44 protein-coding genes (2 of these 44 running past the window's edge) are annotated in these 57,671 nt (G+C 66.5%); 19 read left to right on the plus strand and 25 right to left on the minus strand.

Going from position 1 to position 57,671, the window contains the following annotated elements; all coding sequences use genetic code 11:
* Together CAG31_RS16940 and CAG31_RS28455 are read right to left on the minus strand one after the other, a co-directional pair.
* Nucleotides 1-164: the beginning of a UvrD-helicase domain-containing protein gene (locus CAG31_RS16940; protein ID WP_085583291.1), read on the minus strand. The gene continues 2,311 nt to the left of window position 1, outside the view; only the first 164 of its 2,475 coding nucleotides appear in the window; the start codon lies at nucleotides 162-164; its stop codon lies off the left edge, out of view.
* Between the two features lie 81 nt (nucleotides 165-245).
* Complete coding sequence (locus CAG31_RS28455) at nucleotides 246-416, minus strand: hypothetical protein (protein ID WP_170930376.1); 171 nt, start codon at nucleotides 414-416, stop codon at nucleotides 246-248.
* On the opposite strand from CAG31_RS28455, the gene CAG31_RS16945 reads away from it, so the two are divergent.
* Nucleotides 415-1,110 carry a pirin family protein gene (locus CAG31_RS16945; RefSeq protein WP_085583153.1) on the plus strand — a complete coding sequence of 232 codons (696 nt, stop codon included), beginning with the start codon at nucleotides 415-417 and terminating at the stop codon, nucleotides 1,108-1,110. The two genes, CAG31_RS28455 and CAG31_RS16945, sit on opposite strands and share 2 nt — an antisense overlap.
* A 141-nt stretch (nucleotides 1,111-1,251) precedes the next feature.
* Here the strand turns inward: CAG31_RS16945 and pgm are convergent, their stop codons facing one another.
* The 4 genes from pgm to CAG31_RS16965 all read right to left on the minus strand — a co-directional run bounded on the left by pgm (nucleotide 1,252) and on the right by CAG31_RS16965 (nucleotide 7,470).
* Nucleotides 1,252-2,898: a phosphoglucomutase (alpha-D-glucose-1,6-bisphosphate-dependent) gene (pgm, locus tag CAG31_RS16950; protein ID WP_085583155.1), complete on the minus strand. Its 1,647-nt coding sequence runs from the start codon at nucleotides 2,896-2,898 to the stop codon at nucleotides 1,252-1,254.
* Nucleotides 2,899-3,004: 106 nt separating this feature from the next.
* A complete protein-coding gene (locus CAG31_RS16955) occupies nucleotides 3,005-4,405 on the minus strand; it encodes an aminotransferase class I/II-fold pyridoxal phosphate-dependent enzyme (protein ID WP_085583157.1) in 1,401 nt (466 codons plus the stop codon).
* Nucleotides 4,406-4,453: 48 nt separating this feature from the next.
* Complete coding sequence (locus CAG31_RS16960) at nucleotides 4,454-5,911, minus strand: hypothetical protein (RefSeq protein WP_085583159.1); 1,458 nt, start codon at nucleotides 5,909-5,911, stop codon at nucleotides 4,454-4,456.
* A 536-nt stretch (nucleotides 5,912-6,447) separates the two neighbouring features.
* Nucleotides 6,448-7,470 carry a zinc-dependent alcohol dehydrogenase family protein gene (locus CAG31_RS16965; RefSeq protein WP_085583161.1) on the minus strand — a complete coding sequence of 341 codons (1,023 nt, stop codon included), beginning with the start codon at nucleotides 7,468-7,470 and terminating at the stop codon, nucleotides 6,448-6,450.
* Between the two features lie 270 nt (nucleotides 7,471-7,740).
* On the opposite strand from CAG31_RS16965, the gene CAG31_RS16970 reads away from it, so the two are divergent.
* Nucleotides 7,741-8,655, plus strand: coding sequence for a LysR family transcriptional regulator (locus tag CAG31_RS16970; RefSeq protein ID WP_085583163.1), 915 nt, complete (start codon nucleotides 7,741-7,743; stop codon nucleotides 8,653-8,655).
* A gap of 54 nt (nucleotides 8,656-8,709) precedes the next feature.
* Here CAG31_RS16970 and CAG31_RS16975 read toward each other — a convergent pair whose 3' ends face one another.
* A complete protein-coding gene (locus CAG31_RS16975) occupies nucleotides 8,710-10,116 on the minus strand; it encodes an amidase (protein ID WP_085583165.1) in 1,407 nt (468 codons plus the stop codon).
* Between the two features lie 2 nt (nucleotides 10,117-10,118).
* Between CAG31_RS16975 and CAG31_RS28220 the strand changes: the two genes are divergently transcribed.
* From CAG31_RS28220 to CAG31_RS17015, 9 genes are all read left to right on the plus strand, one after another.
* A complete protein-coding gene (locus tag CAG31_RS28220) occupies nucleotides 10,119-10,367 on the plus strand; it encodes a hypothetical protein (RefSeq protein ID WP_139831371.1) in 249 nt (82 codons plus the stop codon).
* Between the two features lie 243 nt (nucleotides 10,368-10,610).
* Complete coding sequence (locus CAG31_RS16980) at nucleotides 10,611-11,561, plus strand: fatty acid desaturase (protein WP_085583167.1); 951 nt, start codon at nucleotides 10,611-10,613, stop codon at nucleotides 11,559-11,561.
* 68 nt (nucleotides 11,562-11,629) lie between these two features.
* Nucleotides 11,630-16,882 carry a non-ribosomal peptide synthetase gene (locus CAG31_RS16985; RefSeq protein WP_085583169.1) on the plus strand — a complete coding sequence of 1,751 codons (5,253 nt, stop codon included), beginning with the start codon at nucleotides 11,630-11,632 and terminating at the stop codon, nucleotides 16,880-16,882.
* A gap of 107 nt (nucleotides 16,883-16,989) precedes the next feature.
* Entirely contained in the window at nucleotides 16,990-27,225 is a 10,236-nt protein-coding gene (locus CAG31_RS16990) for a non-ribosomal peptide synthetase (RefSeq protein ID WP_085583171.1), read from the plus strand.
* Nucleotides 27,226-27,261: 36 nt separating this feature from the next.
* Nucleotides 27,262-29,772, plus strand: a complete 2,511-nt coding sequence (locus CAG31_RS16995; RefSeq protein ID WP_256575547.1) for a methyltransferase domain-containing protein — start codon at nucleotides 27,262-27,264, stop codon at nucleotides 29,770-29,772.
* A 51-nt stretch (nucleotides 29,773-29,823) separates the two neighbouring features.
* Nucleotides 29,824-30,030, plus strand: a complete 207-nt coding sequence (locus CAG31_RS17000) for an MbtH family protein (protein WP_085583173.1) — start codon at nucleotides 29,824-29,826, stop codon at nucleotides 30,028-30,030.
* 102 nt (nucleotides 30,031-30,132) lie between these two features.
* Nucleotides 30,133-31,416, plus strand: a complete 1,284-nt coding sequence (locus CAG31_RS17005; RefSeq protein ID WP_085583175.1) for an MFS transporter — start codon at nucleotides 30,133-30,135, stop codon at nucleotides 31,414-31,416.
* Nucleotides 31,417-31,641: 225 nt separating this feature from the next.
* Nucleotides 31,642-32,127, plus strand: a complete 486-nt coding sequence (locus CAG31_RS17010) for an Lrp/AsnC family transcriptional regulator (RefSeq protein WP_085583177.1) — start codon at nucleotides 31,642-31,644, stop codon at nucleotides 32,125-32,127.
* A 179-nt stretch (nucleotides 32,128-32,306) separates the two neighbouring features.
* Nucleotides 32,307-33,116, plus strand: coding sequence for an isocitrate lyase/phosphoenolpyruvate mutase family protein (locus CAG31_RS17015; RefSeq protein WP_085583179.1), 810 nt, complete (start codon nucleotides 32,307-32,309; stop codon nucleotides 33,114-33,116).
* A gap of 98 nt (nucleotides 33,117-33,214) precedes the next feature.
* On the opposite strand, the gene CAG31_RS17020 is transcribed toward CAG31_RS17015, so the two are convergent.
* The 7 genes from CAG31_RS17020 to CAG31_RS17050 all read right to left on the minus strand — a co-directional run bounded on the left by CAG31_RS17020 (nucleotide 33,215) and on the right by CAG31_RS17050 (nucleotide 39,696).
* Nucleotides 33,215-33,670, minus strand: a complete 456-nt coding sequence (locus CAG31_RS17020) for a YeeE/YedE family protein (RefSeq protein WP_085583181.1) — start codon at nucleotides 33,668-33,670, stop codon at nucleotides 33,215-33,217.
* Between the two features lies 1 nt (nucleotide 33,671).
* A complete protein-coding gene (locus CAG31_RS17025) occupies nucleotides 33,672-34,097 on the minus strand; it encodes a YeeE/YedE family protein (protein WP_085583183.1) in 426 nt (141 codons plus the stop codon).
* Nucleotides 34,098-34,142: 45 nt separating this feature from the next.
* Entirely contained in the window at nucleotides 34,143-35,336 is a 1,194-nt protein-coding gene (locus CAG31_RS17030; protein WP_085583185.1) for a sodium:proton antiporter, read from the minus strand.
* Nucleotides 35,337-35,490: 154 nt separating this feature from the next.
* Nucleotides 35,491-36,633: an ABC transporter permease gene (locus tag CAG31_RS17035; protein ID WP_085583187.1), complete on the minus strand. Its 1,143-nt coding sequence runs from the start codon at nucleotides 36,631-36,633 to the stop codon at nucleotides 35,491-35,493.
* Nucleotides 36,630-38,093 (minus strand): efflux transporter outer membrane subunit, encoded by a 1,464-nt coding sequence (locus CAG31_RS17040; RefSeq protein WP_085583189.1) that lies wholly within the window; start codon nucleotides 38,091-38,093, stop codon nucleotides 36,630-36,632. Before CAG31_RS17040 ends, CAG31_RS17035 begins: the two co-directional genes overlap by 4 nt.
* Nucleotides 38,090-38,980, minus strand: coding sequence for a biotin/lipoyl-binding protein (locus CAG31_RS17045; RefSeq protein WP_085583191.1), 891 nt, complete (start codon nucleotides 38,978-38,980; stop codon nucleotides 38,090-38,092). Before CAG31_RS17045 ends, CAG31_RS17040 begins: the two co-directional genes overlap by 4 nt.
* Nucleotides 38,977-39,696 (minus strand): ABC transporter ATP-binding protein, encoded by a 720-nt coding sequence (locus CAG31_RS17050; RefSeq protein WP_085583193.1) that lies wholly within the window; start codon nucleotides 39,694-39,696, stop codon nucleotides 38,977-38,979. Before CAG31_RS17050 ends, CAG31_RS17045 begins: the two co-directional genes overlap by 4 nt.
* 138 nt (nucleotides 39,697-39,834) lie before the next feature.
* Between CAG31_RS17050 and CAG31_RS17055 the strand changes: the two genes are divergently transcribed.
* Both CAG31_RS17055 and CAG31_RS17060 read left to right on the plus strand, forming a co-directional pair.
* Nucleotides 39,835-40,395, plus strand: coding sequence for a phosphoribosyltransferase family protein (locus CAG31_RS17055; RefSeq protein WP_085583195.1), 561 nt, complete (start codon nucleotides 39,835-39,837; stop codon nucleotides 40,393-40,395).
* 88 nt (nucleotides 40,396-40,483) lie between these two features.
* Nucleotides 40,484-41,380 carry a universal stress protein gene (locus CAG31_RS17060; protein WP_085583197.1) on the plus strand — a complete coding sequence of 299 codons (897 nt, stop codon included), beginning with the start codon at nucleotides 40,484-40,486 and terminating at the stop codon, nucleotides 41,378-41,380.
* A gap of 53 nt (nucleotides 41,381-41,433) precedes the next feature.
* Here the strand turns inward: CAG31_RS17060 and CAG31_RS17065 are convergent, their stop codons facing one another.
* The 3 genes from CAG31_RS17065 to CAG31_RS17075 all read right to left on the minus strand — a co-directional run bounded on the left by CAG31_RS17065 (nucleotide 41,434) and on the right by CAG31_RS17075 (nucleotide 43,489).
* Entirely contained in the window at nucleotides 41,434-41,925 is a 492-nt protein-coding gene (locus tag CAG31_RS17065) for a BCAM0308 family protein (RefSeq protein ID WP_085583199.1), read from the minus strand.
* A 252-nt stretch (nucleotides 41,926-42,177) separates the two neighbouring features.
* Nucleotides 42,178-43,068 (minus strand): universal stress protein, encoded by an 891-nt coding sequence (locus tag CAG31_RS17070; protein WP_085583201.1) that lies wholly within the window; start codon nucleotides 43,066-43,068, stop codon nucleotides 42,178-42,180.
* Nucleotides 43,069-43,237: 169 nt separating this feature from the next.
* Nucleotides 43,238-43,489, minus strand: coding sequence for a hypothetical protein (locus tag CAG31_RS17075; protein WP_085583203.1), 252 nt, complete (start codon nucleotides 43,487-43,489; stop codon nucleotides 43,238-43,240).
* Between the two features lie 188 nt (nucleotides 43,490-43,677).
* Between CAG31_RS17075 and CAG31_RS17080 the strand changes: the two genes are divergently transcribed.
* Genes CAG31_RS17080 through CAG31_RS17090 form a run of 3 tightly spaced genes read left to right on the plus strand, consistent with a single transcriptional unit; the run spans nucleotide 43,678 to nucleotide 46,645 of the window.
* Nucleotides 43,678-44,325 (plus strand): BON domain-containing protein, encoded by a 648-nt coding sequence (locus tag CAG31_RS17080; protein ID WP_085583205.1) that lies wholly within the window; start codon nucleotides 43,678-43,680, stop codon nucleotides 44,323-44,325.
* Nucleotides 44,326-44,352: 27 nt separating this feature from the next.
* On the plus strand, nucleotides 44,353-46,191 hold the full coding sequence (ftsH, locus tag CAG31_RS17085; RefSeq protein ID WP_085583207.1) for an ATP-dependent zinc metalloprotease FtsH: 1,839 nt from the start codon (nucleotides 44,353-44,355) through the stop codon (nucleotides 46,189-46,191).
* A gap of 28 nt (nucleotides 46,192-46,219) precedes the next feature.
* Nucleotides 46,220-46,645: a potassium channel family protein gene (locus CAG31_RS17090; protein WP_085583209.1), complete on the plus strand. Its 426-nt coding sequence runs from the start codon at nucleotides 46,220-46,222 to the stop codon at nucleotides 46,643-46,645.
* Between the two features lie 7 nt (nucleotides 46,646-46,652).
* On the opposite strand, the gene CAG31_RS17095 is transcribed toward CAG31_RS17090, so the two are convergent.
* The 3 genes from CAG31_RS17095 to CAG31_RS17105 form a co-directional block, all read right to left on the minus strand.
* Nucleotides 46,653-49,028, minus strand: a complete 2,376-nt coding sequence (locus CAG31_RS17095; protein ID WP_085583211.1) for a phosphoketolase — start codon at nucleotides 49,026-49,028, stop codon at nucleotides 46,653-46,655.
* A 38-nt stretch (nucleotides 49,029-49,066) separates the two neighbouring features.
* A complete protein-coding gene (locus CAG31_RS17100; protein ID WP_085583295.1) occupies nucleotides 49,067-49,537 on the minus strand; it encodes a CBS domain-containing protein in 471 nt (156 codons plus the stop codon).
* A gap of 62 nt (nucleotides 49,538-49,599) precedes the next feature.
* Nucleotides 49,600-50,160 carry an Hsp20/alpha crystallin family protein gene (locus CAG31_RS17105; protein WP_085583213.1) on the minus strand — a complete coding sequence of 187 codons (561 nt, stop codon included), beginning with the start codon at nucleotides 50,158-50,160 and terminating at the stop codon, nucleotides 49,600-49,602.
* A gap of 196 nt (nucleotides 50,161-50,356) precedes the next feature.
* Between CAG31_RS17105 and CAG31_RS17110 the strand changes: the two genes are divergently transcribed.
* Nucleotides 50,357-51,070, plus strand: a complete 714-nt coding sequence (locus CAG31_RS17110) for a hypothetical protein (protein WP_085583215.1) — start codon at nucleotides 50,357-50,359, stop codon at nucleotides 51,068-51,070.
* Here CAG31_RS17110 and fnr read toward each other — a convergent pair.
* Nucleotides 51,045-51,776: a fumarate/nitrate reduction transcriptional regulator Fnr gene (gene fnr / locus CAG31_RS17115; RefSeq protein WP_085583217.1), complete on the minus strand. Its 732-nt coding sequence runs from the start codon at nucleotides 51,774-51,776 to the stop codon at nucleotides 51,045-51,047. The genes CAG31_RS17110 and fnr overlap by 26 nt on opposite strands.
* 177 nt (nucleotides 51,777-51,953) lie before the next feature.
* On the opposite strand from fnr, the gene CAG31_RS17120 reads away from it, so the two are divergent.
* Nucleotides 51,954-52,523: a GNAT family N-acetyltransferase gene (locus tag CAG31_RS17120; protein ID WP_085583297.1), complete on the plus strand. Its 570-nt coding sequence runs from the start codon at nucleotides 51,954-51,956 to the stop codon at nucleotides 52,521-52,523.
* 91 nt (nucleotides 52,524-52,614) lie between these two features.
* The gene (locus tag CAG31_RS17125; RefSeq protein WP_085583219.1) at nucleotides 52,615-53,982 is read left to right on the plus strand and encodes an erythromycin esterase family protein; all 1,368 of its coding nucleotides are present in this window, start codon (nucleotides 52,615-52,617) and stop codon (nucleotides 53,980-53,982) included.
* 35 nt (nucleotides 53,983-54,017) lie between these two features.
* Here CAG31_RS17125 and CAG31_RS17130 read toward each other — a convergent pair whose 3' ends face one another.
* From CAG31_RS17130 to CAG31_RS17145, 4 genes are all read right to left on the minus strand, one after another.
* Nucleotides 54,018-54,680, minus strand: coding sequence for a phosphoribosyltransferase (locus CAG31_RS17130; RefSeq protein WP_085583221.1), 663 nt, complete (start codon nucleotides 54,678-54,680; stop codon nucleotides 54,018-54,020).
* Nucleotides 54,681-54,745: 65 nt separating this feature from the next.
* Nucleotides 54,746-55,354, minus strand: a complete 609-nt coding sequence (locus CAG31_RS17135) for a hypothetical protein (RefSeq protein ID WP_176243868.1) — start codon at nucleotides 55,352-55,354, stop codon at nucleotides 54,746-54,748.
* A gap of 54 nt (nucleotides 55,355-55,408) precedes the next feature.
* Nucleotides 55,409-56,776, minus strand: coding sequence for an MBL fold metallo-hydrolase RNA specificity domain-containing protein (locus tag CAG31_RS17140; protein WP_085583223.1), 1,368 nt, complete (start codon nucleotides 56,774-56,776; stop codon nucleotides 55,409-55,411).
* Nucleotides 56,767-57,671 carry the 3' portion of a universal stress protein gene (locus CAG31_RS17145; RefSeq protein WP_085583225.1) on the minus strand. The gene runs 22 nt beyond the window's last position, so only the last 905 of its 927 coding nucleotides appear in the window; the start codon falls outside the window, past its right edge — the gene reads right to left on this strand; its stop codon occupies nucleotides 56,767-56,769. The genes CAG31_RS17140 and CAG31_RS17145 overlap by 10 nt, the downstream gene beginning before the upstream one ends.

A 57,671-nucleotide genomic window follows, 5' to 3' on the forward strand; every position in this document is an offset into this window, starting at 1 on the left:
CCGCTGCGAAAGCCGTCGGCCTGGCCGTGCAGCCACGACGACCGGTGCTGGGCGCGCAAGCGGGTCAGGCCGTGCCCCAGGAAACGGGCGGCCAGGCGCTTGAACCACGGCATCTCGGCCAAGGGGCGAAGTTCGGGAGGAAGATCGGGGGTGTGCTGCGCCACGCTGACGGACTCCGGCATCTGAAACGGTTGAGCGCTATGGTGTCTGGAATTGCTTTCGAGTTCTAGCGAAATGCTTGCGCGTCATGGGGTTAGACGACGAATTGAAGGCTGGGTGAGACCGTTTCGAGGATCATAAACATCGATCGATTCGATTGTTATGGCGCACTTTTTACGCTTTTTATCGATGACTCCCTGATAGATGATGCCCGTCATCCCCCGCTGCTCCGGGAACCTATCGAGGATCACGACCATGCTTGAACTCCGACCTTTCAGCTCGCTGGGCGGCGCCCACCACGGCTGGCTGGATGCCCATCACCATTTTTCGTTCGCCGAGTACTACGACCCTCAACGCATGAGCTGGGGCAACCTGCGCGTGTGGAACGACGACATCATCGCGCCCGGCACCGGGTTTCCCACCCATCCGCACCGGGACATGGAAATCATCACCTATGTCCGTGAAGGCGCGATCAGCCACCAGGACAACCTGGGCAACAAGGGCCGCACCGAAGCGGGCGATGTGCAAGTGATGAGCGCCGGCACCGGCATCGCGCACAGCGAATACAACCTCGAAGCGGGCGACACCAAGATCTTCCAGATCTGGATCCTGCCGACCGAAACCGGCGCGCCGCCCTCCTGGGGCGCCAAACCCTTCCCCAAAGGCGAGCGCGAAGGTTTCGTGACGCTGGCCAGCGGCAAGGACGGCGATGACCAGAGCTTGCGCATCCGCGCCGATGCCCGCCTGGTGGCCGCCAACCTCAAGGCCGGCGAAACGGCGGAGTATCGCCTGGACGCCGGACGCCGTGCCTATCTGGTGCCGGCCACCGGCCTCATCGAGGTCAACGGCGTGCGCGCCCAGGCCCGGGACGGCGTCGCAGTGGCCCAGGAACAGGTGTTGACGGTCACGGCCATCGAAGACAGCGAGGTCGTCCTGGTGGACCTGGCCTGACGGCCGAACACGCAGGCAAAAAAAAGGGGCGACCGTAGTGGTCGCCCCTTTCTGTTTCACACCGACCTCTTCAGTGCCTGACCCACCGCTTTCGCGGGCAAGCCCGCGCCCGCAGAGGCCAGGGTGCAGCAGGATCCGTGGTCACTTCGCGCTGATCGCACCGTCCACCAGGGTCTGCGCCTCGGCCACCAGTTGCTTGAGGTGGTCGTCGCCGATGAAGCTTTCGGCGTAGATCTTGTAGATGTCCTCGGTGCCCGACGGACGCGCCGCGAACCAGCCGTTTTCGGTCATCACCTTCAGGCCGCCGATGGCCTGGTCGTTGCCCGGCGCGTGGCTGAGGATGCTCTGGATCTTCTCGCCCACCAGTTCGGTCGAGGTGACCTGCTGCGGCGACAGCTTGCTCAGCAGCGCCTTCTGCTCAGGGTTGGCCTTGGCGTCCACGCGTACCGAGAACGGCTCGCCCAGCTCGTCGGTCAGGGCACGGTAGGCCTGGCTCGGATCGCGGCCGGTGCGGGCGGTCATTTCGGCGGCCAGCAGCGAAGGGATCAGGCCGTCCTTGTCGGTGCTCCAGACGCCGCCGTCCTTGCGCAGGAACGAGGCGCCGGCGCTTTCTTCGCCGCCGAAGCCGAGCGAACCGTCGAACAGGCCGTCAGCGAACCACTTGAAGCCCACCGGCACTTCGTACAGACGACGGCCCAGACGCTTGGCGACGCGGTCGATCAGCCCGCTGCTGACCACGGTCTTGCCCACGGCGGCATCGGCGCGCCATTGCGGACGGTTCTGGAACAGGTAGTCGATGGCCACGGCCAGGTAATTGTTCGGTGCCAACAGGCCACCGCTCGGGGTGACGATGCCGTGACGGTCGTGATCCGGGTCGCAGGCGAACGCCACGTCGAAGCGTTCCTTGAGGCCGATCAGGCCTTGCATGGCGTGGCTGGAGGACGGGTCCATGCGGATCTGGCCATCCCAGTCGACAGTCATGAAGCGGAAGGTCGAGTCGACCTGCTTGTTCACCACCTCCAGGTCCAGACGGTAGTGCTCGGCGATCGCCGACCAGTAGCGCACCCCTGCTCCGCCCAACGGATCGACGCCCAGGCGCAGCTTGGCTGCGCGGATCGCGTCGAAGTCGATGACGTTGATCAGGTCGGCCACGTAGGTGTTGACGTAGTCGTGGCGGTGGGTGGTGTCGGCCTTGAGCGCTTGCTCGTAGCTGATGCGTTTGACCCCGGCCAGCTTGTTGGCCAGCAGTTCGTTGGCCTTGGCTTCGATCCACTTGGTGATGTGGGTGTCGGCCGGGCCGCCGTTGGTCGGGTTGTATTTGTAGCCACCGCTTTGCGGCGGGTTGTGCGACGGGGTGATGACGATGCCGTCGGCCAGACCGGACGTGCGTCCGCGGTTGTAGCAAAGGATCGCGTGGGACACCGCCGGGGTCGGCGTGTATTCGTCGCCGGCGGCGATCATGACGGTCACGCCGTTGGCCGCCAGCACTTCCAGGGCGCTGGCGCCCGCCGGGGTCGACAGCGCATGGGTGTCGATGCCGACAAACAGCGGCCCGGTGATGCCTTGGGCTTCACGGTACAGGCAGATGGCCTGACTGATGGCCAGCACGTGCCACTCGTTGAAACTCAAGTCGAAGGAGCTGCCCCGGTGCCCGGAAGTGCCGAACGCCACACGCTGGGTGGAGACCGATGCATCCGGTTGACCTGTGTAATAGGCCGTTACCAGTCGCGGGATGTCGACCAACAGATCTGTCGGTGCCGGTTTGCCCGCAAAAGGACTGAGTGTCATGCAAAACCTCTGAGAGAGAGTGGTTCAGGAAATACCGCGCAGTTTACTGGCACTTCGACCGCAGTGCGATGGGATCTATCCTGACAACATTTAATGTTTTTTCCGCTCACCGCAGCGGCGCCAGACGCAGCGCATCCGCCAACAGCCCTACCGTGCCCGAGGCGTCCCGGGCATCCAGGCCGAGGGGGCTCAAACGCAGGTGCTGGGCATGCAACCCTTGCAGACTGAACAGCTCTCCAGGCGCGATCACCACCTGCTGCTTGAGCAGGCGCCGAAAGACGTCGCGCATGTCCACCGGGCGCTTGGCGCGCACCCAAAGCGTCGCCCCGCCCTGGGGCTCGACCACCTGCAGGCTCTCCCCCAGCCGCTCGCGCAACAGCTCGACCATGGGCGTGCGGTGCTCTCTCAAGCGGCGGCGCAACGACTCCAGGTGCTGATCGAGCCGCCCACTGTCATACAAGCGTGCGATCGCCTTCTGGCGGATAGGCGACAGGCGGAACGAACGCAACAGGAAATGCCGCTGCAGCTCCGTGCGCCACTGCCGTGACAGCAGGTAGCCGTACGGCGCCTCCGCACCGATGAACGTCTCGAAGCAGGAGAACACCAGCAGGCGGTCAGGGTCGAGCAAGTCGCGCAGGCGCAAGCGGTCGAGGCCTTCGTCGAGTTCGCTGTAGCAATCGTTCTCCAGCACCCAGGTGCCGTGCCGGGCCAGCAGGCGCGCGATGGACTGCCGGTTGTCCGCCGGCACTTGGCTGCCCCGGGGCATGCTCAACCCGGAAGACAACAGGATCAGCGCCACCGACCGGGTCTTGAGCAGATCCTCCAGCCGCTGCGCATCGAGCCCGCCTGCGGCCTGCAACGGCAACTCGATCACCTGCACCTGCGCCGACTGCAGCAGGCGCAGGATCACCCAGTCGCACGGCGACTCGACCACCAGGGTGGCATGCCTGAGATCCAGCACGGCGATCAGAATCTCCAGCACCCCGCGCAGGTCGGCGCCGACGTACACGTCGTCCGCGTGCCAGCAGTGCCGGTGCGACGTGGTGTAGCGGGCCGCCACGGCTGCCCGCAACTGCTGCTCGCCGCAAGGAGGCGCCAGCCACTGCGACGGCCGGGGATACTGGCGCAGCAGCTCCCGCTCAAGCACCAGCAGCGGGCTGTCCAAAGGCTGGATCGACGCGGGCTCGTCACCGCTCAGCACTTTCATGCCCGGCCAGCGGGCACTGACATAGACGGTCTCCAGCAGGTCGCGGTCGTCGTCCGGCGACGGCACAGACGAGACGGCGCGGGCGAAATAGCCGGACTTGGCGACCGAATACACCCGCCCTTCCTTCTCCAGCAGCGAGTAGGCGCACTGGATGGTCGATATCGACACGTTCAGACGGTCGGCCAGTTGCCGCAGGGACGGCAAACGGATGCTTTGATCCGGGCCACAGCCGACCATCAGTCGGGTCAGGTAGCGGTACACCGCCTGATACGCAAAGTCGGTCTCCCGCCGCGCCTTCATGGGCGCCCGCCCGGCGCGATCCAGTCATTGTCGTGTGCGCCGCCCATCCTAACGTTCCTGGGAGCGGTCGCCCCCGAACGCGTCGTCACTCGTCGGCGACGCCGTTTCAAGCGGCCGCTGCGGTAGCGCCGGGACGGGCTCCATGGCATACAGCCGGCCGATGAGCCTGACGGGCAATCCGCTGACCTCCGTCATCCACTGCAACACCTGCTCCGGCGCGTGCAGGCCCTGCATCGCGCGATGCAGATCCGGAATCGCCACCAGCATGCCGGGGTGGCAGGCCCGCAGGAAACGCTCAAGGCCTGCGCCGCTGTCGGTGAACGGCGCAAACAGCAGGCAGACGATCTGGTTTTCGTTGAGCCCGAAACGCGCCTGCAGGCCGGCCAGGGCCTTTTGCCTCAACTCTTCATACCCCTGGGGCTTGGCGAAGGTCGCGGCCAGATGCTCACAGACCGGTTCCGGCACCTGTCGGCGCCGCATGGCCGCCAGGCTGCGCTGCACAAACGCCTGGACGCCGGCCTCGTAGCTGTGCCCTTCCACGAACTGGGCCTGGAGGCCGCACAGGTAAGCGGCCACCAGCGGATCCGGGCATTCGTCGTCGAACAGCGCCGCGGACCATTCGTCCGCCTTGAACCCGAGAAACTCGCTGAGCAGGGGCCAACGGTCATCGAGCTTGGCGACGAGCATGTCGTGGACGTCGATGAACACCGTGCGCCGGCAGGCCTCGAACTGCCCTTCCGGACGCCAGGGCATGCGCTCGGGCTCGGTGTAGAGCCGGCGGTAGCAGTCGCCGTCGAGGCCGTCGAGCAGCGCGAACAATTGATCGTAGCTGCCCGAGTTGTCCGCCAGCGGCCCGATGCCGACCTTGCGCACCGCACGGTCCAGCCCGTCGATGAAGCGCCTCTGGCGCGCGGCGGAGTCGCAGCCGGCCAGCACATCGACGCCGTTGTTCCAGCGCGCCACCTGCCCATGGAACTCCGCCGTCGCCAGGTAGCGGTCGTCCCACAGCTCCAGCGCCTCGTTCCAGGTCCGGCGGTGCCCCACCATCAGCAGATTGATGCGGTTGGCCTCACTGCCGCCTTCGCTGATGGGCGCCTGGTGATCGAAAGGCATCACCTCGCGGTGATCGACCATCAGCAACTCGACCCGCGGATCGTCGCAGAGAAACAGCGCGGCATGGCTGCGGTGCATGTTTTCGAGCGCGGCCAGGTCATTGCCTTCATAGCGCAAGGTCGCCACCCGCAGCTGAAAGGTGGCCGGCGCGCGCCCGGCGATGCTCAACTGAGCGGCCCGCAGCATCGCCAGGGCGTAGCAACTGTCACGGGTGCCGGTCTGGATGGCCAGCACCTTGAACTCGCCGATGCGCTCGCTGCCGCCGGCCGCGACGACGAGCCGTTGAATAAGAAGTTGCAGCGCCGTGCGTTCTGCGCGGGAGAAAAAACTCAACAAGCGTTGCAGCACTTGCTGGTAGACATAATTCATTGCCTGATCATGGATTGTGCTCATCGGTCTCTTACCCGGTGCAGAAAAGTTTCATACCCCGCCGCCAAACTCAGTGGCACGGAATAATGGATCACTAATAAATAGACGCTGAATCCTAACACTTAAGATTTCGTAGTTATTTGAAACACTTGAGTGCCGCTCACCCCATGAAACCAGCGCAGGCCAAGGGCCGCAAGGGTTTTCCGGGAGCAAAAGAGAGTCCTAGGAAACTTCTTACGCAGTCCCACAAACAGTGACCACAAGAAATAAAGAACGCTTTTTGCAACCCGCCTACAACTTTTAAACAAGAATCGGCATATCGCAAAAAGACAAACAAGAGTGTTCGACCAGAAAAAACAGAATGCACAGCCATGGCTCATTCCTTGAGATGAAAGTAATCATTCAATTATCAGGGCTTGAAGGACGATTAGAAGATACAGATCCCAGGCAAAAACCGGTTCAGTTGCTGAACGGTTGCGGGCAGACGCCGGTGAGAGTCCGGCCAGGGGCGTGAAGCAAAGGAAGGAGTCCGTGGCGGCACGGACTCCTGGGCTTGAAGATCAGGCCGTTTCGACCTGCAGGGCCACGCGTTCGCGGCAAGGGCACTCATCCATGTAGCGGTGGGCCTCGACGAACTGGTCGAACGGGAACACCCGGGTCTTGAGCGGCACCAGCACGCGGTCGGCGGTGAACTGGTTGATGTCGCGCAGGGCCCGCTGCAGCGCGTCGCCGTCCTGCTTGATGCCCAGCTCAGGCTTGCCGGTGAAGTTGCCGATGCAGTGCACGAAGAACTGGATGTTCTTCTGAAAGGCGGCACAGGCCGGGAACGGCGTCTGGTTGCCGCCCTGCAGGCCATACAGCACCAGGCTGCCGCGCGGCGCCAGCACATCGCCGAGCAACGACATCTGCGGACCGCCGAGGCCGTCGAACACCATCTCGACGCCACGGTTGTCGGTGATCTTGTTGACGCGGGTCAACAGGTCTTCCTCTTCGGTGACGATGACCTTCTCGGCCCCCAGCGACAACAGGTATTCACGCTCTTCGGCCGTCTTGGTCGCGGCGATCACCTTGACGCCCAGCGCCTTGCCCAGCTGGACAAAGGAAGGCCCCGCGCAGTGGCTGGCGTCGGTGACCAGGGCGAACTGCCCGGGCTTGACCCGCGCCAGGTCCATGTAGGCGAAATAGGCGATCAGCAGCGGCGTGTAGTGGACGCTGGCCTCGATCGGCGTGAGCACGTCCGGATAGCGGGTCAGCGCGGTGCGCGGCATCACGATCAGCTCACCGTAGACCGGGTAGTCGTTGGGGCTCTCGGCCGGGAAGCTTGCGACCTTGTCGCCCACCGCCAGGTCCTCGATGCCTTCGCCGACGGCCGTGACCACGCCGGCCATTTCATGGCCCAGGCCCGAAGGCAGGCGGGCCTGGGACGACGCCAGGTTCTGGCGCCACAAGGTGTCGTACCAACTGATGCCGATCGCCTCGACGCGCACCTGCACTTCGCCAGGACCTGGCTGAGCGGCCGCATGCTCTTCGCACTTGAGCACCTCGGCCGGACCAAACTTGTGAAAACGGATCGTGCGGGACATCGCAAACCTCGTCAAAGTAACCTCTAATGCCCTGAACTCTATCTGGGCTTTCCGGCCAAGACCATCAGCGGCCATTAATAGTCGACATGCCTGTCATTGATTCCGCAGCATGGGCGGCATTGGCAGAATCCATGAGCGTAAGACCGGAACCCGCTCAGTAAAGCTCAATTTTCCGGTGCAGAGTACCAGCCTTTCCCCGTACTATTCATGCCGGCCATTGTTCTCATATGGTCGCTCTCGTCAAGCTTGATGACTCTGCCAGGACTCCAGATGAATCGTAATGACCTGCGTCGTGTCGACCTGAACCTGTTGATCGTTTTCGAAACGCTGATGCACGAACGCAGCGTGACCCGCGCCGCGGAAAAACTGTTCCTCGGCCAGCCGGCCATCAGCGCCGCGCTCTCGCGCCTGCGTGGCCTGTTCGACGATCCGCTGTTCGTGCGCACCGGCCGGAGCATGGAACCGTCCGCCCGCGCCGTGGAAATCTTCGCCCTGCTCTCCCCGGCCCTGGACTCGATCTCCACGGCGGTCAGCCGTGCGGCCGAGTTCGATCCGGCCACCAGCACGTCGGTGTTCCGCATCGGGCTGTCGGACGACGTCGAGTTCGCCCTGCTGCCCATGCTGCTCAAACGCCTGCGCGCCGAAGCGCCGGGCATCGTGCTGGTGGTGCGCCGGGTCAACTACATCCTGATGCCGAGCCTGCTGGCCTCGGGGGAAATCTCCATCGGCGTCAGCTACACCACCGACCTGCCGGCCAACGCAAAACGCAAGGTGCTGCGCCGCAGCCAGCCGAAACTGCTGCGCGCCGACACCGTGCCGGGGCCGTTGAGCCTGGACGACTACTGCGCGCGCCCGCACGCGCTGGTGTCGTTCGCCGGCGACCTCAGCGGCTTTATCGACGAGGAACTGGAAAAGCTCGGCCGCAAGCGCCACGTGGTGCTGGCCGTGCCGCAGTTCAACGGCCTGAGCACCCTGCTGGCCGGCACTGACATCGTCGCCACCGTGCCGGACTACACCGCCGACGCCCTCACCGCCGCCGGCGGCGTCCGGGCCGAAGACCCGCCACTGCCCACCCGCACCTTCGAACTGCACATGGCCTGGCGCGGCTCGCAGGACAACGACCCGGGCGAGCGTTGGTTGCGGTCGAGGATTCAGATGTTCTTCGGCGATCCGGACAGCCTCTGAACACCCTCCATCACCCCTCCCCAGCCTCCAGCCCCCTGGAGGCCGCCCACGACCTCAAACCTCGCCAAAAACCGCCGGCCGCCACCGCGCAAGCTGGCGTTCAAGCAGCGCGGCCAGCGTCAGGAGGCGCTGTTCCTTCCAGTGAGGGCCGATGATCTGGAGGCCGATCGGCAGGCCCAGTTCCGGGTCGAGCCCCACCGGCAGCACCACCACGGGCGAACCGGAGAGGCTGAAGGGGAACACGTAGCCGTACCGTGAGCGGCCGTCCAGCGATTCGCCCGGTTTGAACGCGACGTCCGGGAAGACCGGGCAGATCAGCACGTCGTGGTCGCGGAAGAAACTGCTCAGGCCGCGGCGGAAGGTATTGATGTAGGCCAGGTCGACCTTGAACTGATCGACGCTCAGTTCCGTCTCCCTGCTCGCCTGCACCAGGCCCTCCAGGCATGCCGAGAATTTGTCGCGCCCAAGGCTGGGCAGGAATTTGTCCCAGGCCCGGGCGGCATCGCCACCGGAAAGGAAGATGTTCCACAGGCTATCGCAGGCCTGCTCCATGCCCGGCGGCGCGACCTGGCTCACTTGCCCGACCTGCGGCTCCAACAGGCCGGCGACCCGTTGCAGCGCATCGCGCACCGAAGCGCGCACCGTCACGCCCGGCAGCTCATGGAACAGCGCGACCCGTGCCTTGGCGAGGGGCAGGTCATCCTCGAACGGTACGTCGACGGTGTCCGGGTCATGGCCGTCCGCCCCGGCGATCAGTTGCCCCAGCAGCTTGATGTCATCCACGTAGCGCCCCATGACGCCATAGGCCGATGTCATGTGGATCAGGCCGGTACGCTCCACCGGGTATTGTCCGGTCAGGGGGACACGGCCCTGGGTCAGCTTGAACCCGCACACGCCGTTGAAATGCGCCGGGATGCGCAGGCTGCCCCCGGCATCCGAACCCAATCCTGCCGGGCTGCAACCTGCGGCGATGCCGGCGGCTTCCCCACCGCTGCTGCCGCCGGGGCTTCTGGACAGGTCGAAGGGGTTGAGGGTGCGTCCGTACAGGAAGTTTTCCGTCTCGAAGGACATGCACAGCTCCGGGACATTGGTGATCCCCAGGATCAGCGCCCCGGCCTCGCGCAGCCGCCGCACCACGGTGGCATCGGCCGGGCTCGGTGCGCCGTGCCATTCGGGCATGCCGCAGGACATCTTGAAGCCCTCGACATGGCAAACGTCCTTGATGGTGATGGGCACGCCATGCAACGGCCCCAGCGCCTCCCCCGCCGCGACCCTGCGGTCCGCCGCCTGCGCCTGTTCGAGCAACCGGGCCGGATCGGCCGGCTGGACGATGGCGTTGATCGATCCATTGCGCTCGGCGATGCGGCGCAAATAGAACTCGACAAGCTGTCGGCTGGTGACGTGTCCCTCACGAATGGCCCGTGCCATCTGGGCAATACTCAGCGCGTCAAAGTCCGTCATGAATGGCTTCCGTAAAAACACTGTTTGAAGGGTGCGCCGGGCCGCCATGGCGCCCGCACGGCGGGTCGGATGGGGCGAGCGTGCGCAAGAATAGGGGAAAAACCGGCCGTCACAAAAACCGGGCCACCCAGCCGACCGAACGTCGCGCATCGGGCAAATGCCCGTGTTTGCTGGGCGAGAAAACCGAACTGATTTTTTTCTCTTTTTTGTCCGCCAAAAGAGAAATAAAAATCCCGAAGCCTTTGTCATGACGGCAAAAAAAGCAAAAAACCTCTCACGCGGATTCAGATAATAGAGCTACAACACTTGCCGCCGGCAGCGGTTCACATGTCGGCGGCTCATAAATACTCAGGGCTCGCCTTATCGGACCGTGCCCCTGCCAGGATGGAACCTCTTCTCGCAACTTCTGCCCTTCTTCGATCATGCCGCTGCCTCATCAGCGAACGGCATCGGGCAACGTTGTCTCGCGAAAAGGCGCCACACAAGGAGTGGACATGCTTCAAAGTAAAGTCTTCAGGTACTCGTACTGGGATCTTGCGTGCTGCCTGGTGATTCCGTTCCAGATCGCCGTCTATTGGCTGCTGGCCCTGAACTACCAACACCTTTCCCTGATCGCGCTGCTGGCCATGGTGCCTGTGCTGTTCGCCTTGTCCTTGCAGAATGCCGGCGCCAACCATAACCACTACCACACCCCGTTCTTTCGCATCCGCTGGATGAACACCCTGGTGCGGATGGGCTTTTCCATGACGGAAGCGCCCAAGACGCCCTACAACATCGGGCACGGCATTCACCATGTCACCCATCAGTCGTGGAACGACACGTCCATCCTGCGCATCCTCGGCCTCAAGCGCTCGTTGCCCGGGCAACTCGTCAACTTCGGCCTGTTCGTTCTCGAATCGGTGGGCCTTAAGTATTTCGTCCTGCTGATCCTGCTCAAGCACTGGCCCCTGGAACGCGTCGCGGCGCTGGCCTCGCCCGACGACCCTGAACTGGGTGTCCGGGCGCTGAAGAAACTGCTGGAGCCGTCGAAGCTGAAAGCGGCGAAGTACGACCTGGCGGCCTGGTTCCTGTTCCGTCTGGTGCTATGCCTGACCGACTGGCAGTTCTTCTTCTTTTATTTCATCCCGGTCACCTACCTGATCGACAGCCTGCGCCAGGGCGAGAACTACTTCCAGCACTGGGGCGCCACCGACCCCTTCGACCCCAAGCGCGACTCGGTCAGCTGCTACGGCAAGCTCTACAACTGGCTGACCTTCAATCTCGGCTACCACCAGGAACATCACTACAAGCCGGGCGTGCATTGGCTGAAGCTGCCCGAGCTGACCAAGGACCTGCCCAGCGACCGCCACACCGTGCCGTACTCGCACTACCTCAATGCACCTTTGATGTTTCCGCAACGCTCGGCCCAGCTGAGGGCAGAGCGCGCCGCCCAGGCGCCTCAATGAGCTGAAGGCGGCCGCGCGCCGCCGTACCACGCTCCTCAACGAAACCGCGAATTCTTCAGAGTCGTGACATGGACAAGTCCCCGATGCACACCTTCGCCACCCTCCTCGATGTCGTCCGGTTCAGGGCCTCGCCAGGCGAGCCGAGCGCCGAACGCCTGGCGTTCACCTACCTGGATGACGGGGATTCGGTCAGCGGCTCGCTGACCTACGCCCAACTGGACTACAAGGCCCGCAGCCTGGCGGCGCACCTGCAGCGCCTGACCCGCCCGGGCGACCGGGTGCTGCTGGTGTATCCGCCGTGCCTGGAATACATCATCGCGTTCTATGCCTGCGTCTATGCCGGTGTCATCGCGGTGCCGGCCCTGTCGCCGGCCAACGCCAAGACCCTGCCGCGCCTGCAACTGCTGGCGGTCGACTCGCAGCCCGCCCTCGCCCTGACCCTCGACAAGGTGTCCGGCGCCCTTGACCGCATGACGGCGGACAGCAAGGCGGACTGCCCGCTGACCGGCCTCACGTGGCTGGCCAGCGACACCCTGGACGATGCCAGCGAGCACTGGCAGCACCCGCCGACCGTGGCGAGCGACATCGTGTTCCTGCAATACACTTCCGGCTCGACCGGCGCCCCGAAAGGCGTGATGGTCAGCAACGCGAACCTGTTGGCCAACGTCGAACTGTCGAAGCGCACCTACGGGATCCGCGAGCAGGACGTCTTCGTTTCATGGCTGCCCCCGCATCACGACTTCGGCCTGATCGGCGCCATCATCCTGCCGGTCTACCTGGCCAGCCACTGCGTGCAGTTCCCGCCGGCGGCGTTCGTGATGCGCCCGTTCCGCTGGCTGAAACTGATCGCCGACTACCGTGCCCGGGTCACCGGCGGGCCCAACTTCGCCTTCCAGCTGTGCGTGCAGCGCATCAGCGCGGCGCAGAAGCAGTCCATCGACCTGAGTTGCCTGGACATCGCGGTCAACGGCGCCGAACGCATCCGTCCGGCGACCTTGCGCTCGTTCGTGGAAGCGTTTGCCGAGTGCGGGCTGCAACCGCAGTCGATGATTCCCGCCTACGGCATGGCGGAGTCAGTGTTGCTGGTGAGCGCCAACACCCGCACTGCCGCCGGGCAACTGCCGAAGATCCGCAGCATCAGCAAAAGCGCCCTGGAAAGCGGCCGGGTGGAACCTCAGCCGCACGCCGCGGACGCCGTGGAAGTCGTCGCCACCGGCACCGTGGTCACCGCCGACCACCAACTGGCGATCTTCCATCCGCAGACCACCGTCCGGCTCGGCCCGGAACAGGTGGGCGAAGTCTGGATCAGCGGGCCGTCGACCGCCCGGGGCTACTGGCGCCGCGAAGAAGAAAGCCGCGTGTTTCACACCCGCGCCACCGATGACGATGCGCGCTGGTTCCGCACCGGCGACCTGGGTTTCGTCAGCGAGGGCGAGCTATACATCACCGGTCGCCTCAAGGAAGTGATGATCTTCAGCGGCCGCAACATCTACCCCCAGGACATCGAAATCACGGTCGAAGCTCTGGATCCGGCATTCCGCGCCAACGGTTGCGCGGCCTTCTCCATCGAGGACGGCGAGTCCACCCAGTTGGTGGTGGTGCAGGAGCTGGAAGCGCGACATCAGCCCGACACCGACACGCTGGTGGCCCGGTTGCAGGCGGAGCTGGCCGAGCGGCATGAGGTCTTCGACCTGTCGGCGCTGCTGCTGGTCAAGACCGGCGCCATTCCCCGCACGTCCAGCGGCAAGATCCAGCGCACCCGCTGCCGACAGCTGTTCCAGGATGCTGCCATCAAGACCGTTTGGGCCTGGCACCGGCAAGACCGGGCCGACGACCAGGAAGCCCAGGACGATCCGGCGCTGGCCGACATCGAGGCGGCGCTGTCGGCGATCTGGCAAGCCACGCTGGATCGGCCGGAGATTTCCAGCAGCGACAGCTTCTTTCAGTTGGGCGGACACTCCCTGCTGGCCACGCAGATGATGCTGGAGGTGCGCAAGCGGTTCGACGTCGAACTGCCGCTGAGCACGCTTTTCCACTCGCCCACCCTGCGCGCCATGGCCCGCGCCATCGCCAGCGCATCGGCGCATTCGGCCCCCGCCCTGCCCGCCATCGTCCGCGCAACGGGCAACGATCCGTTGCCGTTGTCCTATGCCCAGCAGCGCTTCTGGTTCCTCGACCAATACCAACCGGAAAACCCGTTCTACTCATTGCCCCTGGCGTTGGACATCGAGGGCCCGGTGGATCCGCAGATCGTCCAGCAGGCGCTGGACACGCTGGTGGAGCGCCACATGCCGCTGCGCACCCTGTTCGACAGCGAAGGCGGTGTGCTGCGGCAACGGATCCTCCCGGCGCTGCACATTCCCCTTGAGCGGATCGACCTGAGCCGACCGGCCGACATCGACGACGCCATCCGCCGCGAAGCCCACCGCCCCTTCAACCTCTCCCAGGGGCCGCTGATCCGGGCGTGCCTGCTGCGCAGTGCGCCGCAACGGCATGTGTTGTTGCTGACCCTGCACCACATCATTTGCGATGGCTGGTCGAGCCAAGTGCTGGAGAGGGAGTTCCTGGCGATCTACGACGCGCTCGCGCGCGGCCATGCCGTCGCGTTGCCGCCGCTGGCCATCGACTATGCCGACTACGCCGTCTGGGAGCAGCAGCACCTGAGCGGCCAGTGGCTCGAACAACGCCTGGCGTTCTGGCGGGAACACCTGTCGGGCGCGCCGACCGCGCTGGATCTGCCGACCGATTTTGCGCGTCAGGACGGCCACACCCAGGAAGGCGCGGTGAAAACGGTCGAGGTGCCGCCGGCGCTCGCCCGTCAGCTCGAAACCTTCGCGCAGCGCCATGACGCGACGCTGTTCATGGTCTTGCTCAGCGCCATGACGGTGCTGCTGCACCGCATGACCGGGCAGGATGACCTGTGCCTCGGGGTGATGTCCGCGAACCGCCCGCAAGGCACCGAAGGCCTGGTGGGCAACTTCATCAACGTGGTTCCGCTGCGCAGCCGTGTGCCGGCCGACGCGTGTTTCGCCGCACTGCTGGAAAGCACCGCGCAGCGCTTGCTGAGCACCTACGACCAGCAGATTCCCTTCGAGCTGATCCTCAAGCATCTGGCGCCCTCCCGGCAGGCGACCGGCACGCCCTATGCCCAGGTGGTGATGAACTTCCACAGCGAACTGGCCCAGACCCCGCCACGCCAGGCCGGCCCGGAGGACCGCCGCATCAGCCTCACCGGTCATCACGCCGGCAGCATCCACCACGCCGCTTTCGAGCTGAAGATCGAAGTGCACAACGCGGGCGGCCGCCTGGAACTCGCGTGCGAGTACAACACCGGGCTCTACAGCGCGCAGAGCGTCGAGCGCCTGCTGGATCACTACCTCCTGTTGCTCGACGGCGCCACCACCCGGCCGCAGGTGCCGGTCGGCCACCTGCCCCTTTTGCGCGACAGCGAGAAGCAACGGCTGACGCAGCAATGGAACGACACCGCCAGGGACTACCCGACGGGGAAAACCCTGCACGCCCTGTTCGAGGCGCAGGCCGAACGCAGCCCCGACGCCATTGCCCTGGTCTTCGAGGGGCAACCGTTGAGCTACGCCCAGCTCAACGCCTCGGCCAACCAGTTGGCCCACCACCTGGTCGGGTGCGGGGTCACGCCTGATTCGTTGGTCGCTTTGTGCCTGGAGCGCGGCCCGCAAATGGTCATCGGCCTGCTGGCGATCCTCAAGGCCGGCGGCGCCTACGTCCCCCTCGACCCGCACTACCCGGCCGAACGCCTGGCCTACATGCTCGAAGACGCCAAGCCTGTGGTGCTGGTCTCCGAGCAAAGCCTGCGGCACTGCCTGCCCGCACATGCATTGCCGACCCTGTGGCTGGACACCGATCAGGCACTGATCGCCAGCCAGCCCACCGCCAACCTGCAGCGCGGCGACGCCCAATGCCTGGCGTACTGCATCTACACCTCGGGGTCGACGGGCCGTCCGAAAGGGGCGATGAACAGCCATGCCGCCGTGGTCAACCGGTTGCTGTGGATGCAGGAACAGTACGGCCTGTCCAGCGATGACCGGGTGCTGCAGAAGACCCCCTTCGCCTTCGATGTCTCGGTCTGGGAATTCTTCTGGACGCTGCTGCACGGTGCCCGGCTGGTCATCGCCAAGCCCGAGGGGCACAAGGATCCGGCCTACCTGACGGAGGTGATCCAGGCCCAGGGCGTGACCACCCTGCACTTCGTGCCCTCGATGCTGCAGGCCTTTCTCGCCGCCGGGAACGCCCCGCACGCGAGCCCGTTGCGTTTGGTGTTCAGCAGCGGCGAGGCGCTGCCCGTCACGGTGGCCAACCAGTTTCTCGCCCGCTACCCGCAAGCCCGGCTGCACAACCTGTACGGCCCCACCGAAGCGGCCGTGGACGTCACCTACTGGCAATGCCAGCCCGACTATCGCCACGCGCTGGTGCCGATCGGCCGGCCGGTGGCCAACACGCGGATGTACATCCTGGACGAAGCCCTGGCGCCCGTGCCGGTCGGGGTCATCGGCGACCTCTACATCGCCGGCGTGCAGCTCGCCCGTGGCTACCTGGGGCGTCCCGACCTGACCGCCGAGCGCTTCCTGCCCGACCCGCACGGTGCCGACGGCGGGCGCATGTACCTCACCGGGGACCGCGGGCGCTACCTGCCTTCGGGTGATATCCAGTACCTGGGCCGCAGCGACCATCAGATCAAGATCCGCGGCTTCCGCATCGAGCTGGGGGAAATCGAAAACGCCCTGCTCGACTTCCCCGCCGTGCGCGAGGCCGTGGTCGTGCCCCGCGACGATGCCAGCGGCGCCCCCTGCCTGGTGGCGTTCGTCACCGCCGACGCCAGCGAGGCCGACAGCGCCCGTTTGCGCCAGCACCTGGCCAAGACCTTGCCCGACTACATGGTGCCGAGTTTCTTCGTGGTGCTCGATGCCCTGCCGCTGAACGCCAACGGCAAGATCGACCGCCAGGCGCTGCCGGCCACGGATGTGCGCCTGGCCTCCTCGGACGAACGCTACGTCGCGCCCGGCACGGCCACCGAAACGGCACTGGCCGAGATCTGGCAAGACGTGCTGAAGGTTCCCCGGATCGGGGTCAACGACAGCTTCTTCGAGTTGGGCGGGCATTCGTTGCTGGCCACACAGATCCTCGCCAGAACCCAGGCGCTGTTCGCGCTGAGCCCGCCGCTGAAGGTGCTCTTCGAGTCGCCGACGGTGGCGGCCATGGCGGCCTGGCTCGACGCCCAGAAACGCACGCCGCGCGCATCGGCACCGCCGATCAAGCGCCTGGCGCGCAACCAGGCCGTCGACTGAGCAATGTCTTGAACGCCGATCCGGGCCTTGGCCTCGCCCGCCAAGGCCCGGAGGTGCCCCAGGCACCGCAAACGCCCTGCACAAGAAACCAGATGAGAGTGTGAGTCATGTCGTCAGATCAATTCAGTACCTCCTTCGCTCAACAGCGTCTGTGGTTTCTTGAGCAATATGAGCCGGGCACTGGCCTGTACAACATACCGGCGGCCTGCCGGATCGAGGGCCCGCTGCGCCTCGACGCGCTCGAACACAGCCTCAACGCGGTCATCGCACGCCACGAGGCATTGCGCACCCGCTTTGACGTGGCCGACGACCTGCCGGTGCAGGTCATCGAGCACCACGCACCGGTGCGGATCGAGTGCATCGACCTGCAAGCGTTGCATGACCGGCACCTAACACTGCAGCAGTACATCGATGAAGAAGCGGCCAAGCCCTTCGATCTGGCCCAGGCCCCGCTGATCCGCGCCAGCGCGATCAGGGTCGGCCCCCACGAGCACATCCTGCTGCTGACCCTGCACCACATCGTCTCCGACGGGTGGTCCATGACGCTGCTGCTCAACGAGTTGAGCGCGCTCTACAACGCCCGGCTGCGCGGCGACGATCCCGTCCTGCCGGAACTTGAGGTGCACTACGCCGACTACGCCCACTGGCAACGGGACTGGCTGCAGGGCGAAACCCTCCAGGCCCAGCTCGACTACTGGGCGAGCCGGCTCGAAGGAGCGCCGGGCGTGCTGGAGCTGCCGAGCGACCGCCCTCGCCCGCCTCGCCTGGACCACGCCGGCGAGCGGGTGCATTTCGAGTTGCCCCGCGACCTGACGGAGCGCCTCCAGCAGCTCAGCCAGCGCCACCAGGCGACCCTGTTCGCCACGCTGCTCTGTGCGTTCAACAGCCTGCTGTTCCGCGTGAGCAACCAAGCCGACATCAGCGTCGGTTATCCGGTCGCCAACCGTAACGACGCGCAGACTCAGGCGCTGATCGGTTTCTTCGTCAACACCCTGGTGTTCCGCAGCCAGGTCGGTGCCGGACAACCCTTCGCCGACTACCTGAAACAGGCCCAATCGCGCCTGCTCGATGCCGACGAGCATCAGGAAGTGCCGTTCGAGCGGCTGGTGGAAGCCTTGTGCCCTACCCGCGAACTCAACCACTCACCGCTGTTCCAGGTGATGTTCTCCTTCTTCAACCAAGACGTCGCCCAGGCGCTGACGCTCGACGCCACCACCGCGAGCGTGCTGCCCCAGAACAGCCGCTTCGCCAAGTTCGACCTGTCGCTGGAAATGCACATGCGCGACGGCGTGCTGGGCGGCTTCTTCGAGTACCGCACCGCGCTGTACGACCGGGACAGCATCGAGCGTCTGAGCAGCTACCTGCACGTCTTGCTGGCGTCCATCGTCGCCGACCCGGGCCGCCCCATCGGCGACCTGGAGCTGCTGCCGCCGGCGGAGCGCCTGTTCCGGCTGGCGCCCCAGCCCGACGCCGGATTCGCCCTGTCGGCCGAGCGCTGCGTACACGACCTGTTCCTCGATCAGGCACGGCTGACACCCGACGCCACGGCCATCGTCTGCGCCGGGCAGCACGTGAGCTATCGCCAGCTCGAACAGCAGGCCCAAGCCATCGCCGCGCACCTGCTGGAGCTGGGCGCCGGGCCGGACAGCTGCGTGGCCGTTTGCCTGGACCGCTCCGTCGGCATGGTGGCGGCCTTGCTCGGCACCTGGATGGCCGGGGCCGCCTATGTCCCCATGGATCCTGCCTACCCGCACGCCCGCCTGCTGCACATGCTCCAGGACTCGCAGGCGCCGATCTTGCTGACCGAGCGCCAGCACGCCGAAGCCTTCGCCGGGCACGCGTCCGCCGTCGTGACCCTGGAGGACCTCGATCCGAACCGGGCCGCCGTCGTCACCCGTCCTCCCGTCGCGGCCCTGAACACCGCTTACGTGATCTACACCTCGGGCTCCACCGGCCTGCCCAAAGGCGTTCAGGTGCCCCATCGCGCGGTGGTCAATTTCCTCCGCTCGATGACGGCGAAGCCCGGCATCGGCGCAACGGATCGCTTGCTGGCGGTGACCTCCATTTCATTCGATATCAGTGTCCTGGAGCTGTTCTTGCCGCTGGTGAGCGGCGCCAGCATCGTTCTGGCCGAGCGCGAGGCGGCGGCGGACGGGCATGCGCTGATCAAGCTGGCGATGGCCCATGACGCGACGGTCATCCAGGCCACGCCCTCGACCTACTGGCTGATGCTCGAAGCCGGTTGGCCGAGCACGCTCAAGCTCAAGGCCCTGTGCGGCGGCGAGGCCCTGGCGCCGGAGCTGGCGGACAAACTGCTGCAACGCACCGAGTCGCTGTGGAACATGTACGGGCCGACCGAAACCACCATCTGGTCGGCCGTCGGCCGGGTGACCTCGACCCACTGCCCGATCGGCGAACCGATCGCCAACACGGTGCTGCGGATCCTCGATGAAAGCGGCCACCTGTGCGCCATCGGCAGCCCGGGCGAACTGCACATCGGTGGCGAAGGGGTCAGCCGCGGCTACCTGAACCGCGCCGAACTGACCGCCCAGAAGTTCGTCCCCGATCCGTACGCCAGCGAGCCGGGCGCACGGCTGTACAAGACCGGCGACCTGGTTCGCTGGCTGGCCAACGGTGACATCGAGTTCCTCGGACGGATCGACAACCAGGTCAAGGTGCGCGGGTTCCGCATCGAGCTGGGGGAAATCGAGCAGCAGCTGGATCGCCACCCCGCGGTGCTCCAGGCCGTGGTCGCCGTTCGGGAGGACGTGCCCGGCGAGCGGCAGATCGTGGCCTACCTGCGCCTTGCCGAGGGCCACACGCTGGATCCGGCGATCATGCGCCAGCACCTGGGGCTGGCCTTGCCCGGCTACATGATCCCCAACCATTTCGTGGCGCTCGAACAGCTGCCGTTGACCCCCAACGGCAAGATCGACCGCAAGCGCCTCCCCGCACCGGAGCCGACCGCCCGGACGGCAGCGGGCCAGCCGCCCTCCACGCCCCTGGAAAAGGCCATCGCCGACATCTGGCAACAGGTCCTCAAGCGGCAGGACATCGCCGTCACCGACAACTTCTTCGAACTGGGCGGGCACTCGCTGCTCGCGACCCAGGTCATCTCCCGGATGCGCAAGCACCTGAAGATCGACATCCCGGTCCGCAGCCTGTTCGAAACGCCGACCATCGCCCAACTGGTCGACAACCTCGACGCGCAGGCGGGCCGAGAGAGCCCGCCGATCCTCGCCTACACGCTGCCGCAGACGCTGCAGCCGTTGTCCTTCGCCCAGGAACGCCTGTTCTTCCTCAGCCATTTCGAACCTGACAGCGCGGCCTACAACATCGCGCTGGCCCTGGAGCTGAACGGCCCGCTGGACGCAGCGGTGCTGCAGCGCTGTCTGGATACGCTCATCCAGCGTCACGCCAGCCTGCGCACCACGTTCATCCTCGACGAGAACGGCAAGGCCCAGGCGCAGGTCCATCCGGCCGCTTCCGCCGCGCTGGCCTGCCTCGATCTGCGCCAGCACGGGCAACCGCTCGAAGAGGCCCGCCGCCTGGCGGAGGCCGAGGCCCGGCAACTGTTCGCGCTCGAACAAGGGCCGTTGCTGCGCACCACCCTGCTGCAGCTCGGCGAGCAACGGCATGCCTTGCTGTTCACCTTGCACCACATCGTCGGTGACGGCTGGTCCATCGCCCTGCTGGCCCGGGAAGTCATGGCCCTGTACCGGGCCTTCGCCCAAGGCCAGCCATCCCCGCTGCCGGCGCTGGAGATCCAGTACAGCGACTACGCCTTCTGGCAGCGTCAATGGCAGGCCCCCATCGAGTTCGAACCCCAGACCGCCTTCTGGCGCGAGCACCTGGCCAACGCCCCCACCACCCTGGAGCTGCCCACCGACCGCGTGCGGCCGGCGATCCAGACCTACCGCGGGCACGTGATCCAGCGGTCGCTGGACGCGCAAGTGTCCGGACAGATCGATGCCTTGGGCCAGCGCCACGGCGCCACGCCGTTCATGACCCTGCTGGCCCTGTTCAACCTGCTGCTGGCCCGCTACAGCGGCCAGCACGACATCGTCGTCGGCACCCCGATCGCCAACCGCACCCGGGCCGAGGTCGAGCCGCTGATCGGCCTGTTCGTCAACACCCTGGCCCTGCGCACCCGGCTGGAAGGCAACCCAAGCTTCAGCGCGTTGCTTGAGCAAGTCCGCCAGACCACCCTCGGCGCCTACGCCAACCAGGACGTGCCGTTCGAGAAAGTCGTCGAGGCCCTGGAACTGCCACGGGACATGAGCCGTTCGCCGTTGTTCCAGGTGATGTTCGTGCTGCAGAACGCGCCGACCGAGGCGTTCACGTTGCCGGGCCTTGAGATCGCGCAGCTGGCGGTCGAGGCGACCACCGCCAAGTTCGACCTGACCCTGGAGCTGACGCCGTCGGACCAGGGCTACCGCATGCGCTGGGAATACAACTGCGACCTCTTCGACGCCGCGACCGTGGAACGCATGGCCAGCCACTTCGAGACCCTGGCCCGTTCGGCCGTGGCGGCGCCAGACCAGCCGCTGCGGCGGATCGCGATGATCACCGAGACGGACAAACAGCAGCTGCTCCACGGCTGGAACGCGACGCAGCAGGCTTTCCGTCCGCTGCCGGTGCACAGTCTGTTCACGGAAATGGCCGAGCGTTGCGCCGACCTGCCGGCGGCGGTCTTCGGCGACGAATCACTGAGCTACCGCCAACTGGAAGCGCGCTCCAACCAGTTCGCCCGCTACCTGCAACGCGCCGGTGTCACGCCTGACACCCTGGTGGGCATCTGCCTGGAGCGCTCGCTGCACGTACCGGTCGCGATTCTCGGCATCCTCAAGGCCGGTGCGGTGTGCGTGCCCATGGACCCAAGCTATCCGACCGAGCGCCTGCGCTTCATGGCCCAGGATGCCCGGGCCGACCTCATCGTCACCCTCACCAGCCTGCGCCACCGCGTCGAGGGCTGCTGCGAAACCCTGGTCTGCATGGACCGCTGCGACGACGCCTGGAACGAGTCGTCGGTCAACCCAAGCCAGCCGCAACACCTGCTGAGCTTGTGCTATGTGATCTACACCTCGGGCTCGACCGGCCAGCCCAAGGGCGCAGCATTGACCCACGAGATGCTGACCAACCTGGTGCAATGGCAACTCACCGAGTCGCAACTGGGCCAGGGCGACAACACGCTGCAATTCTCGCCCCTGAGTTTCGACGTCAGCTTCGACGAGTTCTTTTCCACCTGGGCCAGCGGCGGCACGCTGGTGATGGTCAGCGAAGAGACCCGCAAGGATCCGGTGCTGCTGCTCGAACTCATCGAGCGGCAACGCATTGCCCGGCTGTTCATCCCGTTCGTGGCCTTGCAAGGGATCGCCGACGCCGCCGCCGATCTCGATCAGTTGGCTTGCCTCCGGGAAATCGTCTGCGGCGGCGAGCAACTGCAGATCACCCAGGAAGTCGTCGAGCTGTTCCAGAAGCTGCCCGCCGCGTTGCTGCACAACCAGTACGGCCCCACCGAGTCGCATTTCGTCACCGGCTACCGCCTCACCGGCGACCCGACGCAGTGGCCGGCGCTGCCGCCGATCGGCAAACCGCTGTTCAACTCACAGATGTACGTGCTCGACGCCGACCTGGAGCCGGTGCCCGTGGGCGTGCGCGGCGACCTCTACATCGCCGGCATCCACCTGGCGCGCTGCTACTGGGAGCGCACGGACATCACCGCCGAACGCTTCATCCCCAACCCTCACAGCCCGGCGCCGGGGGCGCGGATGTACAAGACCGGCGACGTCGCACGCTATCTGCCGGACGGCAACATCGAGTACCTGGGACGCTCCGACCACCAGGTCAAGATCCGCGGTTTCCGCATCGAGCTGGCCGAAGTGGAACAGGCCCTGATGACCCTCGACGGCGTGGCCGCTGCGGCGGCCACGGTCAGGGAGGACCGTCCGGGCCTGAAGAAACTGGTGGGTTATCTGGTCGCCAAGGGTGGCGATACGCTGGACATCGCTGCGCTCCGGGAACAGCTCAAGCAACGCCTGCCGGACTACATGGTCCCCAGCGCCTTCGTCTGCCTCGACACCTTGCCGCTGACCCCCAGCGGCAAGGTCGACAAGCGTTCCTTGCCGCGTCCCCAGCACGAAGCGCTGGAAGACGACCACGTCGCCCCCCGCAATGACGGCGAGCGCCAACTGGCGCAGATCTGGGCCGATGTCCTGAACCTGCCGCGGGTCGGCGTCACCGATGACTTCTTCGCCCTCGGCGGACATTCGCTGCTGGCGACCCAAGTGGTGTCGCGCATCCGCCGGCAACTGCAAGTGGACCTGGCCCTGCGCACGCTGTTCGAGACCCCGACCATCGAACAACTGCTGCCGCGGCTGGGCCAAAGCCCGGCGGCCAACGGCCAGGCGATCCCCGCGGCCCATGCCGGCCCCGGTGCGAGGAGCGCGTCTTTCGCGCAGGAGCGCCTGTTCTTCCTGAACCGGCTCGAGCGCTCCAGCGCCGCCTACAACATCGCGCTGGCCCTGGAGCTCAACGGAGCGCTGGACCGAACGCTGCTGCAACGCTGCCTGACCGAGCTGACCGCGCGTCACGAACCGCTGCGCACCACCTTCGCCCTCGACAGCGACGGACAGGTGCTGGCGAAAGTTCATCCGGCCGGCCCGGCCGCGCTGACCTGCCTCGATCTGCGCCAGCACGGGCAACCGCTCGAAGAGGCCCGCCGCCTGGCCGAGGCCGAAGCCGGGCATCTGTTCTCTCTTGAGCTGGGCCCGTTGCTGCGCACCACCCTGCTGCAGCTCGGCGAGCAACGGCATGTCTTGCTGTTCACCCTGCATCACATCATCAGCGACGGCTGGTCCATCGCCGTGCTCAGCCGCGAGGTCATGGCGCTCTACCAAGGCTTCGCCCAGGGACAGCCGGCGTCCTTGCCGCCGCTGGAGATCCAGTACGCCGACTACGCCGCCTGGCAGCGCCAGTGGCAGGCGCCCCGCGTGTTCGCGGCGCAGGCGGACTATTGGCGCAAACAGCTGGCCCACGCCCCCGCCAGCCTTGACCTGCCGACCGACCGGCCGCGCCCGGCGATCCAGACCTACCGCGGGCACGCGCTCAGCCTGTCGCTGGGCCGTCAGCTGTCCGGGCAGATCGACGCCTTGGGCCAACGGCACGGCGCCACGCCGTTCATGACCCTGCTGGCCCTGTTCAACCTGCTGCTGGCCCGCTACAGCGGCCAGCACGACATCGTCGTCGGCACCCCGATCGCCAACCGCACCCGGGCCGAGGTCGAGCCGCTGATCGGCCTGTTCGTCAACACCCTGGCCTTGCGCACCCGGCTGGAAGGCAACCCGAGCTTCAGCGCGTTGCTCGATCAGATCCGCCAGACCACCCTCGGCGCCTACGCCAACCAGGACCTGCCGTTCGAGAAAGTCGTCGAGGCCCTGGAGCTGCCTCGGGACCTGAGCCGCCCGCCGTTGTTCCAGGTGCTGTTCGTGCTGCAGAACACCGTCCCGCAGGCCCTGCAACTGCCGGGTGTGGAAGTCGCACCGTTCGACATCGGGACGACCACCGCCAAGTTCGACCTGAGCCTGGAACTGACGCCCTCGGACCAGGGCTACCAGATGCGCTGGGAATACAACCGCGACCTGTTCGACGCCGCCAGCATCGAGCGCATGGCCAGCCATTTGATCAACCTGGCCTGCGCTGCGGTGGACGATCCGGAACAGCCAATCGCCAGCCTCCCGCTGCTGTCTGCGGCGCAAAGGCACGAGATGCTTGAGCAGTGGAACGCCACCGAGGTGGATTACGAGCCCGTGGCCGCGCTGCATCAGCTGTTCGAGCGCCAGGTCGAGCGCACGCCCGATGCCGTTGCGCTCACCTTCGAAACGCAATCGCTCAGCTACCGCCAGCTCAACGAGCGGGCCAACCAATTGGCCCGCTACCTGATCGACCAGGGCGTGAAGAACGATGACCTGGTCGCGGTGCACGCCCACAGAAGCCTGGAGATGACCATCGGCTTGCTGGGCATCCTGAAGGCGGGGGCCGCCTACTTGCCGCTCGACCCGGACTACCCCGACGAGCGGGTCGCCTACCTGCTGGCCGATGCGGCGCCGGTGATGGTCCTGACCCAACAGGCCTTGCAGGCGCGCGCACCGCTGCGTGCCTACCGGCAGGTGTGCCTGGACGCCGCGCGGCTGGCCGAGCTGCCGCGCAGCAATCCGCAGCGGACGGTCGATCCGTTGGGCCTGGCCTACTGCATCTATACCTCCGGTTCCACCGGCAAGCCGAAAGGTTCGCTGAACACCCATCAGGCGATCATCAACCGCATTCAGTGGATGCAGGCCCAATACCCGCTGGACGCTGCGGACAAGGTCCTGCAAAAGACGCCGTTCTCGTTCGATGTCTCGGTCTGGGAGTTCTTCTGGCCGCTGAGCGTCGGTGCCCGACTGCTGGTGGCCCGCCCCGATGGGCACAAAGACCCACGCTACCTCGAAGCGTTCATCGAACGGCATGGGATCACCACGGCGCACTTCGTGCCTTCGATGCTCAGTGCCTACATGGCGTATACCCAAGCCGGCCATTGCCGCACGCTGCGCCAGGTGTTCAGCAGCGGCGAGGCTTTGTCCACGGCGGTGCAGAATGACTTCTTCGCACGCTTTCCGGCGACCGCGCTGCACAACCTGTACGGGCCGACCGAGGCGGCGATCGACGTCACCTTCTGGCCATGCAGCCCCGACGAAAGCCGCCATGCCGTGCCGATCGGCCGGCCAGTGGCCAATACCCGCACCTATCTGCTCGATGCCCGTCTGCAACCGGTGCCCGTCGGCGTGACCGGCGACCTGTACATCGCCGGCGTGCAGCTCTCGCGCGGCTACCTCAACCGGCCGGAACTGACCGCTGAGCGATTCATTCCCGACCCCTACGGCGCGCCGGGCAGCCGCATGTACCTGACCGGCGACAAGGCCCGTTACCTTGCCAGCGGCGACATCGAGTACCTGGGCCGCAACGACCAGCAGATCAAGCTGCGCGGCATGCGTATAGAGCTGGGCGAAATCGAAATGCAGCTGTGCGCGCACCCGCTCGTCAGCCAGGCCGTGGTCGGCGTGCAAACCCAGGGCGGCGACGCTTGCGGCCTCACCGCCCACCTGGTGTGCGTCGCCGGCGCGCAGCCGAGCGCCGCCGAACTGCGGGACTTCCTGTCCCGCACCCTGCCCGGCCACATGGCGGACATGAGCTTCAGCTTCGTTGAGCGACTGCCGCTGCTGCACAACGGCAAAGTCGACCGGCAAGCACTGTCCGCCCTGGCGGGCACGCCCCGGCAGAGCGAGCCGTCGACGCAAGCGCCGGCCACGGCACTGGAAAAGAGCGTGGCCCACATCTGGAAGTCGACCCTCAAGCTCGACGCGATCGGCCTGAACGACAACTTCTTCGAGAAAGGCGGTCATTCGCTGCTGGCCATGAAGATGGTCGATCAGGTCAACCGGGAACTCGGCCTCGCGGCCGAGGTGCGACAGGTGTTCGAGTCGGCGGACCTGGGAGCCTTTGTGCGCAAGATCAGCCAGGGCGATGCCGAACGCAGCTCGACACGCATGCAGCTTAAGGAAGGCGGGAGCAAGCACCTGTTCCTGGTGCATGCCGTGGGCGGAACCGTGTCGCCCTACATCCGGCTGGCGCACCTGTTGCCCGACGACTTCACCGTCCATGCGTTCCAGTCCGCCGGGCTCGAAGAAGGCACCTCGCCCGGCGACAGCATCGAAGCGCTGGCCACGGCCTACATCGAGCAGATGCGCCGGGTGCAGCCGACCGGGCCGTACTACTTGGGCGGCTGGTCGATGGGCGGTGTGATCGCCTTCGAAATGGCGCGCCAGCTCGAAATGCACGACCAGCCCGTGCGCCGGTTGCTGCTGATCGACGCGCCTGCCCCGGGCCTGGCGTCGCCGGCCCAGGCGTGGCCGCTGGGCGCCTACCTGGTGGATCTGGCCCGTTCGCTGTCGATGGACCTGCCGTTCTCGGCCGAGCGCCTGAGCCAGCTCATGGCGCAACCGGACCGGGACGCGGCGACCGTCGCGGCGGCCCGCCGCACCGGCCTGATCCCGGACAGCCTGGACGACGCCCAACTGGAGCGGCGCCTGGCGGTCTTCGCGGCCAACCAACAGGCGCTGTCCACGTATGCCCCCCGGAACGGGGTCAACAGCCCCGTGAACCTGCTGCACACCCAGGACAACGCGGCCAGCGAGACGCATTGGCGCCGATGGTGCGGACAGTCGTTCGCCGGCCAGGCGCTGCAGGCCGACCACTACAGCATTCTCGAAGCCGCCACCCCCTGCATCTACAAGCTGCTCGGATAAAAAAAATGATCAAGATCGGTTCGATAAGGAGTGTCCATGACCAACTTCAACAATGATGCCTATCTCCAGGCAAAAGCAGCCGAGCCACAGCAGCCTTGCGACCTGCGTGCAAACCCGGCCCACTCGGGCGGCCTGTTCATGGAGGCGCCTCACAGCGAGCTCTGGAGCCGCAATTTCGGCGCGCCCGTCACCGGCCTCTGCCTCACGGCGGATGCCGCGTGGCTTGCCGTCGCCTGCCGCAACCGCACCCTCACGGTGCTGACCCGCGATTGCCGACCGTGCTGGTCGCAGCAGTTCGCGGATGAGCTCACGTGCCTGGCGATCAGCTCCACGCCTTGCGTCGCGGCGGGTACGCAACGGGCGGCAGACGGCAGCGGTACGGTCAGCCTCTTCGATGCCGACGGCCAAGCGCTGTTCAGCGTCCCCCTGGCGTCGGCGCCCTACGACATCAGCCTCTCGGCCGACGGCGAACGACTGGTCGTCCTCTGCCAAGACCAGACCCAGCACATCGTCACCCGCAGCGGCAGCGGCAGCGGCTACGAGCTGCGGCAAGCCGACGCCCGCCACCTTGAGCCGGCCGCTGCATCGGCGGCTTCGAGCCACAGCGCCAGCCTGCTGAAGGTCAAGGAGCGCCTGCTCAGCGTGCTGGACCGAGACGCCGGGATCGTGGCGCTGCACGAGCTGCCGCGCATGGCGGTCAAATGCGCGGTCTCCCACACTGGCCGCGCCGGCATCGTCGCCCTGGAAGACGGCTCGGCCCTGCTGCTTGAGGGCGACGGCCTGCGGCAGTGCAAAGCCACCGCCGTGGTGGCCGCGCCGGGCATCTGCAGCGTCGCGATCTCTGCGGGCGGCACAGCCGTCATCGGTTCGCCCGACGGCACCCTTCGCCTGCTCGATCGCCAAGGCAAGCCGCTCTGGGCCTGCAAGGCGGGCGGTGAGGTCTGGGCCGCCGGCATTTCGCAAGACGGCTCGATCGTCGTGTCAGGCTGCACCGACGGCACGGTCAAGCTGCTGGTCAACCATGCCCACGACAGCCACAACCAGCACATCGGCCTGCTGCAACTGAACGCAGAACAACTGGCCGACGAGGCCGAACAGCGCGACGCGGCCGAAGCGCTGCTCGCCCAGCTCGGGCAAACGGGGCTGATCGAATATGCCGTGGACTGGCTGAACGGCGGATCGCTGCGACTGAGCCAGGCAGACCGGGAGGCACTGGCGATCAAACTGCTGGCCGAGGATGTGCGGCTGTTCCCCAGCCACTGCACCAGCCATTTCCTGTTGGCGCAGGCCTACCAGCAGCGTCAGGAATGGCACCAGGCGGCGCGGCACTTCACTTGGGCGGGCCAGGACGACCGGATGAAGCTCAAGAGCTTCACCCAGGCCGGCGAGAGCTTCCTCATGGCCGGTCATCACTTCGCGGCGAAATCGGCCTTCCGACGCGCCCGCGAACTGACCGTCAGCGAAGAGGCCAAGAAAACCCTCTACACCCTGGGGCGTATCCATCAGGAGCAGGGCTCCTTCGCCGAGGCCCAGAAATACTACGAAGTGGTGTTTACCCTCTGCCCCGACTACCTCGATACCGACACCCGACTGCAGCAGCTCAGCCGCCAGGCCGCGCAACCTGACAGCCTGCGCAGCGACGACAAGGACTGGTACGCCAGCCTGATCCTGGGGCTGCTCGACCCCGCCGCGCAACGCGGTTTCGCCCCGGGCACCGCACGGGCCACCCAACTGGCGGGCGTGGCCGAACAGCGCGGGCGGCTGCTCTCGGTGATCGATGGGTTCGCGCTGGACAAAGCCGACAAGGCCGCCGATGCCGCACTGGACTACGACGTGGCGGCCTACATGCGCTACGACTGCTCCGTGCCCGAGGACGAAGCCAAGAAATCCCTTGAGCTGGTCAACATGCTCGATTGCCTCAAGCATTACGGCCCGTTCCGCAAAAGCCTGGACATCGGCGCCGCAACCGGCCGCTACCCGACCCTGCTGGCCCAACAAGGCATCCAGGCATTCGGCGTCGACCTGGAACCGAGGGCCGTCGAGTATGCCCGGCAAAAAACCGGCGGCGCGCTCAATCCGGACTTCCGTCAGGGCGACGCCAGGGCGCTGCCGTTCGAAAGCACTCAGTTCGACCTCATCACCTGCATGATGGGCACGGCAGCGCACTTCCCGAGGCAGGACTTCTCCAAGGTCATGTCCGAAATCCATCGCTGCCTGGTGCCGGGCGGGTTCTGCGTGATCTCGACCTGGGACATCGAATGCCCGCACCTGACCTACCTCTCGATCTACTCCCACGAGCAGAAGGAACTGATGCGACAGAACGCCCTCAGCCGTGGCGAGGCCAGTGAGATCGCCCGGGCGCAGGGCTTCGCGGTCGAGGAGATCCGTCCGCTGGGGCTGCTCCCCGAATCGCTGGGCTACGAACTCGACCTGCAGCAGGACGGGCCTGCCCGGATCCGCAACCTGCTGGACATGGATCTTGCGCTGAAGGCCAAATTCCCGAGCCTGCACGGCCAGATGTACATGTTGATCATCCGCAAGACCTAAGCCTGGCCGATCGCAAAACACTAGCCTTCAACTTTTCAAGGACGTTCAACCATGACCACCGAAGAACAAGACACCGGCCTCTATCTCGTCGTGATCAACGACGAAGAGCAGTACTCCCTCTGGGCGGCCGAGCGCCCCCTGCCCGGCGGCTGGCACGCGACAGGGCAACAGGGCGACCGTTCGCAGTGCCTGGCCTACATCAAGGACACCTGGACCGACATGCGGCCGCTCAGCCTGCGCCAGCGCCTGCAACCCTAGCGCCGGACAAGGCTCGGGCTCACCCGGGCGGCGCCTTGTGCGTCGTCCGGGCGGGCGAGAGCCACCGGCTGGCGCCGCTTCTCTCTCTAAAGGAATAGCCTGATGTCTGTACGCAGTCGCTTCTCCAACAAGGCACCGGTCTCGCACGAGCGTGCCTCTCTATTGCTGTTGCTCATTGCCTTCGTCGATGCTTCCGGGCGTGGCCTCTTCCTCGCCGGCGCCACGTTCTTCTATACCCAGGTGGTCGGCCTGAGCACCGTCCAGGTGGGCATCGGCCTGGCCCTGGCGGGGCTTTGCGGGCTTGTCTGCACGGTGCCCATCGGCCGGATCGCCGACCGCTTCGGCGCTGCCCGGGTGCTGGCGGTGCTGCAGGTCTGGCGCATGCTGGGCTTCCTGATCTACCCGTTCGTCAACGACTTCTACGCGTTCCTGCTCATCGCCTGCTTCATCGGCTGCGTGGAACAGGCGGTGTGGCCGATCATCCAGACCCTGGTGGGGGCGGCGGTCAAGTCCGATGCCTACGTCAAGACCATGTCCAAGGTGGCCATCGTCAGGAACGTCGCCTACATGCTCGCCGCAGGCGTGTTCGCCATCGTCGTCGGCGTCGCCAGCAGCGCCAACGCCGTGATCGGCCTGCTGATCGCCAATGCGCTGGCGTTCCTCATCTCGGCCGTGCTCCTGGTGGTGGCCAAATTGCCTCAGGCGGCTGCCCGGGAACAGGTCGACAGCGCGCCGGCGGCCGCCGCTGCGCATCCGCTGAAAAACCTCAACTTCCTCTCGCTGTCGCTGTGCAACGGCATCCTTTCGCTGCACCAGGCCGTGATGACCATCGCCGTGCCTCTGTGGCTGCTGACCAAGACCCAGGCGCCCAAAGCCCTGATCGGCCTCATCCTGGTGGTCAACGGCATCATGGCCATCACCCTGCAACTGGCGTTCAGCAAACGCGGCAACGAAGTGGTGCACGCCGCGCGCAAGCACCTCTACGCCGGGATCACCTTGGCGCTCTCCTGCGCCATGGTCGCCATGACCACGGCCGATCAGTCGCCCTACCTCGCGGCAGGGATTCTTCTGTTGGGTTGCGTGGTGATGACCTTCGGCGAACTGTGGCAATGCGCGGGCGCCTGGGGGATTTCCTATTACCTGGCGCCGGCCGAGAACCGGGCCTACTACCTGAGCGTGTATGCCTTGGGGGCGAACCTGATGACCGTGGTCTTCCCCGCGATCTTGCCGATCGCCGTGGTGGAACGCGGAGCTGCCGGATGGATCGGGCTGGGGGTCGTGTTTGCGATTGCCGGCATCGCCACGCCCCTCCTCGCCCGCGCCGCCAGCCGCCAGCGCGCAGGAACCCGTGGCGATGACCTGCAGGCCCAAGGCGCGGAGGCCTGACACACGACGCTGACCAACCGACCATTAAAGGACGCACTATCCAAACAGCTCATTAGTTGACCGGTTGTTTTGGCGCCATATGTAACCATCCCGTGACATTCAATATAAGCCACGGGAAGGACGGCCGTGCCCATTTCAAAATGTTGCGCACCCTATCCGTTGCTGGCACCATGGCAAAGTTATAAGGACTGCACTTGCTCATGGCACGCCAGAAAGGACTCTGATTTGAAAAAGAACTCTACGGTGCTCGATGCGATCGATCTGAAGATCCTGAACATCATGCAGACCGACTGCCTGACCACCACTTCAAAACTCGCGGAAGTTCTTTCCATGAGTGAAACGCCTTGCTGGCGCAGGCTCAAACGCCTTGAGGAAGAAGGCTTCATCCAGGGTTACCAGGCCATCCTGAACAAAGAGGCCCTGGGCTTCGAAGTCACCGCCTTCGTTCATCTCTCCGTCGATACACATACCGAAGACGTCACCCGAAAACTGGAAGAAAAGATTACTTCCTGCCCGGAAGTCGTCGCTCTTTACAATGTGACTGGGGACTATGACTTCTTGATAAAGATCGTCTGCAAAAGTATTTCCCTGTACACCGAGTTCATTGAAAAGACACTTCGCAAGATCCCCTGCATTACTCAAATCAAGACTTCCATCACACTTCGGGAGGTCTATGATTCCCGGCTGTTGCCTTTATCGGCACGTACATAACTTGCACACGCCACTGCTACGAACGCATACACGCCCAGGCGATCGCCCTGGCGACGACCCAGGCGCGGGCGAATCCCGTAACGATTGGCTACAGTGCATCTTCCGATGCCGCGAACGCACGGTCGCGGTCTGACCTCAGCAGTGATCCATCAACAGGATGTTCAAAGGAGCAGGATTTCATGGCAGCACTGGATACCGTTTTTCATGATCTTCATCGGCAAGGCCTGCTGATGCTCGCCAACGTGGGCGATGCCGGCGGCGCGCGCCTCGTCGAGCGCCTGGGCAGCAAGGCCGTGGCCACCAGCAGCGCAGCGATGGCCTGGTCCCATGGCTACCAGGACGGCAACAAACTCCCGCTGGAATTGCTGCGCTCCACCATCGCCTCGATGACCCGGGTGCTCAGCGTTCCCCTGACCGTGGACATCGAAGGGGGCTATTCGGATGAACCCGAACAAGTCGCCAACGTCATCGACGCCGTCCTCGCCGCCGGTGCGGTCGGGGTCAACATCGAAGACGGCGTGGGCTCCCCCGACCTGCTCATCCGCAAGGTCGACGCCGCCAAGAAAGTCGCCGACCGGCACGGGGTCAACCTGTTCGTGAACGTGCGCTGCGACGTCTACCTGAAGAACCTGCTGCCCGCCGAGCAGCGCCTGGAAGAACTGCTCAAGCGCGCCGCGCTGTATGCCAACGCAGGTGCAGACGGGCTGTTCGCCGCCGGCGTGGTCGAACCTCATGAAATCGCTGCGGTGTGCCGGGAATCGAAATTGCCGGTCAACCTGCTGTGGCGCGCTGGCCTGGCCGCTCCCGATGAACTGCAACGCCTCGGCGTCAGGCGCCTGAGCGCCGGCTCAGCCATCGCCGAGTTCCTGTATGGCGCCATGGGCGGGTTGGCCAGCAGCTTCCTGGAGCACGGGCATCTGGACACCCATGCCTTGAAGGCCCACACCTATGGCGAACTGAATTCGCTGATGGCTCCCCGGGCGCAGTGATCCAGTCCGGCTCGCTGACGCCGGCACAAGCCAAGGACATCGCCGGCAGCGAGCTGCCGGCCTACGTCACCGTGTTGTTCAATGCCGGCGAACGCGCTTCATGACGGGATGTGCCCGCTGCCTTTCGCGGCCCTGTTGCGCGAACGCAGCGCTTCGATGCCGCTGAAGAGCAACATGCCGCCGAGCATCGCGGCCACGAACAGCCAGGCCTGCCAATCCCCACCCGGCAGCAGCACCAGCGCCGGCCCCGGACAGAGGCCGGCCAGCCCCCACCCCACGCCGAACGTCAGGCTGCCGACGACGAGACGGCGGTCGATGTCGCGCCGGTCAGGCAAGTGCATCTTGGCGCCCAGCAAGGCCACCGGATGGCGACGCGCCCAGGCCATGGGCAACGCCGCCGCCCCGATGGCCCCGACCATCACCAGCGCCAGCGACGGATCCCATTCTCCGGCAAGGTCGAGAAAGCCCAGCACCTTGGCGGGGTTCGCCATGCCGGCCAGCAACAGGCCCACGCCGAACAGCACGCCTGCGAAAAAACCGATGATCCGGGTCATGTCATCCTCCTTGCATCAGATGCCGGGCAACGAAGACGGTGATGAACCCCGCCGCCATGAAGCACAGCACCGCCACCGCCGAGCGCGGTGACAGCCGGGACAGGCCGCACACGCCATGACCGCTGGTGCAGCCGCTGCCATAGCGCGTACCCACGCCCACCAGCAGGCCCGCCGCCACAAGCGTCAAGGCGCCTGCGCCGAAACGGGCCGGCGGCACCGGCGCAAACAGCTGCCAGAACAGCGGCGCGGCGATCAGTCCGAGCAGGAAAGCGCCCTTGTCTCCCCGCCCCTCCCCGCCGCGCTGCAACAGCGAGCCGAGCAACCCGCTGATGCCGGCGATCCGACCGTTCGCAGCCACGAACAACCCGGCCGCCAACCCGATCATCACGCCTCCCGCCAATGCCGACCACGGCGTAAAAGCAGACATCGCAACCTCCTCCCCTCTATACAGAAAAACGGATGCGCCTGCGCCTCAGGGCTCGGCCCTGCGGCTCAGCCGGCCCACCCAGGCCCATGCGCTCACGCCGTGCAATATAACGCTGAGCACGACGCAGGCAATGGTGGCGGAAATGAGCGTGTCGCGCTCCTGTAACGGCACATCCAGCACTAATACCGCGAAGACAATGGAGGCCAGGCCCCGCGGCCCGAACCAACCGATGAACAAACGGCTCTGCGTCGCCAGGGCACTGCCCGCCAGGCTGACCCAGACGGGCAGCATCCGCACCAGCGACAGGCTCAACAAGGCGTAGAGCCACACGGAAGGCGACAGGATCTGCGTGGCCTTGGGCGCCACATAGGCGCCGAACACCACCCAGGTGATCAACGAAAGCGCCTCGCCGAGGGACTCACCAGCCTGCAGCAACGCGTGGGTTTCCCGCCTGAACAGGCAGCCGGTCAGCAGCCCCGCGCAGAACGCGGCGATGAACCCGCTGCCGCCCAATGCCTGGGCGCAGGCGAAGCTCAACAACGCCAGGCCCGGCATCACCAGTTGCTGCCATGAAGCGATCGGCGCGATATCGCGGCGCGCCCAGCGCAGCACGCCCCCCGACACCAACGCCAGGCCGACGCCGGTCAGCAGGCCGATCCCCAGCTCTTCCAGAAAGAGGTGCCCGGCCAACGTGAAAGGCAACGCGGTGTGCTTTTCCGCCACCAGCGCCATCAACAGGAGCATCAACGGCACGCAGATGCCGTCGTTCAGGCCGCTCTCGACGTTCAGGCTTTCCCGGATATCCGCCGGCACGGCGGGGTTGCTCACCACGGCCTTGCCGAGGGCGGCGTCCGTGGGCGCCAAGAGGGTCGACAGCAGGGCCATCTCCAGCCATGGCATCGCCGGGAACAGCCACCGGGCGACCAGCCAGCCGGCGATCAGGGTCAGGGGCAAACCGATCAGCAGCAGACGCAACGGCAAGTTGCGGTGCAGGCGCAACTGGGCAAGGTCGGCATTGGCGGCATCGGTGAACAGCACGATGGCCAGGGTCAGCTCAGCCAACTGCCGCAGGTCGTGACGATCCATCGCCAGGTTGAGCAGACCCAGCCCGGCAGGGCCGGCGGCGACACCGGCCAAGAGGAACAAAAGCGGCCCGTTGACGGGTTTGGCCTCAAGCGAACCGGCGAAGGCCGCATACAGCACCAGCAATGCGCTCAACACGGCCAGGTTCTGGTACATGGCAACGCTCCTTGATCGCAACGTCTGTGCCTGACGCTATCACCGGGGCCGCGGCGCGGCGAGGCGAAACCCGGCAGAAGTTATCTCAGGTCAAGGAATCGTCGAATAAACCGCTGCGCCCTTTGCGCGCCGACCGTCGGCCGCAACCGGGCGCTCAGGAACGGAAGATCTCGAAAGGCTCGACCCGCAGCACCTTGCCGATGCCCAGGTAGCTGGACACCCCGGCGATCAGCAGCACCAGGCCGAACGCCAGGCCCAGGTTCCAGAACGTGATGATCGCCGCATAGTTGGGCAAGTACGTTCGCCCCAGCGCAATCACCACGGTGACCAGGCCCACCCCCAGGCCATAACCGGTCAAGGCCGTGGAGAGCGCCATGTACAGGATCATCAGGAGCAGGTCCCGGGGGTTCGCCCCGATCGCCTTGAGCGCCGCGAACTTGTCCAGGTTCTCGAGGATGAAGCTGTAGAAGATTTGCCCTGAAATGGATAACCCGACCAGGAAGCTGATGGTCGTCATCAACAATATGTTGGTGCCGACCCCGGTCTGGTAGATGTAGAAGTCTGCGATGCGTTGGTTGAACTGCGCCCGGGTCAGCGCCACATAGCCCAGCCGGGCGACGCTTTCCTGAATGCGCGCCACCGCCTGCTCGTCCCTGGGCTTGACCAGGATGTAGGAGATCTTGAACCGGGCGGTCGGCACGTATTCGATCGCCCGCCGATAGGTGGTGTAGAGGGTCGGCACGCCGATCAGCCCGCCGGTCAGCACCTTGGCGATGCCGACCACGGTGCCGCGGTGGTCGTTGAGCTCGAAGTCGGTGCCGATGCCAGGGCTTCCGAGCTTTGCGTATTCGGCGTCATGCACGATGACAAAGCCGTTCTCGGCGTAGAGCGCCTCGATGGCGCCCTGCTCCAGGTCCGGGCGGCCGTACAGGCTGGTGTCGTCGAGGCCTACGACGCTGACGATCTGATAGGTGCCGTCGGCCAGGCGGGCCTGGGCATTGCCGACGAACAGCGGGACGGCATAGTCCACCTGATCCAGGCTGCGCACGGCGTCCAGCAGGTAGTCCGGTAGCGCAATGACCGCGGTGGGCGTGTTCACCGCCGGATCGATCACCCACATGGGCGCGCCGATATTGGTGACCGTCGAGTAGGCCCGGGTCAGGATGCCGGCGAACATCGCCGTCATCTGCATCATCAGGAAAACCGAAAAGGTCAGGCCCACCAGCAAGGCGGAGAACTTCGCCCGGTCGCTGACCAGCAGCTTGAACCCGATGCGCAGTATCCCGGTGTACTTCATGGCTTCTCCTTGCCGGCCTGCGCCGCCGGGCCGTTCCACCCGCCACCGCCCAGCGCCACGAACAGCGCCGCTGTCGCCTGGCGGCGCTGGGCCGTCGCCTCCAGCAACGCGATGTCAGCCTGTTGCAGCTGCACATCGGCCACCAGCACATCGATGTAGGGCACCAGCCCCGCCCGGTAACTGACCTGCAGCGCCTGCAACGCAGCGTCGGCCGCCTGCGCCGCCTCGCTGCGCTTCTGCAAGGCCAGCGCATCGAGCCGCAACGCGTCGAGCAGGTCCGCCACCTGCGAGAACGCGCTCAGCACCACTTGCCGATAGGCCGCGTCCGCCTGCCGGTAAGCCTCCAGCGCCGCCTTGCGTTCGAACCACAACCGCCCGCCTTGGAACAACGGTATGTCGACGGTGGGCCCGATGGACCAGAAGCGTCCCGAAAACAAGGAACCGAGCGAAGTACCGCCGGTGCCGTAGCTGCCCGTCAGTTCGATGCCGGGAAACAGGGCGGCGGTGGCGACCCCGATGGCGGCGCTGGCCTGATGCAGCTGCGCTTCGGCCATGCGGATGTCCGGGCGCTGGCGAACCAGCTGCGAAGGCAGGCTCACCGGCAGGTCGTGCGGCAGGCGCAAGCTGTCCAGGGGGATGTCGGGCAACGTCAGCTGGTTCGGCGCCGCGCCCGCCAGGCTCGCCAGCAAGTGCCCCGACTCGATGAACCGGAGGCGGACATCGGCCAGTTGCGCCTCGTTGGTCGCGATCAGGCTTCGCAGGCCCGCCTGCGCCGAGTCCGCCAGGGTGCCGCCGCGCACTTGCGCATCGGCGACGCTCAACTGCTGTTGCAGCAAGCCGATCAGCCGCTCCGTTGCCTGCACTTGCGCCCCGTAGGCGGCGCGGGCGATCGCCGTGTTGACCACATTGCCCGTCAGCGCCAGGTACGCCGCCTGCAAGCGGAAGGTCTGCAGATCGGCCTGCGCCTGCAGCCCTTCGACCGCCCGCCGCTGCCCTCCGGCCACGTCGAGCACATAACGGACGGTCGCCCCCAGCGTCACGACGCTGAAGACCGAATCCGCCACCGCCAGCCCCGGCTGCTCGGCGCTGCCGCGTTGCCGGCGGCCGGCAAGGCTGGCGCCGACCTGCGGGTAGTAGACGCCCTGCCCGGCCTGCAGCAGGTCGTGGCTCTGGCGCAGGCTGGCCTGCGCCGCCTCCAGGGTCGGGTTGCGCTCGATGGCCTGGCGGACGAGGCCGTCGAGCGGCGGCGAACCGAACAGCGTCCACCAGTTCCACGCCAGGTCGCCGCCTGCGACGAACCGTTGGCCCTGCCCCTGCACCGTCTGCGGGTCGGCGAGGGTGCCCTGCCAGTAAGGCTGCCGCTCGGGGGCCTGGGGCGGCGTGAAGTCGGGCCCCACCGTGCAGGCGGCCAGCAGCGACAGCCCGCAGAGGATCGCGTACCGCAGGCCCAGGGTGCTCATGGCCTCTTCCGGCTGATGAACACGTCCACCAACTGGCCGGGATAGATGGTCGGCAGCCCTTTGCTTTCGAACCGGAACAGCACCGGCAGCACCCTCAGGTCCACCCGTTCCTGCCGCTGGTTGGACAGTTCGATCTTCGGAGTGACATAGGGCTGTATCCGCCAGAACTGCAACGGCACCCTGGTCTGGGTGCCGCGGATCGCCATTTGCGCCTCCATCTGGTCGGCCGGCGGCAACTTGTCGATCAGGATCTCGTCGACGTAACAGCGGACCACCAGGCGCTCCTGGCCGCCGGTCATGACCACCAGCGGCGTGAACCCCTGCGTGTGCAGGCTGTAGACCCCTTGCGGCGACACGTAGCTGCCCACGGCCCCGTTGAGGGTCACCACCGTTCCCTCGGCCGGCGCCTTGATCACGTAACGCGCCAGTTCGGCCGCCGATGCCTTGAGCGCCGCCCGGGCCTGCGCCGCCTGGTTCTTCGCCGTGTCCAGGGCGTCCACGCTGATCGACCGAGCATCCATGCGGTAGGCCGCCAGCCGCTTGGCGTATTGATCGGCGGCGACCGCCAGGTTGGCCTCGGCCAATTCGAGGTTCGCCCGCGGCACCGCGTCATCGAGCGCCACCAACGGCGTCCCGAGGCTCACGGGCTGTCCTTCGTGCACCAGGATCCGCGTCACGGGCGCCGCGACTTGGGGAAAGATCACGATGTCGCTGCCCCCGGCCTGTTCACTCTCGACGATGCCGTTGGCGTAAATGGCCGCCCGCTCGCTGCTGGTCGGCGGGAAGACCGGGGGCAGCGGCTCGGGCGTGCGGCCGAACAGGTAGGCCGCGCCCAACCCGGCCAGCGCCCCCAGGAGCGCGACCGCCTGCAGCCATGGGCTTTTCATGGCATCGTCCGGTCGCGCTCGATGACCCGGCCGTCTTCCATATGCACGACGCGGTCGGCGAACATTTCGATGCGGGCATCGTGGGTGACGATCAGCACACAGCAGTGCGCCGTGAGGATCTGCTGCCTGACGAACGCGATGACCATTTTGCCGGTGTCGCCGTCGAGGGACGCGGTCGGCTCGTCCAGGATCAGCAGGCTCGGGCTGCCGACGATGGCCCGGGCGATGGCGACCCGCTGCTGCTCGCCGCCCGACAACTTGGCCGGAATGAGGTCGGCGCGGCCTTCCAGCCCGACCACCGCCAGGCATTGCCGGGCCGCCGCCAGCGCATCGTTCCAGGGCCGGTGCCGCAGGATCAGCGGAATCGCGACGTTCTCGGCGCAGGTCAGCCGCGTGAAGAGGTGGTAGTCCTGGAACACGAACCCGAAATGCGCCAGGCGCACCTGCGCCAAACGCTCGCCGTCGAGGCTCCAGATGTCCTGGCCGTTGATGGCGACGGTGCCGGCGTCGGGCCGCAGGATGCCGGACAGCATGCTCAACAGCGTGGTCTTGCCGCTGCCCGAGGGGCCCACCAGATAGACCATCTCGCCGAACCGCGCGGTGAAGTCGACATCGTCCACGGCCTTGACCCGCGCGGCGCCCTCCCCGAACCCTTTGCTCAGTCCGCGTGCGGCGATGGCGACCACGGCGTTGCGATCGACCGACAGGTTGCTCATGGGCCCTCCCGCGCAAGACCTGTGACGCAGCCATCAAGGTAGGCCGGCGGGATCCGCCAGGTTTGACCTGGATCAGGTCCGCCCAAGGCAGGCCGGATAAGTTCAGGGCGAATACCGTCACGCCCCGGCAGGTGACCCATGAGCCTCTCCGTTCCCTCAAGGCTTCGTCTGTACGATGAAGAAGACCTCGACCGCATCCTGCGTGAAATGGCCTGCCAGGCCCTGGCCCGGATGCCCGCGTCGCGGATGGCGCTGATCGGCATACAGCGGCGCGGCGAACCCCTGGCCCGGCGTCTGCAGGCTCACTTGCAGTCAATGGCCGGCGGGCCGCCGTTGCCGCTCTACCCGGTCAAGGTCAAACGTTACGCGGATGACCTCAGCGTGCTGCATGCCCAGGCGCAGCTCACGGAGAACCCCGAACTGGCCCGGCTGAACCTGGCCGAGACGTCCTTGCTGGTGGTCGACGACGTGCTCTACGAGGGACACTCGCTGCTGCGCACCTGCGCCTACCTCGCCGGGCTGGGCGCACGGCATGTGCTCAGCGCCGTGCTCGTGGACCGCCATGTGTGCCGCCAGCCCGTGCACGCGGACATCGTCGGCATCCACCTGCAGGTCGCCGCGAAAGACATCGTCGAGTGCCACGTCCCGCCCTACGAGGCAGACTTCTGCGTGGAGGTGGTGCGCCACGGCCGACCTTGACAAATATCAAGGCCCGCCGGGCCCGTCGCGTCACGCTGGGGCCTGCCGCTGCGCCTGCACCGAGGCGGCCATCGCGGCGGAGGCCATCATGAATGAATTTTCGCGACTGTTACTGATCTGCCATCCGGACCTGCACCCCTCGCCCGCCCTGACGCGGGCTCAACTGCTGGCCAAGGCCACGGGCGCCACGCTGCACCTGGTGGCCCTGAGCCAACTGCCCTCACACCTGGCGACCCTGGACCGGGTCCTGCGCAGCCATACCCGCCAGCAGGACGCTGAGCACCGCGGCGCCTGGCTCGATGAACAGGTCCGGGCGCTGGCCGGGCAAGGCATCGACGCCTATGCCGAAACAGTGGATGACGAAGACCCGCTCAACGACCTGATACGCCTGGCCCGGGAGCAACGGGTGCACATGGTGATCAAGGACATCCGCCACGAGACCGCCCTGAGCCGCGCCCTGCTCACACCGCTGGACTGGCACCTGCTGCGCGCCTGCCCGCTCCCGCTGCACTTGGTGGCCCAGGCCGCCCCGCGGCTGCCGGAGCGCGTGCTGGCTGCGGTGGACCTGGCCGAAGACGATCCGGCCGTCGAGACACTCAACGAACGCATCCTGCAAGCGGCACAGGCATTGGCGCAGCGCTGCAAGGCGCCGCTGCACCTGCTGCAGGCCTATGAGCCCAGCAGCAGCTTCGTCGCCTATGCCGCCGCGCCGGTGGCCTGGACCCAAGAGCTGGTCGAGGATATCTCCGGGCGCGCCCGCGAACGCATGGCCCGGTTCGGCAGCCGCTGTGGCGTTGCACCCGAGCGCCAGCACCTGTTGCAGGGCCCTGCGCGCAGCGTCATCGGCGAATTCGCCGACCAACACAGCTTCGATGTGGTGGTGATGGGCACCCTCTACCACGAAGGGGTGGCCAAGATCATCGGCAGCACCACCGAACAGACCCTGTACAGGATCCGCTCCAGCCTTCTCGCGATCCCCGGCTGACCGCGCCGCAGCCCGCCGGCCACGGCCTTCGGGCCATGGACGGCGGGCATCTTTCAGTCACGGTGCCAGTCGACGCTCAGGTACACCTCACTGTCGCTGTAGCGGTAGCTGCAGGTGCCGTCATAGGCGGCCTTGAGCTCATGGCCGATGAGATTGGCCAGGTGGGTGCCGGTGGTGGTCGCCACCAGGGCGTCCGGCCGGCAGTCGATGTCGATCAGCCGTTCCAGCACGTGCGTCTGCCGCTCCTGCTGCTCGGCGTTGTGCATGAGCTGGCGGATTTCGGCCTCATGCCCGGCCAGGAAATGCCCCGTCACCCGGACCTGGCCGGCAGCGGCCCGGTCCTCGATGCGCCGGCATGCCGGACAGACCGTCGATTCCACCGCCCCGGCCTCGGCCGGTGCGTGCCAATGCCATTCGCCCTCATGGTAAACGGCGCCGCATTGCGGGCAACGCGCCTTGCCGCCGGGGCGAAGCGGCGTGGCGTAGGGGTCGAACCGCTGCGGCTTGAACAGTTTGTCCTTGCGGCTTTTCTGGAATTTATCCATGGGCGTGCTCGCTGTGCAGGTGATGAGGGGCGCAGGCCCAGGCCTGCGTCGTCCTGCCCAGTGTCCGTCCCGCAGGCAGGGCCGACTTGATAATCGTCAAACCGGGGCGCCGCACCGCGCCTATGTCGGGCGTGAACTTCTTGCGGAGCCGACGCTGATGAAAGAACCGCTTGCGTTACTGTTCGCCCTGCACGGCAGCCAGGCCTACGGCGATGGCGCGGCGCCGCGCACGGCTGAGCCGTTGCTGGCGCCTCACACCGCCAGGATGTTGCAGGGCACCTGGTACAGCACGTGTTCGGTGGTGCTGCCGAACAGGCGCTCAAGCCCCCGCGCCGCCGGCCGGCCCATGACGATCACGTCCACCGGGTGGGCCTCGATGTAGTCGTTCAGCACCGGCACCGGACGCCCGATGACGAAATGGCGGCGCTTGCCCGGCGCACCGTGGCGGTCGGCCAGTGCGTTGAAGTCGTCCTCAAGCTCTTCGCGCAAAGGCTCGGTGATGTCGTCGACGGCCCACGCGCCGTAGGCCATGTCGCCCATGTAGGCCACCGATAAGTCACAGGCATGCAGCAGGTCCAACTGCGCACCGGTCTGCAGGGCCAGGGCGTTGGCCTGCTGCACGATCGCCTCGTTGCGTGCCTCGCCTTCGGCGGTATTGTCGGCCACGTCCACCGCCGCCAGGACCTGGTGCGGCAAGGCAGGCCCGGCGGCGCCCAGCAAGTAGACCGGAATCGGACAATGGCGCAGCAGTTTCCAGTCCAGCGGCGTGAAGAAGGCGCGCTTGAGCGCCGGTTCACGCTCGACTTGCTTGAGCAACAGATCCGGCTTCATTTCCAGGGCATGCGCCAGGATGTCCTCCTCCAGGTCATCGCTCCAGGCCACCTCGACGGTCACCTCCACGCCCTTGGCACGCAACGCGCCCGCCTTTTTTTCGAGCTGCGCCTGCCTGACTTGCAGGAGGGCCTGGCGCTTGGCCTGGTGTTCTTCGGTGTCCAGCAATCTGGGCCGGTCGTGCGCCGCCAGCAGGCCGACGATGTGCAGATGGGCCGAACTGGATCGGGCCAGGGCACCGGCCTGTTCCAGGGCGTTGGATTGATGCAGTGCCGGATTCAGGATCAGCAGCAGGGTTTGATAGTGGCTCATGATGGACTCCCGTGATCGGGCGCGCCTGACCGTTCAGGCTGCGCGGTTGCATCCGCTTTGCGCCGGACAGGACACCGCCCGGCAGGCGGGTCAGGGGCAAAGGGCCGGTGCTGGCAGCGTCCCCCAGCGCGCGCCCTGACGCTTGATTTTTATCAACCGCGCGCAGGCGCTACTTGCGCAGGGCCTGGCGCAGTTGCCGCACCTGCGCCTGGGCGTCGTCCGCCCTGCGCAAGGCCTCGTCGGCGGTCCGCTCGACCCGGTCGAGGCGGTAGCACACCTGATCGGCGCGCAGCCGGGCGGTGGCCGCGTTGTCCTCCGCCGACTCCAGGCGCGCGTCGTATTCCTGCGCACGCCAAGGCGTGCATCCCGAGGCCGCCGCCAGCAGCAGCCCCGACAGTCCCACCCACAGCAAGCGTTGCATGGCCGTGTCTCCGTGCATGCCCAAGATGACCCGAGTATCGGCGCCGGCACCGGGCGGGGCCTGACATTTATCAATCGGCCCGGTGCCCGCGGAGTTTGACCTTTGTCAATCGCGCTGCCGCGCCCGGGCGTAAAAACAAAGTCCCCGGGCGATCCGGCCCGCCTTTGAACCCGATAGCGGAGACCCTCATGAACGACCTCGACTTGCGCGACATGGTGCTCGAAGAGCTGCAGTTTCAACCCGACATCCACGCCGCGAGCATCGGCGTGACGGTACAGGATGGCGTCGTCACCCTGTCCGGCCATGTCGACAGCTACGCCCAGAAAGTCAGCGCCGAACGCACGGTCAAGGCCATGAAAGGCGTGCGCGGCCTGGCAGAGGAAATCGAAGTGCGGCTGAACAGGCTCGAAGGCACCGCGGACGACACGATTGCCGCCCGCGCCCTGAAAATCATCGCCTGGAGCTCGGACGCCAATGTCGAAGGCATCCAGGTCACCGTGCACAAGGGCACAGTGACCCTCGAAGGCGAACTGGACTGGCAATATCAGAAAGAAGTGATCGAGCAGGCGGTGTGGCACCTGTCCGGTGTGGTGCGCGTGCACAACCGCATCACCCTGAAGGCCCGCGCCGATGCGGTCGACATCAAGCGCCACATCGAGGATGCGCTCAAACGCAGCGCCGAAATCGAGGCCGACGGCATTCGCGTCACCGTCAACGGCAGCGTGGTCCGGCTCGAAGGCAAGGTGCACCTGATGCGCGAGCGCGAAGTGGTCGAGCGCGCGGCCTGGGCGGTGCCCGGCGTGAGCAAGGTCGAAGACTTCCTGCTGATCGCCTGATCCGGCAGGTCACCGGGAGGCCCGGCCATGAACAAGGATCAACCCTGGAAGCTTTATCTGGCGGTGATCGGGGTGTCGCTGCTCGTGGCCGTCCAGCTCGGCCTGTTCAACCGCCAGGCCGAGCAGGTCATTGCCTACAGCCAGTTCCTGCAGTTGCTGGATCTGCAGAAGGTCAGCGACTTGCGGATCGAGCGCGACCGCATCGTCGGGCGGTTGCAGGAACCCGTCGACGGGCGCACGCAGTTCTCCACGGTCCGGGTGGATCCGGCGTTGAGCGGGCAGCTCGCGCACTCGGGCGTGGCCTTCAGCGGAGTGGCCGAGGACAGCGTCCTGTCCGCCCTGATCGGGCTGTTGCCGCTGCTGGTGATGTTGGTGCTGTGGTATTTCCTGCTGCGCGGGCCGGGCGAAAGGCGCGGCCTGGGCGGACTGATGAATGTCGGGAAATCCCGAGCGCGGGTGTACGTCGAGCGCGACATCAAGGTCACCTTCGCCGACGTGGCCGGCTTGGACGATGTCAAGGACGAGCTGACCGAGATCGTGTCGTTCCTCAAGGACCAGGCCTGGTATGGCCGCCTCGGCGCCCATGTGCCCAAAGGCACCTTGCTGGTCGGGCCGCCGGGCACCGGCAAGACCCTGGTCGCCAAGGCCATCGCCGGCGAAGCCGGGGTGCCCTTCTTCTCGATCTCCGGCTCGGAATTCGTGGAAATGTTCGTCGGCGTGGGCGCCGCGCGGGTCCGCGATCTCTTCGAACAAGCCAGGCTGGCGGCGCCCTGCATCATCTTCATCGACGAGCTGGACGCGCTGGGCAAGATGCGCGGGCTCGGCAACCTCGGCGGCAACGACGAGAAAGAGCAGACGCTGAACCAGTTGCTGGCCGAGCTCGACGGCTTCGATCCCCGCGAAGGCGTGGTGCTCCTGGCCGCGACCAACCGGCCCGAGGTGCTGGATCCGGCGCTGCTGCGCGCCGGTCGGTTCGACCGGCAGATCCTGATAGACCGGCCCGACCGCAAGGGTCGCCTGGCGATCCTGAAGGTCCACCTGAAAAAGATCCTCAGCCAGAACGGCCTCGACTGCGAACGCATCGCCGCGATCACCCCCGGCCTGACCGGCGCCGACCTGGCCAACCTGGTCAACGAGGCCGCCATCATCGCCACCCGCCGCAACAGCCAGCAGGTCGAACTGCCGGACTTCACTGCGGCGCTCGAACGCCTGGTCGCGGGCGTGGAGCGCAAGGGCAATGTCCTGCGCGAGGACGAGCGCCGGGTGGTCGCCTACCACGAAATGGGGCATGCCCTGGCGGCCAGCAGCCTGCCGGCGATGGATCCGGTGCACAAGGTGTCGATCATTCCCCGGGCCGCCGGCTCGCTGGGCTACACCCTGCAACGGCCCACGGACGACCGCTTCCTGATCAGCGCGCAGATGCTGCGCGACCGCATCGCCGTGCTGATGGCCGGGCGCGCCGCCGAAAGCCTGGCGTTCGGCCAGGTCTCGACCGGGGCCGCCGACGACCTGGGACGCGCCACCGACATCGCCCGGCAGTTGATCACCCGCTTCGGCATGAGCGCGGAACTGGGTCAGGCGGTGCTGGAGCGGCAATCGACCCGCTACCTCGGCGACGCGGTCATGCAGCAGGAGCACAAGGACTATTCCGAACAGACCGCCCGTGAAGTCGACCTGGGCATCCGCCACTTGCTCGATGAGGCCTACGGCCGCGCCCGTGCGCTGCTGGAGCAGCGGCGGCAGGATCTCGACGCCGGGGCCCGCCTGCTGCTCGCCCGGGAAACCATCACCCCCGAAGAGTTTCCGGCGCTGCTGCCCCAGGCCGGCGAACCGGCCGCCTGCACGCTGGTGAACGAAGCCAGATGACCGACCGATCCTGCCCGGGGCACCGACCATGCTGACCGTCACGCTGATCAACACGCTCGTGGTGATCCTGGTGGTGGTGATCCACTACGAATGCCTGCTGCGCCTGAACGACTGGCTGCCGCGCCTCAAGCTCTGGGCCCGGTTCCGGATCGTGGTGGGGGTGTTCGGCGCGTTGCTGGCCCATGCCATCGAAGTCTGGTGCTTCGCCCTGGTGTACTACCTGATGGCGCACGCCGAAGGCTGGGGCACGCTGAGCGGCAATTTCGACGGCAGCCTGCTCGACTGCGTGTACTTTTCCTTCACCACCTACACCACCATCGGCTTCGGCGACATCGCCCCCACCGGCCACCTCAAGTACCTGACCGGCCTGCAGGCACTGACGGGCCTGGTGCTGATCACCTGGACCGCCTCGTTCCTGTTCCTGGAAATGCAGAAGTACTGGAAGGCCAAGTAACGCCGGTTCACCGGCCTGGGCGTGCGCTCCAGCGCCACTGCGCGACCTCCGGCAGGTCCTCGCCGTGCCCGATCAGGTGCAGCTTGTGCCGCTCCATCATCGACCAGTAGCGGCTGCGCGCCTGTTCGGCCTGCGGCTGCAGGCGCGGCACGCGCTCGAACACGTCCAGCAGCAGTTGGTAGCGGTCCAGGTTGTTGATGACCGCCATGTCGAAAGGCGTGGTGGTGGCGCCTTCCTCACGGAAGCCGCGCACATGGAACCGTTCCGGATTGGCGCGCCTGTAGATCATCCGGTGGATCAACGCCGGGTAGCCGTGGAAGGCGAAGATCACCGGGCGGTCCGCGGTGAACAGCGCCTCGAACTCGCTGTCCGGCAAGCCGTGGGGATGCTGTTGCGCCGACTGCAAGGCCATCAGGTCGACCACGTTCACCACCCGGATCCGCAAGTCGGCGGCGCACTCGCGCAGCAGCGTCACCGCCGCCAGCGTCTCCAGCGTCGGCACGTCGCCGGCGCAGGCGAGGATCACCTCGGGATGGTCATCTTCATGGCCGGCCCAGGCCCAGCGGCCGATGCCGGCCTGGCAGTGCAAGGCCGCCGCCTCGCCGTCGAGCCATTGCCATTCGCGCTGCTTGCCGGCGACGACCACGTTGATGTAGCCGCGGCTGCGCAGGCAATGGTCCGCCACCGACAGCAGGCAGTTGGCGTCCGGCGGCAGGTAGATCCGCGCCACGTCGGCCTTCTTGTTGGCCAACAGGTCGAGAAAGCCCGGATCCTGGTGCGAGAAGCCGTTATGGTCCTGGCGCCACACGTGGGACGTCAACAGGATGTTCAGCGACGCGACCGGCTTGCGCCACGGCACCTCGGCGGCGGTCTTCAGCCACTTGGCGTGCTGGTTGATCATCGAATCGACGATATGGATGAACGCTTCGTAGCACGAGAACAGGCCATGGCGGCCGGTCAGCAGGTAGCCTTCGAGCCATCCCTCGCACAGGTGCTCGCTGAGAATCTCCATCACCCGGCCCTGCGCGCCGAGATGAGCGTCGTCGCTGCCGTGCGGGTCGAGCCAGACCTTGTCGGTGGCCTCGAACACCGCGTCCAGGCGGTTCGACGCCGTTTCGTCCGGCCCGAACAGGCGGAAGTTGCGCGACACGGCGCTGTTTTTCATGACATCGCGCAGGTAACCGCCCAGCACCCGGGTCGCTTCGGCCCGCACCTGGCCGGGGCCGTCCATCTGCACGCAATAATCGGTGTGGCACGGCAGATCCAGCGCGCGCAGCGTCAGGCCGCCATTGGCATGGGGGTTGGCGCTCATGCGCCGCCGCCCGGACGGAGCCAGCGCGGCCAGTTCCGGCAGCAGCGCGCCTTGGGCATCGAACAGTTCTTGCGGACGGTAGCTTTCCAGCCATTGCTGCAGTTGCAGCAAGTGCAGCGGTTTGGCCAAGTCCGCCAGCGGCAGTTGATGGGCGCGGCAGGTGCCTTCGATCCGTTGCCCGTCGACGAACGTCGGCCCGGTCCATCCCTTCGGGGTGCGCAATATCAGCGCCGGCCACAGCGGCCGTTCGACACCCTCCCCGGCCTCGGCCTGACGGGCCAGGCGCTGGATGCGGCAGATCTTGTCGTAGATCACCTCCAGGGTGCGGGACAACGCCCGGTGCACCTCCATGGGTTCGTCGCCTTCGACGAAATAAGGGTCGTAACCATAGCCGCACATCAGGCTGGTGAGTTCGTCCTCGCTGATCCTGGAGAGCACGGTGGGGTTGGCGATCTTGTAGCCGTTGAGGTGCAGGATCGGCAACACCGCTCCGTCGCCTGCCGGATTGAGGAACTTGTTGCAGTGCCAGCTCGCCGCCAGCGCACCGGTCTCCGCCTCGCCGTCGCCGATCACGCAGGCGACCAGCAACTGAGGGTTGTCCAGCGCGGCCCCGTAGGCGTGAACCAGGGAGTAGCCCAGTTCGCCGCCCTCATGGATCGAGCCGGGAACATGGGGGCCGACGTGGCTGCCGATACCGTAGGGCCAGGAGAACTGGCGGAAAAGCCGGGCCATCCCCTGGGCGTCCCGCGACACCGCCGGATTGAGCTCGGTGTAGGTGCCGTCGAGGTAGGCCTGGGCCACCATGGCCGGCCCGCCATGGCCGGGCCCCGCGACGAACAGCACGTTGAGGTCGTGCTGGCGGATGAGCCGGTTCAGGTGCGTGTAGATCAGGTTGAGGCCCGGCGAAGTCCCCCAATGCCCCAACAGCCGGGGCTTGATGTCGGCCAGTTGCAGCGGGCTGGCCAGCAGCGGGTTGGCCTGCAGGTAGATCTGCCCCACCGTGAGGTAGTTGGCCGCCCGCCAGTAGGCATCCAGCCCCTCCAGTTCCTCGGTGCCCGGATAATCGCTCATGATCGCCCCCTCGGGTGATGGCCTCGGCGCGGCCGCGTTCAGATGTCTTCGGCGCGGATGTCTTCCTCCCGCAGGCTCTGTTGGCGGATCAGCAAGGTCAGTTCGTGCAGGCGGTCGGACAGCAAGGCCACCAGATCGTCCGCCGTGGCGATCCCCACCAGCAGGCCGAAGTCGTCCACCACGGGGATCCGCCGGATGTTGGCGCGGCGCATGTTCAGGATGACGTCGAACAGATCCTCGTTCTGGTTGGCCGTGATCAGCGACCGGGGCAACACGTCGACCGCCCTCAGTTCGTCCTGGTCCGGCGGGTTGCGCGCCACGATCCGCAAGGCCAGGTCCCGGTCTGTGATCAGGCCGACCGGCCGGAAGACATCGTGCTCGCGGTCGACGGGCTCGACGAGCACCAGATCGCCGACGTGGTACTGGCTCATCATGCGCGCGGCGGCGTAGATGGAAATGCCGGGCGGGGCCACGACCACATCCCGGTTGCAGTATTTGCCAATGGACATGAAGTTCACCTCGGGTTGAAGGGGCGGAGCCTCCCTGCTCCTGGAACGGTATGACGCGCCGGTCATTTGCCGCCTTTGATCGGGATCACTTTTTCCGGATGGATGGCCTCGGCGCGTTTGGGCAGGTGCACCAGCAACACCCCCTTGGCGAACTGGGCATTGATCTTCTCGGCGTCGACTTCGCGGGGCAGTTGGAAGACCCGTTCGAAGCTGCCGTAATGCCGCTCGGACAGGTGGTACTCCTTGCGCTTTTCGTCGACTTCTTCTTGCTTCTCGCCACGGATCACCAGGTTGCCGTTGGCGAGCTTGATTTCGATGTCCTTGTCGTCCACGCCAGGCAATTCGGCGCTGATGCGGTATTCCTCGGCCAGTTCGCTGATGTCCATCGCCGGCATGCCGTGGGAGAACAAGTCTCGCCGCCAGAAGGGTTCGAGATCGAACGGCGTATGACTGAACGGCATGCGCATCGGACGCCGCCCGAAATCATCGAACAGACTGTCGATCTGGCGCCGCAACTGCTGGAACGGCCGCCACAGGTCCGGGGCTTCGACGCCGGGCGGCGACGCTTTGGCTGGCTGGGCGGCAACGGGAGTGACAGGGACTTTTTTGGCTGCTTCGGACATGACGACCTCCTCGATTGAGTGATGCCTCCCTGGGAGACGCTTCGATCTTGCGCGGCGCTCACCCACCCCGTTTGATCTTTATCAACCTGCGCAACGCTGCGCCCGCCCCGTAACTTGATCGCGATCAAAGTCAGGCCCAGGCATGCGCCTAGGCTGGACGAACCGTGGTCAACCCCCGGCGAGCGGCGAGGTGTCTATGGATCGGGAAGACAGCGGATCCGTCCGCGTGCTGCAGACGTCATCGGGGCCGGGCGTCCAGCAATGTCTGGGCCTGGCGCTTTGCGGCCCGCCCACCGCCGAACCGATGCCGGGGCAGTATTGCTTGCTGGGCGACGGCCGGCAGCGCTGGCCTTGCAGTTATGTGAGCCTGCCGGGCGCGACCGGACGGTTCATCGTGACCGTCCACGCGGCCCGACCGCTGGCGCGGCCGGGTGAGCGGCTGGCCTATTCCGGCCCGCTGGGCAGCGCCTGGCCGCTCCCCTTGCAGAGCACGCGGCTGTTGGCCATCGCCCGGGGCGAAGGGGTGCTGACGCTGCTCGGCGCGCTGGATGAGGTGCGCTGCTGGCTGCCTGCGCTGCAACTGCGGCTGCTGCACGATGGCTTCGCTCCCGGGAAACTGCCCGACGAATGCAAGACGTGGTTCTCGGCGCTGCCTCGCGTGCCGCGCACCAGCAGCAGCGGATGGCTGCAACTGATCCACCTGCTGGACACTTACAGGCCGGACACGGTGTTCTGCTGCGCGCCGTCGCAGGTGGCCCGCCAGGCCGCGCGCCTGTGTTGGCGAAAGGGGGTGTCGCCGCAGCGCATCTGGCTGCGGCCGGATCAGGTGCAGCGCCCCACGTGGGCCGGGCCGGTGCAGCGTTATGACCGGGTGCTGGCGATGCTCAAGTGGGTTCCTCCAGATGGCTGAGGTCGATCAGGCCCTGCTCGTCGACCAACGTCACTTCACGGCCGGCGCAGCGAATGAGCCCGGCCTGGACGAACCGGGTGAAGGCCCGGCTGACGGTTTCCAGGGTCAGGTCGAGGTAGTTGGCGATGTCGCCGCGCGACATGGGCAGGGTGAAGATGTCCGCCCGCAGCCCCCGGGCGTGGTAGCGCGTCGAAATGCCCAACAGGAAGATCGACAGCCGTTGGTCGGCCCGTCCGTGGCAGCAGCGCAGGTGGTCGTCCTTGCCCTTGATCCCCAGGCTGAGCATGTGCAGCAGTTGGTAGCGCAGGCCGGGGATGTGGCCGGACAGGTCGACCAATTGATCCAGCCTGATCGAGCAGACCAGCGAGATGTCCAGCGCCACGGCGTAGCTGCGGTAATGACTGGCGCCGATGGCGTCCAGCCCGAGCATTTCCCCCGGCAGGACGAAACCGGTGATGCGCTCGTTGCCTTCGGCATCGAGCAGGTAACTCTTGACGGCCCCTGAGCGCAGGGCGAACACATGTTCCATGGGTTCATCGGCCTTGAACAGGTATTGCCCGCGCTTCAGGGGCCGGTTGCGGCGGACGATCCGCTCCAGCCTGTCCACTTCCTCGGCGCTGAGGCTGGCGGGCAGGCAGAGCCGGCTCAAGGAGCAGGCAAGGCACTTCACATGGGGCCTTGCACCCGTGTCGGAAATGCCTGACATGGCAATGCCTCCGCTTTGATGTGCGGGCGTTCTTTCACATTAGCCCCTCGGGCCCATGTTTCCGGGCATTCCGACCAAGGGTCAGGCCCGGCGCGCGAGGGTTTGACGAAGGTCAAGTCGGTGGGGGAACAGGCACCGAAACTGGCCCTGTTCATTCCGACACACGAGGACATTGCCATGGCTCCCGCCGATACCGGTCTTCAACCTTCCATCCCTGCGTTCCCGACGCCTGCGGGCGAACACTGGATCGAGTCCCTCGACAACGGCACCCACGTGCTGATCAGGCCCCTGCGGGCCGCGGACCGGCAACGGGAAAAGGCTTTCATCGAACGCCTGTCGCCGGAATCCCGGCACTTCCGCTTCCTGTGCCAGTTCAGGGAGCCTGGCGAAGCGATGCTCGATCAACTGATGAAGGTCGACCAGGACCGCCAGGCGGCGTTCGTCGCCCTGGCCCATGTGAATGGTGAGCTGCAGGAAGTGGGAATCTCCCGCTACGCCGCCGGTGCCGGCAAGGATGAGTGCGAATGCGCGGTCACGGTGCTCGACAGCTGGCAACACCACGGCCTCGGCCGCCTGCTGCTCAAGCACCTGACCGACCACGCCAGGGCCAAAGGTTTCCGGCAGATGTATTCGATCGATGCCGCCGCCAATCACCCGATGCGCGATCTGGCCAAGGCCGCCGGATTCACCACGGCCACCGACCCGGACAACCCCAGCCAGGTCATCCACCGCCTCGCGCTGGCCTGATCCCTGGCCTCGCCCTGGCGCGCGCCGGAGCGCCTGCCGTCCCGGAGCGCGCCAGGGCACATTCGCGCCCCCCCTGAAGGAGGATGCCCCCATGAACGGTCCTTCGCGGAAACTGATGGAAAGGCTCTACGGCAAACCGCATCAGGTCGACGCCGCCGAGATCGCGCCCCTGTTGCGCCAATATGCCGAGCCACTGCCCGATCCCGACTCGCCGGCCTTCGCCGACCTGTTCGACCGCTACGCCGACGCCCGCGTCGTACTGCTGGGCGAAGCGAGCCACGGCAGCAGCGAGTTCTACCGCGCCCGGGCGGCCATCACCCGCCGACTGATCGAGCGGCATGGCTTCAACATCATCGCCGTCGAAGCCGACTGGCCCGACGCCGGTCATGTCGACCAGTATGTCCGGGGCCTGGCCCATACGGCCTGGAAGCGCCACATCTTCAGCCGCTTCCCCACCTGGATGTGGCGCAACAGCGAGGTCAAGACCTTCGCCCATTGGCTGCACGGACACAACCATGCACTGGCCAATGACCGGCGCGTGGAGTTCCGCGGGCTGGACGTCTACAGCCTGCGCAACTCCATCCACGAGGTGCTGGCCTACCTGGACCGGGCCGATCCGCACCTGGCCCGTGAGGCCCGACGCCGCTACGGCTGCCTCACCCCCTGGCAGGACGACCCGGCCCTGTACGGCCATTTCGTCGAACGCGGCGGCGTGATGCCTTGCGAACAGCCCGTGATCGAGCAATTGAACGTAATGCTGGCCGAACAGCTGGGCGGCCTCATCCGCAACGACGAGGCGTTTTTCAACGCGACCCGGAACGCCCGGGTGATCATCGCCGCCGAACAGTACTACCGCGCCATCTACCGCGGCTCGACCGCCTCGTGGAACCTGCGCGACCGGCACATGTTCGAGACCCTGCGCTCGCTGCTGGAGCACCGCGGCCCCGACGCCAAGGCCGTGGTCTGGGCGCACAACTCGCACATCGGCAATGCCGGCGCCACGGAGATGGGCTGGAAGGGCCAGTTCAACATCGGCCAACTGTGCCGCAACGCCTTCGGCCGCGACGCCGTGCTGATCGGCATGGCCACCGACCGCGGTCTGGTGGCCGCTGCCGATGACTGGGACGGCGACATGCGGATCAAGGACATCCGGCCCGCCCGGCCCGACAGCTGGGAGCACCAGTTCCGCCTGGCCGGCGTGCCCGCCTCGCTCACCGACTGGCGCGACCCGCAGCGCCAGGAGCTGCGCCGGGCCTTGTCCACGACGCTGCTGGAGCGGGCGATCGGGGTGATCTACCGGCCGGACAGCGAACGCCTCAGCCACTATTTCGAAGCCACGCTGGCCGAGCAGTTCGACGCCTTGGTCTGGTTCGAGCAGACCCGGCCTGTCGCCGCCCTGCCCCTGCCGCAACGGGAACAGATGGAACCCGAGGACGACACCTATCCGTTCGGCGTCTGACGCGACCGCCGGCCGGCCTCAAGGCCGCGAGGGCTTCAGGCCCCGGCCTGCTGCATCAACGCGACGACCTCCTCATCGGAGGTCTGGGGAAAGTCTTCATACCAGTAGCCGACCGAGACCATCCGTTCGGGCACCAACGGGCAGACCACCTCATCCACCTCGTTGCGCAACACTTCCAGGGTGTCCGGCGGCGCCACCGGCACCGCGACCACCAGGCGCGCAGGCCCTTGCCGGCGAACGGCCTCAACGGCCGCCAGCATCGAGGCGCCGGTCGCCAGGCCGTCATCGATGAGGATCACCACTTGATCCTTGAGGTTCAGCGGCGGGCGGCCTGCGCGGTAGGCCTGCTCCCGGCGGGCCAGTTCGCGGGTCTCCCGGTCCAGCACGGCGGCGAACGCGTCCCGGTCGACCTTGAAGGTGCGCAGTGCATCGTCGTTGAGGATCTGCACGCCGCCCCCGGCGATGGCGCCCATGGCGTACTCGGGATGGCCCGGTGCGCCGAGCTTGCGCACCACCAGCACGTCCAGGCGCACCTGGAGGGCGGACGCGACTTCGCAGGCGACGGGCACGCCGCCGCGGGGCAACCCCAGCACGATCACGTCGGGCCTTGCGCCATAGCGGCTCAGCGGCTCGACCAGGCGCCGCCCGGCCTCGCTGCGGTCGAGAAACCGGTTTTTCAACACGGGGATCTGTGACATGGGAACACCTCCTGCGCACCGACGGGAGCGCATCGTTCAACGCACGGTCAGGCGTGCCGAGCCCTTCACGGTTCGTCCGCGCCGGACTCTTCCAGCAGCAGGTCGTACTGCGTCAGGCAATGCCGCTCATCCGCCGGCATCAGGGCCTTGAAGCCGCTGACCTCACGCAGCGGCGTGCCGAACAGCGCCAGGCGCAGCACCCCGTTGCGGTCGAGGAACGTCTGCGCAAGGCAGGTGCACACCGGTTTGCCGACCAGCGCGGTGAGCTGTCCGTCGACGGGGGTCTGCACCTGGGCCTGCAGGTTGGCCTCGCAGTTGTCCACGATGCGCGCCACCGAGCGGCCCGCCAGCCATAGGGTGCCCCCACCGAGCACCGCCAGCAGCACCAGCACACCCAGCGCGATGTTCGACTCCCGGGTGACCGACCGAATGAAGCCAAGCCTGGCCTGCCAGCCGCTGGCCTGCCCGTCGAAGATCGTCCGTGCCACGGTGCGCTTCACCCCACGCTGCACCGCCCAGCCCAGGGCGACGCTCAAGGCCAGCAAGGACAGCAATACCGCCGGATCGTGCATGGGCAAGCGCCAGGTCGGGCTGAGCGTCCGATAGGCGGCGGCCGCGACCAGCAACGCGACGATGGCCACGATCCATCCCAGGCTGCCCTTGGGTCGGTGCATCCAGGCCCGCAGTCTGGCCCTTGCCTGCGTTTCCATGTGAACCTCCCGCGCCGTCTAGCGCACTGGGTCTAATGAGACGGTTACCTGATGCTCGGGCACGCGGACCTGCCAACCCAGTTCCAGGCTGATGCGCCGGCGCAGGGTGTCGGCGGCATGCGGCTCGCCATGGATCACATAGGTCTGGCGCGGCGGCCGGGTGAACCCGCGCAGCCACGCCATGATCTCGTCGGCGTCGGCATGGGCCGACAGGGTGTCCATGGCATGCACCTGTGCCCTGATCGGCACGTCTTCGCCCTGCAGCCGCACGCTGCGGGCGCCGGCGACGATATCGGCGCCGCGGGTGCCGCCGGCCTGGAAGCCGGAAAACAGGATGCTGTTGCGCGGATTGGGCGCCAGCGCCTTGAGGTGGTGCAGCACCCGCCCTCCCGTGGCCATGCCGCTGGCGGCGATGATCACCGCCGGTTCGCGCAACTGGTCCAGGTGCCGGGACTCGTCGACCGTGCGCACGATACGCGTGCCCTTGCACATCGCCACGCATTCGTCCGGGGTCAGCCGGTGTTCGTTCCGAAACTGCAGGTACAGGCTGGTGGCATCGGTGGCCATCGGGCTGTTGAGGTACACCGGAACATCAGGTATCAGCCCGTCGCGCTTGAGTTTGTACAGGTAATACATGAGCAACTGGGCACGGCCGACGGCGAACGACGGCACCAGGGTGATGCCGTGGCGCAGGAGCGTCTGGGTGATGACCTGGGCCAGGTACTGCTCGGTCGACTCCGTCGGGTGCCGACGGTCGCCGTAGGTGGACTCGACCAGCAGCACGTCCGCCGCCGACACCGGTTCCGGCGCGCGCATGATCGGATCCTGCGGGCGACCCAGGTCGCCGGAGAACAGCAAAGTCTGGCCGTCGACGCCGAGCTGCACCGTCGCCGCCCCCAGGATGTGCCCGGCCGTGCGCAACAGCAGTTCAATGCCGGGCGCGATCGGGGTGGCCTGATGCAGTTCGACCGGACGGAACAGCGTCAGCGCCCGCTTCGCGTCTTCCTCGGTGTAGAGCGGCCGTGCGGGCGAATGCTTGGAGTAGCCGTGCCGGTTGGCATGCTCGGCCTGCTCCTCCTGCAGCCGGGCGCTGTCGAGCAAGAGGATCTGCGCCAGGGCGCAGGTCGCCGGGGTGGCGTAGATCGGCCCGCTGTAGCCTTCCCGCGCCAGCACCGGCAAATAGCCGCTGTGGTCGAGGTGGGCATGGGTCAACACCACCGCATCGAGTTGACGCAGCGCCGGCGGCAACGGTTCCCAGTTGCGCAGGCGCAGTTGCTTGTAGCCCTGGAACAGTCCGCAGTCCACGAGAACCCGGGTGCTGTCGCGGGTCAGCAGGAATTTGCTGCCGGTCACGGTGCCGGTGCCGCCGAGAAAAGTCAGTTGCATGGCCAGGGCTCCCAAATGTCGGTCGCGTGAGGATGAACCGCCAGCACGCTGCAAGGCGGATGGCTGATGATGCGTTCGGTGGTGTCGCCCAGCAGCTTGTCCAGGCCCTTGGGCTGCACGACACCCATGACCGCCACATCGATGTGCAGCGCCGCGACCTGGTCGCGGATCACCTGCGCAGGGTCGCCTTCGATGAAGTGCCGGCACGCCGGCGCGACGCCTTCCGCGTCCGCCAGGCGGTCGAAGGGTTCTTGCAGGGCAACGCGCATTTCATCGATCCACGCCTGGGTGACGTTCATGTCGGAGGCGAAGACCCCGATCAAGTCGTAGGCCGAGAGCAGGTGCAATTGAGCGTCGCATTGCAGCGCCAGGGCCTGGGCGGCCCGCACCAGTGCGCGGTTGAAGCGCGCCTGGGCATCCGGCGCATCGACCGCCGACGTGTCCACGGCCACCAGGATGCGCTGCGGCAGCGACACCGCGCCCGCCGGCACAAGGTGCGTGAGCCCCTTGAGGCCGCGCATCAGCGCGCAGTCCAGCGGCGTGCTGAACAGCCGCGCCAGGGCCGACGCCCCTTCGCTGTCCTTGATGACCATGTCGGGCTGCAGTTCGCCGATGTAATCGATGGCCTGGCCGCGCAGATCCTCCGCCCGCAGGCTGTCGACCGTCAGTGCGCAACCGCTGCCGCGGTGCCGTTCGACCAGGCTGGCCAGCCGTGCACGGTAATCCTCGAACTGGCGCTGGATCTCGGTCTCGTTCAGGCGCTCCTCGCTGAGCAGGTGCGCCTCGGACGGTTCGAACAGCCCGAGCACGTGCACCCCGGCACCGCTGGCATGCGCCAGGGCCAGAGCCCTGCGCAACGCGGCCGAATGCGGATCCACCTCGGTGAGCAGCACCA

Origin of the sequence: Pseudomonas sp. R25(2017), assembly GCF_002112565.1 — a bacterium.
GTDB classification, from domain to species: Bacteria; Pseudomonadota; Gammaproteobacteria; order Pseudomonadales; family Pseudomonadaceae; genus Aquipseudomonas; species Aquipseudomonas ekonensis.

Bases quoted from the DNA above. Each gene is read 5' to 3' on its own strand.
- CAG31_RS17050 (WP_085583193.1), bottom strand. From the start codon at position 39,696: ATGAGCAACCTGTCGGTCGATCGCAACGCCGTGGTCGCCATCGCCGCA.
- CAG31_RS16980 (WP_085583167.1), top strand. From the start codon at position 10,611: ATGCTTCAAAGTAAAGTCTTCAGGTACTCGTACTGGGATCTTGCGTGC.
- CAG31_RS16990 (WP_085583171.1), top strand. From the start codon at position 16,990: ATGTCGTCAGATCAATTCAGTACCTCCTTCGCTCAACAGCGTCTGTGG.
- CAG31_RS16970 (WP_085583163.1), top strand. From the start codon at position 7,741: ATGAATCGTAATGACCTGCGTCGTGTCGACCTGAACCTGTTGATCGTT.
- CAG31_RS17035 (WP_085583187.1), bottom strand. From the start codon at position 36,633: ATGAAGTACACCGGGATACTGCGCATCGGGTTCAAGCTGCTGGTCAGC.
- CAG31_RS16975 (WP_085583165.1), bottom strand. From the start codon at position 10,116: ATGACGGACTTTGACGCGCTGAGTATTGCCCAGATGGCACGGGCCATT.
- CAG31_RS16960 (WP_085583159.1), bottom strand. From the start codon at position 5,911: ATGAGCACAATCCATGATCAGGCAATGAATTATGTCTACCAGCAAGTG.
- CAG31_RS17070 (WP_085583201.1), bottom strand. From the start codon at position 43,068: ATGAGCCACTATCAAACCCTGCTGCTGATCCTGAATCCGGCACTGCAT.
- pgm (WP_085583155.1), bottom strand. From the start codon at position 2,898: ATGACACTCAGTCCTTTTGCGGGCAAACCGGCACCGACAGATCTGTTG.
- CAG31_RS16965 (WP_085583161.1), bottom strand. From the start codon at position 7,470: ATGTCCCGCACGATCCGTTTTCACAAGTTTGGTCCGGCCGAGGTGCTC.
- ftsH (WP_085583207.1), top strand. From the start codon at position 44,353: ATGAACAAGGATCAACCCTGGAAGCTTTATCTGGCGGTGATCGGGGTG.
- CAG31_RS17025 (WP_085583183.1), bottom strand. From the start codon at position 34,097: ATGTCTGCTTTTACGCCGTGGTCGGCATTGGCGGGAGGCGTGATGATC.
- CAG31_RS17030 (WP_085583185.1), bottom strand. From the start codon at position 35,336: ATGTACCAGAACCTGGCCGTGTTGAGCGCATTGCTGGTGCTGTATGCG.
- CAG31_RS17055 (WP_085583195.1), top strand. From the start codon at position 39,835: ATGAGCCTCTCCGTTCCCTCAAGGCTTCGTCTGTACGATGAAGAAGAC.
- CAG31_RS17080 (WP_085583205.1), top strand. From the start codon at position 43,678: ATGAACGACCTCGACTTGCGCGACATGGTGCTCGAAGAGCTGCAGTTT.
- CAG31_RS17020 (WP_085583181.1), bottom strand. From the start codon at position 33,670: ATGACCCGGATCATCGGTTTTTTCGCAGGCGTGCTGTTCGGCGTGGGC.
- CAG31_RS28220 (WP_139831371.1), top strand. From the start codon at position 10,119: ATGGCTTCCGTAAAAACACTGTTTGAAGGGTGCGCCGGGCCGCCATGG.
- CAG31_RS17090 (WP_085583209.1), top strand. From the start codon at position 46,220: ATGCTGACCGTCACGCTGATCAACACGCTCGTGGTGATCCTGGTGGTG.
- CAG31_RS16985 (WP_085583169.1), top strand. From the start codon at position 11,630: ATGGACAAGTCCCCGATGCACACCTTCGCCACCCTCCTCGATGTCGTC.
- CAG31_RS17095 (WP_085583211.1), bottom strand. From the start codon at position 49,028: ATGAGCGATTATCCGGGCACCGAGGAACTGGAGGGGCTGGATGCCTAC.
- CAG31_RS17110 (WP_085583215.1), top strand. From the start codon at position 50,357: ATGGATCGGGAAGACAGCGGATCCGTCCGCGTGCTGCAGACGTCATCG.
- CAG31_RS17000 (WP_085583173.1), top strand. From the start codon at position 29,824: ATGACCACCGAAGAACAAGACACCGGCCTCTATCTCGTCGTGATCAAC.
- CAG31_RS17060 (WP_085583197.1), top strand. From the start codon at position 40,484: ATGAATGAATTTTCGCGACTGTTACTGATCTGCCATCCGGACCTGCAC.
- CAG31_RS17015 (WP_085583179.1), top strand. From the start codon at position 32,307: ATGGCAGCACTGGATACCGTTTTTCATGATCTTCATCGGCAAGGCCTG.
- CAG31_RS17100 (WP_085583295.1), bottom strand. From the start codon at position 49,537: ATGTCCATTGGCAAATACTGCAACCGGGATGTGGTCGTGGCCCCGCCC.
- CAG31_RS17130 (WP_085583221.1), bottom strand. From the start codon at position 54,680: ATGTCACAGATCCCCGTGTTGAAAAACCGGTTTCTCGACCGCAGCGAG.
- CAG31_RS16955 (WP_085583157.1), bottom strand. From the start codon at position 4,405: ATGAAGGCGCGGCGGGAGACCGACTTTGCGTATCAGGCGGTGTACCGC.
- CAG31_RS17125 (WP_085583219.1), top strand. From the start codon at position 52,615: ATGAACGGTCCTTCGCGGAAACTGATGGAAAGGCTCTACGGCAAACCG.
- CAG31_RS17065 (WP_085583199.1), bottom strand. From the start codon at position 41,925: ATGGATAAATTCCAGAAAAGCCGCAAGGACAAACTGTTCAAGCCGCAG.
- CAG31_RS17135 (WP_176243868.1), bottom strand. From the start codon at position 55,354: ATGCACCGACCCAAGGGCAGCCTGGGATGGATCGTGGCCATCGTCGCG.
- CAG31_RS17140 (WP_085583223.1), bottom strand. From the start codon at position 56,776: ATGCAACTGACTTTTCTCGGCGGCACCGGCACCGTGACCGGCAGCAAA.
- CAG31_RS17120 (WP_085583297.1), top strand. From the start codon at position 51,954: ATGGCTCCCGCCGATACCGGTCTTCAACCTTCCATCCCTGCGTTCCCG.
- CAG31_RS16945 (WP_085583153.1), top strand. From the start codon at position 415: ATGCTTGAACTCCGACCTTTCAGCTCGCTGGGCGGCGCCCACCACGGC.
- CAG31_RS16995 (WP_256575547.1), top strand. From the start codon at position 27,262: ATGACCAACTTCAACAATGATGCCTATCTCCAGGCAAAAGCAGCCGAG.
- CAG31_RS17105 (WP_085583213.1), bottom strand. From the start codon at position 50,160: ATGTCCGAAGCAGCCAAAAAAGTCCCTGTCACTCCCGTTGCCGCCCAG.
- CAG31_RS28455 (WP_170930376.1), bottom strand. From the start codon at position 416: ATGGTCGTGATCCTCGATAGGTTCCCGGAGCAGCGGGGGATGACGGGC.
- fnr (WP_085583217.1), bottom strand. From the start codon at position 51,776: ATGTCAGGCATTTCCGACACGGGTGCAAGGCCCCATGTGAAGTGCCTT.
- CAG31_RS17075 (WP_085583203.1), bottom strand. From the start codon at position 43,489: ATGCAACGCTTGCTGTGGGTGGGACTGTCGGGGCTGCTGCTGGCGGCG.
- CAG31_RS17045 (WP_085583191.1), bottom strand. From the start codon at position 38,980: ATGAAAAGCCCATGGCTGCAGGCGGTCGCGCTCCTGGGGGCGCTGGCC.
- CAG31_RS17040 (WP_085583189.1), bottom strand. From the start codon at position 38,093: ATGAGCACCCTGGGCCTGCGGTACGCGATCCTCTGCGGGCTGTCGCTG.
- CAG31_RS17005 (WP_085583175.1), top strand. From the start codon at position 30,133: ATGTCTGTACGCAGTCGCTTCTCCAACAAGGCACCGGTCTCGCACGAG.